The sequence below is a fragment of the Streptococcus sp. 210928-DFI.4.42 genome (genome assembly GCF_020554365.1).
In the GTDB taxonomy this organism is placed as follows: domain Bacteria; phylum Bacillota; class Bacilli; order Lactobacillales; family Streptococcaceae; genus Streptococcus; species Streptococcus parasanguinis_S.
On the sequence record NZ_JAJCHF010000003.1, the window covers coordinates 1 to 57,671 of the forward strand.

General features: G+C 41.5%; 51 protein-coding genes and 4 pseudogenes (1 of these 55 running past the window's edge). 6 read left to right on the forward strand and 49 right to left on the reverse strand.

Annotated features, from left to right (window positions below; genetic code table 11):
- Nucleotides 1-117 precede the first annotated feature (117 nt).
- Nucleotides 118-756 (reverse strand): hypothetical protein, encoded by a 639-nt coding sequence (locus LIZ08_RS01535; RefSeq protein ID WP_195422891.1) that lies wholly within the window; start codon nt 754-756, stop codon nt 118-120.
- Between the two features lie 107 nt (nt 757-863).
- Between LIZ08_RS01535 and LIZ08_RS01540 the strand changes: the two are divergent.
- A pseudogene (locus LIZ08_RS01540) lies at nt 864-956 on the forward strand (VOC family protein); the annotation flags it as partial.
- 191 nt (nt 957-1,147) lie between these two features.
- Here the strand turns inward: LIZ08_RS01540 and LIZ08_RS01545 are convergent.
- The 20 genes from LIZ08_RS01545 to LIZ08_RS01640 form a co-directional block, all read right to left on the reverse strand.
- Complete coding sequence (locus LIZ08_RS01545) at nt 1,148-3,115, reverse strand: peptide ABC transporter substrate-binding protein (protein ID WP_227038126.1); 1,968 nt, start codon at nt 3,113-3,115, stop codon at nt 1,148-1,150.
- 265 nt (nt 3,116-3,380) lie between these two features.
- Entirely contained in the window at nt 3,381-4,004 is a 624-nt protein-coding gene (gene nth / locus LIZ08_RS01550) for an endonuclease III (protein ID WP_227038127.1), read from the reverse strand.
- A gap of 105 nt (nt 4,005-4,109) precedes the next feature.
- Entirely contained in the window at nt 4,110-4,418 is a 309-nt protein-coding gene (locus LIZ08_RS01555) for a hypothetical protein (RefSeq protein WP_049506624.1), read from the reverse strand.
- Between the two features lie 23 nt (nt 4,419-4,441).
- Nucleotides 4,442-5,134, reverse strand: a complete 693-nt coding sequence (locus LIZ08_RS01560) for a 5'-methylthioadenosine/adenosylhomocysteine nucleosidase (protein WP_021152843.1) — start codon at nt 5,132-5,134, stop codon at nt 4,442-4,444.
- 24 nt (nt 5,135-5,158) lie between these two features.
- Nucleotides 5,159-5,494 carry a cell wall synthase accessory phosphoprotein MacP gene (gene macP, locus LIZ08_RS01565; RefSeq protein ID WP_021152842.1) on the reverse strand — a complete coding sequence of 112 codons (336 nt, stop codon included), beginning with the start codon at nt 5,492-5,494 and terminating at the stop codon, nt 5,159-5,161.
- Between the two features lie 11 nt (nt 5,495-5,505).
- Complete coding sequence (locus tag LIZ08_RS01570) at nt 5,506-6,051, reverse strand: NUDIX hydrolase (protein ID WP_021152841.1); 546 nt, start codon at nt 6,049-6,051, stop codon at nt 5,506-5,508.
- A 9-nt stretch (nt 6,052-6,060) separates the two neighbouring features.
- On the reverse strand, nt 6,061-7,440 hold the full coding sequence (glmU, locus tag LIZ08_RS01575; RefSeq protein ID WP_195189679.1) for a bifunctional UDP-N-acetylglucosamine diphosphorylase/glucosamine-1-phosphate N-acetyltransferase GlmU: 1,380 nt from the start codon (nt 7,438-7,440) through the stop codon (nt 6,061-6,063).
- Nucleotides 7,441-7,821: 381 nt separating this feature from the next.
- Complete coding sequence (locus LIZ08_RS01580) at nt 7,822-8,262, reverse strand: ASCH domain-containing protein (RefSeq protein WP_227038128.1); 441 nt, start codon at nt 8,260-8,262, stop codon at nt 7,822-7,824.
- A complete protein-coding gene (locus LIZ08_RS01585) occupies nt 8,204-9,106 on the reverse strand; it encodes a putative PEP-binding protein (protein ID WP_227038129.1) in 903 nt (300 codons plus the stop codon). The genes LIZ08_RS01580 and LIZ08_RS01585 overlap by 59 nt, the downstream gene beginning before the upstream one ends.
- A gap of 41 nt (nt 9,107-9,147) precedes the next feature.
- Entirely contained in the window at nt 9,148-9,876 is a 729-nt protein-coding gene (locus LIZ08_RS01590; protein WP_070589521.1) for a GNAT family N-acetyltransferase, read from the reverse strand.
- A 7-nt stretch (nt 9,877-9,883) separates the two neighbouring features.
- Nucleotides 9,884-10,363, reverse strand: coding sequence for an NUDIX hydrolase (locus tag LIZ08_RS01595; protein ID WP_070589523.1), 480 nt, complete (start codon nt 10,361-10,363; stop codon nt 9,884-9,886).
- A 9-nt stretch (nt 10,364-10,372) separates the two neighbouring features.
- A complete protein-coding gene (locus LIZ08_RS01600; RefSeq protein ID WP_070589525.1) occupies nt 10,373-11,071 on the reverse strand; it encodes a 3-oxoacyl-ACP reductase in 699 nt (232 codons plus the stop codon).
- A complete protein-coding gene (locus LIZ08_RS01605; RefSeq protein WP_070589528.1) occupies nt 11,064-11,300 on the reverse strand; it encodes a DUF2829 domain-containing protein in 237 nt (78 codons plus the stop codon). The genes LIZ08_RS01600 and LIZ08_RS01605 overlap by 8 nt, the downstream gene beginning before the upstream one ends.
- A gap of 522 nt (nt 11,301-11,822) precedes the next feature.
- Entirely contained in the window at nt 11,823-12,020 is a 198-nt protein-coding gene (locus LIZ08_RS01610) for a hypothetical protein (protein ID WP_227038130.1), read from the reverse strand.
- A gap of 81 nt (nt 12,021-12,101) precedes the next feature.
- Nucleotides 12,102-13,316 (reverse strand): ATP-binding protein, encoded by a 1,215-nt coding sequence (locus LIZ08_RS01615; protein WP_227038131.1) that lies wholly within the window; start codon nt 13,314-13,316, stop codon nt 12,102-12,104.
- 356 nt (nt 13,317-13,672) lie between these two features.
- Nucleotides 13,673-14,287 (reverse strand): hypothetical protein, encoded by a 615-nt coding sequence (locus LIZ08_RS01620; protein ID WP_227038132.1) that lies wholly within the window; start codon nt 14,285-14,287, stop codon nt 13,673-13,675.
- 347 nt (nt 14,288-14,634) lie between these two features.
- Nucleotides 14,635-16,026, reverse strand: a complete 1,392-nt coding sequence (locus LIZ08_RS01625; protein ID WP_195422884.1) for an APC family permease — start codon at nt 16,024-16,026, stop codon at nt 14,635-14,637.
- Between the two features lie 285 nt (nt 16,027-16,311).
- Nucleotides 16,312-17,142: a hypothetical protein gene (locus tag LIZ08_RS01630; RefSeq protein WP_227038133.1), complete on the reverse strand. Its 831-nt coding sequence runs from the start codon at nt 17,140-17,142 to the stop codon at nt 16,312-16,314.
- Nucleotides 17,139-17,939, reverse strand: a complete 801-nt coding sequence (locus tag LIZ08_RS01635; protein WP_195487030.1) for a hypothetical protein — start codon at nt 17,937-17,939, stop codon at nt 17,139-17,141. Before LIZ08_RS01635 ends, LIZ08_RS01630 begins: the two co-directional genes overlap by 4 nt.
- Nucleotides 17,933-18,262: a PadR family transcriptional regulator gene (locus tag LIZ08_RS01640; RefSeq protein WP_023917534.1), complete on the reverse strand. Its 330-nt coding sequence runs from the start codon at nt 18,260-18,262 to the stop codon at nt 17,933-17,935. The genes LIZ08_RS01635 and LIZ08_RS01640 overlap by 7 nt, the downstream gene beginning before the upstream one ends.
- Nucleotides 18,263-18,521: 259 nt before the next feature.
- Between LIZ08_RS01640 and LIZ08_RS01645 the strand changes: the two genes are divergently transcribed.
- Nucleotides 18,522-20,486, forward strand: coding sequence for a peptide ABC transporter substrate-binding protein (locus LIZ08_RS01645; RefSeq protein WP_150905657.1), 1,965 nt, complete (start codon nt 18,522-18,524; stop codon nt 20,484-20,486).
- Between the two features lie 99 nt (nt 20,487-20,585).
- Here LIZ08_RS01645 and LIZ08_RS01650 read toward each other — a convergent pair whose 3' ends face one another.
- From LIZ08_RS01650 to LIZ08_RS01675, 6 genes and pseudogenes are all read right to left on the reverse strand, one after another.
- The gene (locus tag LIZ08_RS01650; protein WP_227038134.1) at nt 20,586-22,589 is read right to left on the reverse strand and encodes an FtsX-like permease family protein; all 2,004 of its coding nucleotides are present in this window, start codon (nt 22,587-22,589) and stop codon (nt 20,586-20,588) included.
- Nucleotides 22,582-23,349, reverse strand: a complete 768-nt coding sequence (locus tag LIZ08_RS01655; RefSeq protein WP_031576714.1) for an ABC transporter ATP-binding protein — start codon at nt 23,347-23,349, stop codon at nt 22,582-22,584. Before LIZ08_RS01655 ends, LIZ08_RS01650 begins: the two co-directional genes overlap by 8 nt.
- Nucleotides 23,350-23,525: 176 nt before the next feature.
- The gene (locus LIZ08_RS01660) at nt 23,526-24,089 is read right to left on the reverse strand and encodes a hypothetical protein (protein WP_021152825.1); all 564 of its coding nucleotides are present in this window, start codon (nt 24,087-24,089) and stop codon (nt 23,526-23,528) included.
- Nucleotides 24,090-24,303: 214 nt separating this feature from the next.
- Nucleotides 24,304-25,413, reverse strand: a complete 1,110-nt coding sequence (locus LIZ08_RS01665; RefSeq protein ID WP_070589544.1) for a DUF4767 domain-containing protein — start codon at nt 25,411-25,413, stop codon at nt 24,304-24,306.
- Nucleotides 25,414-25,768: 355 nt separating this feature from the next.
- Nucleotides 25,769-26,626, reverse strand: coding sequence for an alpha/beta hydrolase (locus LIZ08_RS01670; protein WP_227038135.1), 858 nt, complete (start codon nt 26,624-26,626; stop codon nt 25,769-25,771).
- Nucleotides 26,613-27,897: pseudogene (locus LIZ08_RS01675) on the reverse strand (PTS transporter subunit EIIC). Before LIZ08_RS01675 ends, LIZ08_RS01670 begins: the two are co-directional and overlap by 14 nt.
- Before the next feature lie 312 nt (nt 27,898-28,209).
- Here LIZ08_RS01675 and LIZ08_RS01680 point away from each other — a divergent pair.
- Both LIZ08_RS01680 and LIZ08_RS01685 read left to right on the forward strand, forming a co-directional pair.
- On the forward strand, nt 28,210-29,604 hold the full coding sequence (locus LIZ08_RS01680) for an MFS transporter (protein WP_227038136.1): 1,395 nt from the start codon (nt 28,210-28,212) through the stop codon (nt 29,602-29,604).
- Between the two features lie 440 nt (nt 29,605-30,044).
- Nucleotides 30,045-30,740 carry a VIT family protein gene (locus LIZ08_RS01685; protein WP_227038137.1) on the forward strand — a complete coding sequence of 232 codons (696 nt, stop codon included), beginning with the start codon at nt 30,045-30,047 and terminating at the stop codon, nt 30,738-30,740.
- A 28-nt stretch (nt 30,741-30,768) separates the two neighbouring features.
- Here the strand turns inward: LIZ08_RS01685 and LIZ08_RS01690 are convergent, their stop codons facing one another.
- The 15 genes and pseudogenes from LIZ08_RS01690 to LIZ08_RS01760 all read right to left on the reverse strand — a co-directional run bounded on the left by LIZ08_RS01690 (nt 30,769) and on the right by LIZ08_RS01760 (nt 46,908).
- The gene (locus LIZ08_RS01690; protein ID WP_227038138.1) at nt 30,769-31,308 is read right to left on the reverse strand and encodes an NADPH-dependent FMN reductase; all 540 of its coding nucleotides are present in this window, start codon (nt 31,306-31,308) and stop codon (nt 30,769-30,771) included.
- A 168-nt stretch (nt 31,309-31,476) separates the two neighbouring features.
- Nucleotides 31,477-32,400 (reverse strand): L-lactate dehydrogenase, encoded by a 924-nt coding sequence (locus tag LIZ08_RS01695; protein ID WP_227038139.1) that lies wholly within the window; start codon nt 32,398-32,400, stop codon nt 31,477-31,479.
- Nucleotides 32,401-32,553: 153 nt separating this feature from the next.
- Nucleotides 32,554-32,850 (reverse strand): annotated as a pseudogene (locus tag LIZ08_RS01700) (hypothetical protein); the annotation flags it as partial.
- Between the two features lie 2 nt (nt 32,851-32,852).
- A pseudogene (locus LIZ08_RS01705) lies at nt 32,853-33,728 on the reverse strand (Rpn family recombination-promoting nuclease/putative transposase).
- A 112-nt stretch (nt 33,729-33,840) separates the two neighbouring features.
- Nucleotides 33,841-35,442: a type I restriction-modification system subunit M gene (locus LIZ08_RS01710; RefSeq protein ID WP_227038140.1), complete on the reverse strand. Its 1,602-nt coding sequence runs from the start codon at nt 35,440-35,442 to the stop codon at nt 33,841-33,843.
- A gap of 21 nt (nt 35,443-35,463) precedes the next feature.
- Nucleotides 35,464-35,757 (reverse strand): helix-turn-helix domain-containing protein, encoded by a 294-nt coding sequence (locus tag LIZ08_RS01715; protein WP_021144391.1) that lies wholly within the window; start codon nt 35,755-35,757, stop codon nt 35,464-35,466.
- Nucleotides 35,747-36,112, reverse strand: coding sequence for a type II toxin-antitoxin system RelE/ParE family toxin (locus tag LIZ08_RS01720; protein WP_227038141.1), 366 nt, complete (start codon nt 36,110-36,112; stop codon nt 35,747-35,749). The genes LIZ08_RS01715 and LIZ08_RS01720 overlap by 11 nt, the downstream gene beginning before the upstream one ends.
- 230 nt (nt 36,113-36,342) lie before the next feature.
- A complete protein-coding gene (locus LIZ08_RS01725) occupies nt 36,343-38,208 on the reverse strand; it encodes a DUF4435 domain-containing protein (protein ID WP_195326864.1) in 1,866 nt (621 codons plus the stop codon).
- 9 nt (nt 38,209-38,217) lie between these two features.
- Nucleotides 38,218-39,378 carry a restriction endonuclease subunit S gene (locus tag LIZ08_RS01730; protein WP_195326983.1) on the reverse strand — a complete coding sequence of 387 codons (1,161 nt, stop codon included), beginning with the start codon at nt 39,376-39,378 and terminating at the stop codon, nt 38,218-38,220.
- A gap of 94 nt (nt 39,379-39,472) precedes the next feature.
- The gene (locus LIZ08_RS01735) at nt 39,473-40,216 is read right to left on the reverse strand and encodes a hypothetical protein (RefSeq protein ID WP_195326863.1); all 744 of its coding nucleotides are present in this window, start codon (nt 40,214-40,216) and stop codon (nt 39,473-39,475) included.
- Between the two features lie 24 nt (nt 40,217-40,240).
- Nucleotides 40,241-42,442 carry an AAA family ATPase gene (locus LIZ08_RS01740; RefSeq protein ID WP_195326862.1) on the reverse strand — a complete coding sequence of 734 codons (2,202 nt, stop codon included), beginning with the start codon at nt 42,440-42,442 and terminating at the stop codon, nt 40,241-40,243.
- A gap of 86 nt (nt 42,443-42,528) precedes the next feature.
- The gene (locus LIZ08_RS01745) at nt 42,529-45,522 is read right to left on the reverse strand and encodes a type I restriction endonuclease subunit R (protein ID WP_227038143.1); all 2,994 of its coding nucleotides are present in this window, start codon (nt 45,520-45,522) and stop codon (nt 42,529-42,531) included.
- Nucleotides 45,523-45,647: 125 nt separating this feature from the next.
- Nucleotides 45,648-46,013 carry a TIGR02328 family protein gene (locus LIZ08_RS01750; protein ID WP_227038144.1) on the reverse strand — a complete coding sequence of 122 codons (366 nt, stop codon included), beginning with the start codon at nt 46,011-46,013 and terminating at the stop codon, nt 45,648-45,650.
- On the reverse strand, nt 46,014-46,391 hold the full coding sequence (locus LIZ08_RS01755; RefSeq protein ID WP_227038145.1) for a YbgA family protein: 378 nt from the start codon (nt 46,389-46,391) through the stop codon (nt 46,014-46,016).
- Between the two features lie 259 nt (nt 46,392-46,650).
- Nucleotides 46,651-46,908, reverse strand: a complete 258-nt coding sequence (locus tag LIZ08_RS01760) for a SemiSWEET family transporter (RefSeq protein ID WP_003011864.1) — start codon at nt 46,906-46,908, stop codon at nt 46,651-46,653.
- 288 nt (nt 46,909-47,196) lie between these two features.
- On the opposite strand from LIZ08_RS01760, the gene LIZ08_RS01765 reads away from it, so the two are divergent.
- Nucleotides 47,197-47,460, forward strand: a complete 264-nt coding sequence (locus LIZ08_RS01765; RefSeq protein WP_003012241.1) for a SemiSWEET family transporter — start codon at nt 47,197-47,199, stop codon at nt 47,458-47,460.
- 365 nt (nt 47,461-47,825) lie between these two features.
- Here the strand turns inward: LIZ08_RS01765 and LIZ08_RS01770 are convergent, their stop codons facing one another.
- The 5 genes from LIZ08_RS01770 to LIZ08_RS01785 form a co-directional block, all read right to left on the reverse strand.
- Complete coding sequence (locus LIZ08_RS01770; RefSeq protein WP_227038146.1) at nt 47,826-49,811, reverse strand: ABC transporter permease; 1,986 nt, start codon at nt 49,809-49,811, stop codon at nt 47,826-47,828.
- On the reverse strand, nt 49,812-50,570 hold the full coding sequence (locus tag LIZ08_RS01775) for an ABC transporter ATP-binding protein (RefSeq protein ID WP_227038147.1): 759 nt from the start codon (nt 50,568-50,570) through the stop codon (nt 49,812-49,814). It abuts the gene before it with no gap.
- Nucleotides 50,571-50,585: 15 nt separating this feature from the next.
- The gene (locus tag LIZ08_RS10380) at nt 50,586-50,714 is read right to left on the reverse strand and encodes a hypothetical protein (RefSeq protein ID WP_009732443.1); all 129 of its coding nucleotides are present in this window, start codon (nt 50,712-50,714) and stop codon (nt 50,586-50,588) included.
- Between the two features lie 115 nt (nt 50,715-50,829).
- The gene (locus LIZ08_RS01780) at nt 50,830-51,804 is read right to left on the reverse strand and encodes a sensor histidine kinase (RefSeq protein ID WP_227038148.1); all 975 of its coding nucleotides are present in this window, start codon (nt 51,802-51,804) and stop codon (nt 50,830-50,832) included.
- Nucleotides 51,797-52,474, reverse strand: coding sequence for a response regulator transcription factor (locus LIZ08_RS01785; RefSeq protein WP_024056182.1), 678 nt, complete (start codon nt 52,472-52,474; stop codon nt 51,797-51,799). The genes LIZ08_RS01780 and LIZ08_RS01785 overlap by 8 nt, the downstream gene beginning before the upstream one ends.
- Before the next feature lie 168 nt (nt 52,475-52,642).
- On the opposite strand from LIZ08_RS01785, the gene LIZ08_RS01790 reads away from it, so the two are divergent.
- On the forward strand, nt 52,643-53,827 hold the full coding sequence (locus LIZ08_RS01790; RefSeq protein WP_155171453.1) for a DUF2974 domain-containing protein: 1,185 nt from the start codon (nt 52,643-52,645) through the stop codon (nt 53,825-53,827).
- A gap of 88 nt (nt 53,828-53,915) precedes the next feature.
- On the opposite strand, the gene LIZ08_RS01795 is transcribed toward LIZ08_RS01790, so the two are convergent.
- A complete protein-coding gene (locus LIZ08_RS01795) occupies nt 53,916-57,188 on the reverse strand; it encodes a pneumococcal-type histidine triad protein (RefSeq protein ID WP_227038149.1) in 3,273 nt (1,090 codons plus the stop codon).
- 7 nt (nt 57,189-57,195) lie between these two features.
- Nucleotides 57,196-57,671, reverse strand: the 3' portion of a protein-coding gene (locus tag LIZ08_RS01800) for a metal ABC transporter solute-binding protein, Zn/Mn family (RefSeq protein ID WP_129299587.1). 460 nt of this gene lie beyond the right edge of the window; the window shows 476 of its 936 coding nt (coding positions 461-936); its start codon lies off the right edge, out of view; it ends in the stop codon at nt 57,196-57,198.

Sequence of the window (57,671 nt, forward strand, 5' to 3'; positions counted from 1 at the left end):
ACTACGCTGATTTCATCAGCTTTTACAGCCCTACTCAACTGTGCGGAGGTGGGACAACGAAATCGAATTCTAACGAATTACCAATTTCTGTCCCACTCTCTTTTAGTCTTTTGGGGATTATTTCCCAGGAATATTTGGATCTAAGCCCCAAGATTGCTCGAGAACAGGTCTTAAGGCTTTAATCATATCTTCTGAACCTACGATTGTGATATTGTATACTTTATCGCCTTTTTGGAATACCCATTCGTACAAAATGTTCCCATTTTTAAATGTTACTTTTATTAAGAAAGCGTCCTCACTGGCAAAAATAGCTTTTACACCTTCTAAACTAGTTTGATTTTTGGCTTTTCCCCAGAAGCTATATAAACGGTCCGCAAGTAACTGTGCGTCAAAGGTTTCGTTGGGGCCAAGTTCAACAGTATCTTTAGTGTTTGATTCCATTAACAACATATTGTGTTTGTCTGGTGATGAATATTTGAGCGTTTTGCTACTTTGAGTTTTGCTACTTTGAGCTTTGAAATTATATACGACCCAATCTTTAGGGATATTGATATAACCAAAATTTTCATTTCCGATACGTTGAGTATCTGCAAGGGATATTTCTTTTGCCCTAGAAGAAGACCCAGGAGTTGTTGTTTGAGCTTTTGTCGTTGATGCAGCCGTAGTTTCTGTTGCTTTCTTCTCTCCGTTTCCGCATGCTGCTAGTATAAATGCAGATAGAAGCATTACAGAGCTTAATATTATTTTGTTTTTCATCAGGATTGTTCTCCTTAAAGTGGTTGACTCACATGTATTATATCATTTTTTATAGTTTATTTAAATTAAAACAGGAAACGCTTTCACTAAAAAGCATAGGGTATAACAAAAGAAAATTTCGTGTTGGTGAACAGTATATCTATCCTCATGAATTTGCAGTTTTAGATCCAGATGGCTATTTTTTAAGATTTAGTGAATAGAATGATCATCACCCGTCTATGAGCCATACCCAAAAATCTATTTTTGTGAGTACAGTTCAATAGCGGGTGATTTATTTATCTTTCATCTTAAAGAATGAGACAGACTGACTTTCGAGACATAAAAAAACCGGAGCCTTCACATGACGGCTCCGACTTTTTTATCTTCATTGATAGACCAATGATTGATTTTTTTATTTTTTCTTCTCAATGTGATCTTTGAGATCTTCTTGAGCTTTTTTATTGGATTCTGCTTTTTTCTTCAACCATTCTTCTTTAGCCTTGTTAAAGTCTTTTGTGGTGACAACATCTTTCGACATTTCAAGGTATTTGTAGAATGTTCCTGTTCCTTTTGTACCAACCCATGAAGCAGCACGGCTGTATGGTACGGTCCGTTGAAGCATTGGAGAACCACCATTTGAAACAGTTGGAAGCGTAATCGAGCTATCTGTCAACCATGCTTGCGCTGCTGCATATTTTTCATAGCGTTTTCCTTGATCCAACAATTCAGCATCGGCGTCTTTCAACATGTTAGCGTATTGATCCAAACCAACTGTTGCAATGGCTGGATTGTTTGAACCTGCATCAATACCAAGATAGTAGAAGACAGAACCATTTACTGGGCTGATACTTTCAAGATAAGTCGATGGGTCTTGGTAGTCAGGAGCCCAACCACCGCCTGAGATATCGTAATCTCTCGCAGCCGCTGTATCGCTGAAGTAGGTGATATTTTGGAAATCATCATCCGATACCTTTTGAAGGTCCACAACGACATTGTCTGCACCAAGCGCTGACTCTACAGATTGTTTGAAGGAGCTAGCTTGTTGGACCATGCTGTTGTCCACTTGGCTAACAATGTAGTCCAAATGAATTGGGAATTGAACGCCTTGTTTTTGCAATTCAGCTTTGGCTTTCGCAAAGGAAGCTTTGGCTTTTTCTGGGCTGTAAAGGCTCGTTTGACCATCGTCCAGGCTCACACCCTTCCATTGGTCTCCGTAGGTAACCAATTGTTTTTCAACGACTTTACCAAAGTCTTCTCCATTGACTTGGACATAAGTTGGTGGCACCAAGGTACTACGAAGGGTATTTTCAGCCGCATCAGCCCCTGAAACTTGTGCCGCATAAGATTTGCGGTCAAAACCAAAGTTCACCGCTTGACGGAAGTCCTTGTTCAAGATTGCTTTCTTGGTAGAGGCTTTTTGTTCATCCGTTGTTTTGGCTGTGTGGTCATATTTTTGACGGTCCAAGTTGAATCCAAGGTAGTAGGATGTTCCCAATTGCAAACCGTAGACAATGTTGTCGCCAAAGTTTTTCTTGACACTCTTGTAAGTCGAGCTGTTTGGCATAACAGAGGCAAAGGAATATTGACCTTTTTCAAAGTTCTTAATGATAGAATCAGGGTTTGATCCATCGTTAAAGGTTAATTTGACATTGTCGATATGAACATTTTTCGCATCGTAATAGTCTTTGTTCTTGACCAATTCAATCTCAGATTTTGAAGTCAATGATTTCAAGTAATAAGGACCATTGTATAAGATGCTGCTAGGTTTCAACGAACCAAAATCTTTTCCTTGAGATTTCAAGAAATCCGCATTGACTGGGAAAAGAACACCTGAGGTTGTTTTTGAGTTCCAGAAGCTTTCTGGACGGACCAAAGTATATTGAATGGTGTGGTCGTCTAAGGCTTTGACTCCAACTGTGTTAAAGTCTTTGGTTTCCCCTTTTACGTAGGCATCCAAACCTTTGATCGAATTTTGAATCAAGAAGAGACCTTCTGATTTAGACTCAACCGCGTGTTTGATCCCTGTAATAAAGTCTTGAGCCGTTACAGCACCATATTCTTCTCCTTCACTCGTATACCATTTAGCATCCTTACGAAGTTTGTAAGTATAGGTCAATCCATCTTCAGAGACAGTCCAATCTTCTGCTAGACTTGGCACAAAGTTTCCGTATCGGTCGTTTTCAAGAAGACCATCTACAAGGTTACTTGTGACATCTGAAGTAGTCGTACGAGTTGCAGCAATATAGTCCAAGGTATTTGGATCTGCTGAATAGACAAATGAGTAGGTTGCTTGATTGCTGCTGCTACCACCACATGCTGTTAAGAGAAAGGCACCTGCAACAGAAACTCCTGCAAGAGCTAACAGTTTTTTTGCTTTCATCACTATCTCCTTATGTTAGATTTTCTACCATTATACACTATTTCTTAAAAAAAACCAAATTTATTTTAAAAAAGTTCGTTTTTTCTGAATGAATATAATAAGATGTCAAGAAAAAGCATCTTGAAATCGATCTCAAAGAAGCTGAATAGGCGAGTCTAGACACCTAGTACCACAACTTTGCAAAAGTTCACTTTTCAATCCTTTTAATAAATATACGTTCAGCCTAAAAAAGAACCTCTGCTCTTTCGAGCAGAGGAACTGATTCCTAATCAAAATGATAGAGTTGTGGGTACTGATCGCATTCAGGATTTTTGGGGTGGCAGATAGCCCTTCCAAAATAAATCATGGCTTGATGGGCCGCTAGCCATTCGCTCTTTGGCAGAACATCCATGACCCGCTTTTCAACTTCCAATGGCGTAGCTGATTTCTTGACAATATCATGGTGCTTACAGATCCGCTCCACATGGGTATCGACAGCAAAAGCTGGAATACCAAAACCTACACTTATGACAACATTTGCTGTCTTGCGCCCTACTCCTGCTAGGCTTTCTAACTCTTCACGAGTCTGAGGCACTTGCCCATCAAAGTTGTCTAGCAATTGTTGGGCACATTTTTTGAGAAATTTGGCCTTATTTCGATAGAGACCTAATTTAGAAATATGCTTGGCGATATCGGCTTCACTGGCTGCTGCCATGGCTTGTGGGGTTGGAAAAGCCGCAAACAAACCTGGTGTCGCTTTGTTAACAGCCGCGTCTGTCGTCTGAGCTGAGAGCATAACTGCCACTAGTAATTCAAAATGATTACGAAAATCCAGACTTGGCTTGGCATCTGGAAAAAGGGCGATAATTTCTTCGATCACATGACGTGCCCGTTTCTTTGATAAAACCATAACTTCTCCTTTGCATTACTAAAATCTATTATAGCATGAAGGAACGATAGAGGTTAAAAAAATGGCTTCACAAAAAGGACTCGTCCTTGGACAAGCCCTTTTCGATCAGTCTATAAAATGGGTATGCTTGGTAATCCATTGAGTAACCTTGATATTTAACCAGAACACATAGATTCCAAATGTAATGATGGTAAAGAACCACCACTTAATCCAATTTCCAAACAATTGCATGGCTGTGCCGTCAAAGTACTGACGATGACCATCAATCACGGTATGCTTGATCTTCCAGTTATACAGTATGCACATGCCCCAAGGAGCACAAATACCTAAAGTAAATACTGTAATGAAGGTTGCTAATAAAACATGGCCAATATATGAAAATAGGCCTCCATCAAAATACGATTCACGATACATGTTCAATTTCCCTATATTTTTTTCTACACCAATCTCTTCAAGAAAGTAATCAGGGTTTGAGCAGAGCGTTCGCCAGCCTCTACGATAAATTCATCAAAAGAGATATTAGCTGCGTGATCTGCCGTATCACTCATAGCTCGAATGACCATGAAAGGACGTCCAGCTGCATGAGCGGCTTGGGCGATAGCTGCCCCTTCCATCTCTACTGCCAAGACTTCTGGGAAATGCTCTCGAATTGCTGCGACTTTTTCTTCACTCGCGATAAAGCTATCTCCTGTTGTAATCAAGCCCACATGCGTGGTTGCAGCTTCTTCTTCCAGAACTTTTTTCATTTCTGATACAAAATAGCGACTGGATTCAAAGTAAAGCGGTTGGCCTGCCATTTGACCGTACTTGTAGCCAAAGGCTGTTACATCCACATCATGATAGGCCAATTTGTCGGCAAGAACGATATCTCCAACAGCCATCCCTGGGGCAACGGCACCTGCAGAACCCGTGTTGATAATGGCTTCCACCTTAAAATCATTGGCCAAGACTGCTACACTCATAGCAGACATGACTTTTCCGATGCCACTTTCAACCAAAACGACCTCATGGCGTCCAATCGATCCTGTATAGTAGACTTTTCCAAGACGCAGATGCTTTTCCCCATTTTCAAGGGCTTCAACCAAGATCTTCAACTCCTGGGGCATGGCTGCGATAATTCCAATTTTCATGTCATTTCTCTCCTTGTGACGACCTTATAGACGCCAAATAGCAATGATCAAGGCAATGAGGAGCACAATGATCCAGAACAAAATCTTATTGAGTTTGGATTGGACCACACTTTGTTTGCGCTCTTCAATACGACGACTCTTGGTCACTGTGGGCTCCACTTGGATCTGCACAGTATCCTGAGAATAACGCTCTTGCGGACGCTCCATACGACTCTCTCTCATAGGACGTTCATAGCCAAATCCCCTGTGGTCTGTCCGAATAATTTTCGTCTCTTCAGCATCGACCATTTTAGGACTCGAAATGTCCTCACCTCGCCTCGCTCGTTCAATCATTTCATCGGTTAATAAAGGTTTTCCCATCGGATCCTCCTCTATTTATTGATTAAGTCCCAGTATTGGATCGCCATGATGGTCTTGGCATCACAGATTTCACCAGCTTGGATCAAATCTTTGGCTTCCTTCAAGGTTACTTCTAATAACTCTAAGGTCTCATCCGCATCTTGTGGACGTGGATTTTCCACCTTTTTCAAGTTGGTTGCAAGATAGAGTTTGATCCGCTCGTTGCAAAATCCAATGGCAGAATAAAAATCATACAATAACTCTAGATCCGCTGTGTAGCCAATTTCTTCTTCCAATTCGCGTAGAGCAGCCGCTTGAGGATCCGCATTTTCACCCTTTTCCAACTTCCCTGCAGGGATCTCTACTGAAGTCCTCTCGATCGCCTTGCGGTACTGCTTGACCAAAATGGTCTTGCCCTCATCTGTGATCGGTAAAACCGCTACTGCTCCATTATGAAAAATTAAATCACGCTGCGCTTGACCTTTTCCAGCGGGTAGTTCTACTTGATCAGTCACCACTTGGAAAATCGGTCCCTGATAAATTTCCTTGCGCTCAATGGTTTTTTCTTCAAATTGCATGAGATTCTCCTATTTATTTTTAGGATGGTGTGGCAAGCGAAGAGCATACTCTTCTTTATTCACTTGACGGCCACGACCGATCGCAATCGCATCTGCTGGCACATCTTTGGTAATGGTGGATCCAGCCCCGACTAGGGAATTATCTCCGAGCTCGACGGGTGCAATGATGGTTGAATTTGAACCAACAAAGACATTGTTGCCAATTGTTGTTTTAAACTTGTGTTGGCCATCGTAATTCACCGTGATAGTTCCAGCACCAAAGTTGACGTTGCTGCCAACTTGGCAGTTGCCAATGTAAGTCAAATGACCAGCTTTGGTATTTTCGCCAATAGACGAACCTTTGACTTCGACAAAGTTTCCAATATGGACATCTTTTGCCAAGCTAGATCCTGGACGAATATGAGCATATGGTCCTACCGTTACGCCATCGGCTACCGTACTCTCTTCAATCATAGAGTTAGTAATAACGGCACCTGCACCAATTTCACTGTCCACAATATAGGTTCCATTAGTTAAGACGGTCTCAGCCCCAATTTTTGTGTGCCCTTTTAGGGTAACATTGGCTTCGATTTGCACTTCTTGTGCGATCTCAACATCGATATCGATATAGGCTGCATCCGGATTGACAAAGCTCACTCCATTGACCATGTGAGCTTGGTTAATCCGACGACGCATGATGCCTTCTGCTGTCGCAAGGGCCACGCGGTCGTTAACCCCGAGACTTTCATCAAAATCTTTGAGCGTATAGGCTCCAACTTTCTCTCCTGCTTCTCGGAAGATCCCAATCACATCTGTGATATAGTATTCACCTTGGGCATTGTTGGTATTGATATTCTTCAAAGCTTCAAATAGGCGAGCATTGTCAAAGACATAAGTCCCTGTATTGATTTCTTTGATTTGTTTTTCAAAATCTGTCGCATCTTTTTGCTCGACAATGCGAAGTACTTCCGCATTGTCATTACGAACAATCCGGCCATAGCCAAATGGATTAGCTGCTTCGGCTGTCAAAATCGTTGCCACATTTTTGTGGTTGATATGGAAGTCGATCAAGTGTTTGAGGCTTTCACCCGTAATCAAAGGAGTATCTCCTGCAATGACAAGGGTGTGCCCTTCAAGGCCTTCCAAGACTGGCTCTGCCATCATGACCGCATGACCAGTTCCCAATTGCTCGGTTTGTTTGACAAACTCTGTTTGACCTTCTAATACCTTTTCTACCAATTCCGCCTTGTGCCCCACAACCGTTACGGTCTTTTCAGGTGAGATTGCTCCAACACTACGGAAGACATGCTCCAACATAGAGATCCCAGCAACCTTGTGAAGAACCTTAGGCAAATCTGACTTCATACGGGTACCTTTCCCTGCTGCTAAAATAATGGCATAATTTGGCATAACATTTCTCTTTTCTGTACAATATCGCTTACATTATACCATTTTTTAGCCCTTTTGGAAAATAAGACCCAAATCAAAAAATTCTCCTATAAGGGAAGCTCGAATGTAGACAAACTATTTTTTAGTAAGATAAGTAACGTTACTCAACAAATAAGTAATAATAGTTTTAATTTTAAAAATTAATCAAAAATATACTAAAACTTTCCGCTGTGAGAAAAGTGCTTGAAATACGATCATTTCAAGCACTCGGGAGTTTTGAGACCTTAGGCTCAAAACTAAGTCATGGAACTTCGAGGAAGTTCGCTGACGTCCGTACTCACCTAAGGAAAGTTTTCAAATTAATTTTGTCTTCAATATGACTCTCCTAAATGGAGAGCGTATCTATAATGGGTAAACCTTGCGAAATTCTTCTAAAACCACCTTGCTATCAGGTGTAAACGTCAGACCTGCTTCCTCCAGACACTCCGTGAAAAACTCCTCATGAACCTGACGCCAATAGGCTAAAGATTTGTCTCCCTCACCTTCCTTATAGGCATGGTCGGCTGAAACCTGATGGAAAGGCTGAACGGAAACCTTTGTAATTTCGACAATGCAGACAGCTTGGTTTTGACTGTCTAAGATAACATCAAAGGTTCCTTCTTGGGGAAGGGGTTCGTCCTCTACTGCGTAGAGGTCATAAGCTGAGGCGGTTGCTGTTTTTTCGCCTTTAAAGACCAGTTCCGCTAAAAGGTCTGGGTCCACTCCAAAGGCCCAGGCATCTATCTCATCTCCAATAGAGGGATTGATTTGCTTGTAGGCATTCCACATTTCTTGCGGTGTCATGGATTCTCCTTTGTAATTTTTTACTTTCTTCTTTTATATGTTTAAGATGGTCTGGATGGTCAATTTCTAAATCAAAAATTTCTGGAATAGAGCTGTAATGGAGAATACATTCGATACCCATCTGATTCATTTTTTGTATGAAAGAAGTATTCAGATATCCTGCTACGGCGAAATCTATCTTTTTCGTCCTTGCTTTATCCTGCATTTGTCTCAGCATTTCTAACATAATGGGACTTTCCATATCATGCCATTGACTGTTCCTCACAGTCGCAAAAACAAAAGAAGTCAAATCATTCATTCCCACTACAATCTTTGAAATACCAGTTTCCAGTATCCTGTCCAAGTCGAAATAAGCTGATGGTAATTCAATCATCGTGCCGACTTTCCCGGTAAAACCATACTGACGCAATACTGTAATAGCTTGTTTTAATTGTTCGGCATCATTGACAAAAGGAAAAATAACAGACAGATTGGGTTTGGTTTGAAAAACTTCTGTAACAACATTTGTCTCCGCCTGAAATTCATCTGGACACGCCAATAAACGCCTAGTCCCTCTATATCCAAATAAGGGGTGGCGTTCGTCAAAATACTCTTTAGTCCCGTCTAGAATATTTGCTTCTGCATTTGTTAACTCTGAAAAGCGATACCAGACTTCTTCATCTGAGTACAAATGACAAATAGTGTCTAGATAATCTTTCACAAATTGCTGACAACTTTTTAGCAGTATATTTTGACTGATCTCCCTCACCAAATATTCGCCACGAATCATACCAACATGATGAAATAGTTGTGAGTAAATTTTTTCAACAATTCTTTCGCCACTAAGAGCCAGTTGATTTTGCATGTTCATTCACCTCGTCTTAAAAGATACAATATCAGATATCATTATATGACACTTTCCTCTAGTTCAAAAGCTTCATAAGGTTCAACTAACTCATATCCTAAAAATTCTGCTACTTTTTTGGAAGCCTCGTTATGAGCATCCCAAAGTGGAAACATATCTCTATTTAAACTCTCTAGAATCATTGCAGCACCAAGCTTTTTGGCAAATCCATTTCCTTGTTCGTTTGGTCTAGTTGCAACTTCCACTTCAACTGCTTCACGGTAAACTAACCCTGAGGAAATCCCAGCAATCACTTCATTATTTTTAAGAATCACAAAGCCAAATCCACCTTTTAAAGCAAAATCCTGGTAGGACTCAAAATCCCCCTGTAAATCTTGTGACCATTCTTCCTCAGAAAGGCAGTTATAAATACGATTATCAATAGGTACAATATTGTAACCTTTCTCTAACTGACTAACTAGATCATTTAGAAATTCAACTTGAAAATTTGCCTTATCTTTAAAAGAATAGCGAGCAAAAGAAATTAGCTCCAGTTTCTGATGCAGAAAATCTTGCCACTTAGTGTCTTCTGAAATAATAATCTTATAATCTAAACCATATTGCCTAACAAAATCTTCCCAAAATCTAGAATTTAGCTCCCCTGCTAAGTATAGAAAATTCCCAATATCATAAAAACTTGTTGTCCCATCACTGTTTCGGTATACAGTTCCAATTTGAGATTTAAGACCATAGAGAACCATATTTTTCTTCCATGTTTTAAATAGTTCCATTATCCCTCTATTTTACCTTCCAATTCCTATAACTTATCCGTTCTAATTCTGGAAATCCTCGTAACTCTGCCTTCACTTTTAATACTAAAGGCGAGGCATTTTCTTCGGTAATTTCTTCCAAATTCAGCCAAATAACATTTGCTGAATCATTACTTCCATCAAGAACTTCATGAGGAAGGGATTTTTGAGAGCTCTCGAAATCGAGCACTACATCATAAAAGGCCATGGTATGATGTACAGCGAAGTCTTGCCCCTCTTCTTGAACCAGCACGTCATAAATCCTAGGATTTAAGTAACGGCTAAGCGTATAACCCGTCTCTTCCAGAACTTCTCTCTTAAGGGTTTCTGTCAACCCCTCACCGAGTTCCTGACTACCACCCGGTAGATCAAAACGATGTTGATAGGGGCCTCTTGTTTTTTCAATACAGAGAAGTTTCCCATTCTCATAGCAAATGCCGTAGACACCAAAGTGTTTTTTGATTTCCATCAATTCCTCCTACTTCAAACTCCAACCACCATCAATGGTCAAGATTTGTCCCTGCATGGCAGATACCTTCCCACTGGCCAAAAAGAAACTGACTTCTGCCACTTCTTCTGGCTCAATCCAGCGTTTGATAGGTGTTTCACTGGCTACCCAGTCTGCTAAGCCACCGGGTTCAAAGTCCGCAGCAGTCATGCCAGTCTTGACAGCACCTGGAGCGATCCCAAAGACTTGAATGCCAGATTCTGCATAATCCAGGGCCAACTGCTTGGTAAAGCCCGCTAGAGCATGCTTGGAGGAAGTATAAGCGTGACCGCCTCCACCAGCTAGAATAGATGCAATGGAGCACATATTGATGATGATACCTCGCTTCTTCTCCAACATTTGAGTCAGATAATGCCGTGTCAGCTCCACCGGAGTCACATAGTTAATCTCAAAAATCTCCTGAATCTCCTGAGCGCTTTGCTCCAGAAGCGGTTTATAATCGTCCAATACTCCAGCTGTATTGCACAAGACATCTACCTCAGGACACCAGTCAAAAATCGGCGTCAAATCCAAGGTTAAGTCTAGCTGTAAGAAGTGAAACTCACCTGGCAACTGGGGATCAGCTCCCTGATCCACCCCATAGACCTGGTAGCCCTTTTCTAAAAACAAACGAGCTTGCGCCAGACCAATCCCGGAGCTCACGCCTGTAATCAAGACCCGTTTAGTCATGGACTTCCACCCAATCTGTCGCTAGAACATCACAGGGAGTTGGACTCCACATGGAAAAGCCTTCGCCTTCACCAGACACGTTAATGAGGAAATAAGGTGTCACTTCCAGAGCCACTCCATTTTGCTCGATGGTATCAAACAATTGGACATAGTTTTCTCCTCCACCCCATCCTGTTCGTACATATTTTTTCTTGGCCTTTAATCCTGGTAAAATCTCTTCAAATGTCATGGTGTTCTCCTTTGATGTAATTTAATATTGATATGATGAACTTTATGAACTCGTAAAACATATTCATTGTATTTTGTTCACCTTTTTGTGAACCTAAAGAGCATTCATGGCTCTTTTATAATAAGAACTAAATGTTATACAATTGTGATTTCGTTATATTTTAAGGTCTATGGTTTTACAGTTAATTTAAATGTATCTAGCCATAAATCAGCTGGTTCCTAATAATGTTATATCTACACTAACTCAGTAATGTAACTGAATTTATATTTAAATTTTTTTGCTAGGTTTTATCATTTAATTTTGTTCTTTTCTAGTTTGGGCAGTTATACTAGTTTTCACCTTTTTCCAGTTATCTAATCTATTTCTAAATACATACTAGCACAATATACTGTACTGCCATCTTTTTTTACTTCTGAAATTTTTATATTCCTTTCAAAAAACATCATTAGGTAAACTATTATTAAAAAGGTTTTAAATTGTGGTTCAAATCATGTTTGAACTTGTGAAATCCCTTATTAGCGTTTATTTTGAGGAAATTGGAGTAGAGTTATTATTGTAACTAATGCCCCAGTATGGAATATACTGCATATTCTTTTTTCCAGCGTTTTCGTCATAAATTTTTATTTTGTCATTTTCTAACGCAAGAGCAATGAGTTTAGAAGCGATAGATGATTGTTTATTTGTCAATCCGAATCTTTTTCTTAGTGTACTATTTGTCATAAAATTATCTTCTATGTAGAGTAATGCAGAATGATAATAAATAGCATTTATTTTTTCTCTATTCCCCATTTCTTGGATTGTTCATCGTTGATGTAAAGTAACAACAGTATAATTATCCTTAGCAGCTATATCCGGAGCAGGTAAGTGATTTAATTCCAACGTTAAGATAATCTTATCTATACCGCTACCACGAGACTCTACTAAATGCATCTTTCGAAATAGTTCAGCTAAAGCTTCATTTCGAGAGTAAGGAGGCATATCAAGCAATCTTTCAGGACGATTAAGAGGAGATCCAGGATTTGTGAATACTACTCTATTATCAAATATTTCAATTGTTGGTGAGCTACCTTTTACAGAAAAATCCTGATGTACTATTTGGTTTGCAACTATTTCACGTATAACCAGAGGAGGATAATCTGTATCAGAAGTGATTTGTCCATTATCTTTTAACGTTTCAGGATTACGAGGTAAATGACCATTGATAAATTTTAGTAAACCTTCAAAACCAACGGCAGCTCCTTTACTAGCTGTATTATCAGCTACTGCACTTAGTTTATTATTACCGGCATATCTAATTACTCGTAAAGCATGAGCAGATAAATTTTCAAAATTTTTAAGATTTTTTGCGAATGTAAATGCTCCCATATTGGTTAGATTGAAAGTTTTTCCAGAAGATTCTATCACACCATCTTCTATCATATGAAAAATTATCTCTTCATCGTTTGAATCTTCAAAGTATCCCATCATTTTCAAATAGGAATTAACATCAATCAATTCTTTAATTTCTTCAAATGTACATGCGGTTTTTGCATACTCTCTTTCAAATGATCGCGATTCAAAGGATTTCCACAGTTCTCTTTCCTTTTCAGGATAATCCTTTAAGTTTTTTAATGAAGATCCACTTCTAATGTATCGACTACCGCTAAAAGCAACAGGTCTACCAGCATTCATGTGGATGACTAAAACGACAACATGTTTTTGTTCGATATCATATTCTTCAAAACGAATTGTGATACGAGGATCAAGCATCCTTTCTAACCAAGTAATAAACGGCTCACCCTGTGCATGTTTTTCAGTTTTTGGATAGAATTTTGTACCAATAATTTCTTTTGAAACATCATTAACCCCCCAAATTAAGTATGAGAATTGCTGACCTAACATTGCTGCTGAGTTAGCTAAAGCTGATATATATTTGCCTATACGATCATGATCTTTATTATTAACTTTGTATTCAATAATTTCATCTTCATTTTTATTCAATAATTCTAATAACTTTTTTAAATCTTTATCTTCCATAATTTTTATTTTCCAAGTAAATTCTAAATAGGTTAAAAACGTCGTAAAATCAGCGTTTTTTTATTTTCCAAGTAAATTCCACGTACTCCAATGTCAAGAATTAATTAGTTCAAAGTCTATATAAAAATAGTTTCAAAAAAACTATATCACATATTGTGAAAACCTAGATAAAATTTTCGGTTTTCTTCGAAAAATAACACATACTAACAAAAACTAACATTTTAATTTTTCTTCTATCAAAACTAGAAGAACCAAAATATGTATTTATTTTTTAGCAAATTAATAAGATGACTTATTTCATTTTTAATAGACAGATCAGCCAACATTTTTGAGGTAGGTTTGCTTAATTTGATTTTTTACTTCGTAACTTTCATTATTCCCGATAACTTTTCTTTTGCGAGTACCGTTCCATCTTCTGTCTTAATGTGTAGACGAATACTTACATCTTGTGCAGAATAGCCATTTTCAACAAGCCAAACAGGAAAAGTTTCATTCTTGACCTGCAACACTTTATCAGCAAATTCTTGAATATTATCTTTTGAATTATATTTAAAGTCTTGTGGAACAGTCAGATATAGTATAAGACCTCTCCCTGTAGCACTATAAACTTGCCCAGTTTCTTTTACCAACTCATTCAATTTATTCTGAAATTGACTAGCATATTTTTGAAACTCTTCATCATTAAATTGATTTGATATCGAAGCTGATTCGCTTGATGAACTCACTTCTAATATCGAGGAAGATGCCTGAGTTGTTGTAGATAAATTCAAAGACGAACTGCTCGAACTAACAACAGATCTGACCGAACCTTGTTGAGATTTATCTTCTCGAAAGAATAAACCAAATATAACAAAACTAATTAAAGAGATCAAAGCCGAAATGTTTCGACATTTTATATTAGGTTGTTTTTTTATAAAATACCAAACACCAACTAAACCACAAAATGTGATAAAAGAAATAATGAATCTCATAATAACCTCCTATTCATTTTTCAATCTTATCTTTTACTTTCTTATACTTTTATAAATATTTATAACTACTTCGACTTTTCGAAAATATAATTCTATTATAACCCTCTACCAATTATTCTAGAGTGAAACAATAAGAAATGTAGACGAACTCTATAAAATATAATTTTAAGAAACCAGAACTCTATGTGGAATTCATTAAAGAAATTTATGATTACTATTATTTAAAATCTCTTCAAATGTCATGGTGTTCTCCTTTGTTATCTATTTAACTTTCTCCCTTTATTATACCAAAAAAAGAGCTTTCCCTATACAAAAAGCCAGAGTTCTTCTACTCTAGCTTTCATCTTTTATTTATGTTCTTCTGAATGGCGATACCCATAGCCAAAATAAATTCCTATCCCAATCAAGAGAGCAACTCCAAAGGCCAGCCAGGTCGATAGAGAATACTGGGTCATAAAGGACACACAGACCACAATCGATAGAATTGGCAAGACCGGAACCAAAGGCGTTTTAAATTCACCAGGTCCAGGAGCACCGTGTTCCTTGCGCAATTTCAAGAGGGCAAAGGCCAACATAACCAGGTAAGCCAAGGTACAGATATTTAAAAAGGAAGCGATACTAGCTAGCGGAAAAACTCCACCAGCAATGGCAGCCATTACTCCAGCGACCAGGGTCGCATTTTTTGGGATTCTGGTTTTAGGATCGAGCTGTTTCATCGCTTTTGGCAAAAGGCCATCTCGCGCCAAACTGTAAATCATCCGTGAGAGGGCAAAAGTCATAGAAATGCAGACGGTAATCAGGGTCAAAATAGCGACCAACGATACATAATTCCCTGCCCAGCTAGCTCCTACCTGACGGAGGGCAAAGGCAACCGCATCCTCTACATTTAAGTTCTTAAAAGGAACCATGCCGGTCAAAACCAGGGTAACCAAGATATAAAGAACCGTTGTGATCAAAAGACTAAGGACAATGCCGCGAGGAACGTTCTTTTGTGGTTCCTTGATTTCATCGACCGCCATTGAAATGGACTCAAAACCAAGAAAGGCAAAGAACATGAGCGAAGCGCCAGCCATAATCCCTGTTTGACCACCATAAATTTCGCCAAAGCCATAAGGGGCAAAGTTTCCCCAGTTGCCAGGGTTTAGGTGAAAAATCCCGACAAGAATAAACAAGGTAAGAGCTGAGAACTTGAGTAAGACCAGCAAGGAATTGAAGCGTAAGACGGCTTTTGCATTCATAAGGACCAAGGCTGTGACGAGGACCATGACCAAAATAGGTAAGAGATCCACATAAGTTCCCGCAGCTGGATCAAAAGTCCCATTTAAAGCCGTCGGCAGACGCCAGCCAAGATTGGCCAACAATCCCTTGAAATAAGCAGCCCAACCTGAGGCCACACCTGATACGGCTGTCATGAATTCCATCACGGTCAACCAACCTGCAATCCAGGCTGGAAACTCTCCAAAGATGGCATAGAGGTAGCTATAGGCTCCACCAGTTGAAGGAATGCGGGATGCAAATTCTGCAAAGAAGAGGGCAGATAAGCCGACGCAAAAAGCCGCAATCACAATTGAAATGATCAAGGCTGGACCAGCTAAATTCGCCGCTGCAGTCCCCGTAATCGTGAAGATCCCTGTCCCCACCATGGCACCGATTCCTAAAATAATCAAATCCCACAACCGTAAATAGCGGTTTAACCCTGGGTGAACCTGTCCCCAAGCCTTTTTTCGAAATAGATTCATGTATATTCTCCCATCTAATGAGTTTATTCTATCATACTTGGATAAGAAAGAGAGTAAGACAGAAATCGGTAATTTGTTAGAATTCGATTTCGTCGTCCCACCTCCGCACAGTTGAGTAGGGCATCTTTGGAACTTGAAAAGCGAACAACTACTTAGGAAACTTGCTTAGCAAGTCCTATCTACCACCTCAAAGCAGTGCTTTGAGCACTCAACCACTGCGTCTTGCTCGACAATCCAAAAATAATTGAGAGGCTAGGACTTTTGTCCCAGCCCCCCCTTTTCTTACTATTTATCACTTTCCGTCCTATTCTTTTTCAAAGCACGAATCGTAAACCAATAATAAATAACCAACCCAAAGACGATGATCACTGTGGGCAGAAGAACCGTCATACCAAGATTCTGAACTCCTTGTGCCAAGGTCCAGCGATGTAAGAATCCAACCACTAAAAAGGCGACGATAGGAAAGATGAAAGCTCGTCCAAACTCTTCTTTCCATTGCCAAAGAATGAGAGCCCCGCTAGCCCCTGTCATGAGAAGAGTATCCCAAGGACTAGGGACTACAAACCAAGCAAGAGCTGGCAAGAAGCGGACTCCCACTATTTCACCGACAAAATAGAATCCTAGAACTAGAACAAATGCTACATAAATTGCTTTTTTCGTTTTTTCCTCCGCAAAAATGAGACGACGAAGGAGATAGAAGATGATCCCAACAGCTAGGAGTCCCAAAATGATGTCTGTCAAATAGACTAGTGGCTTGAGCACAAGGACCGCTTGAGAAGCAAAATCACTTAAGAGGCGATAAAAAATCACAATTCCCGAGACAATCGCCCCATACTTCAGAACAGACCGCGTAGATTCTTTAGGCATGTTCTCGATGATTTGGTCTGCCATTCCCTTTGGATCCTGTCCAAAATAGTCCTTGGCTGTTAAGCCATCCGCTCCTGCTTGCGAAAAATCTAGCGCTAGATTATAGACCTGCTCTCTTAAGGCTTTCTCCTCATATAAGAAACCTGCAAAATTGAAATAATCCCAGAGATCTTGGAAATAGGCTTGGTCCTCCTGGCTAAAGGTTTGCATCAAGGCCTGCGTTTCTTCAAAATACATTGCTGATTTCATGCTTCTTCCTTCTTTCTTTGGAGACAAAATACAATAAGGGTCAGGACTAGTCCCATGAGAGGAAGTAACCAGCCTATTAAATGAGCAGTTTCCTGATTCACAAGACGAATCCAGCATCCTGTAACTAGGAAAGTCAGGCCCATGACTAGTAGACTCGACATCAGACGATTCCTGCTTCTAAAAGCCATGACCGTAAACCCAAGTAAGACTAGGACAGCGAGAACAATTGCCCAACCATCTGATAAGAAGAGACTCCCAATGTGGCCAAAATAGATCGAAAATTGTCGTACGATGTTCAGAAATACCATCAGGCTGATCACACTGATAAACATAGCCCAAGACCACTTCATTTCACCATAGCTCTGTTTAGACCAAAGCCACGTGATGAACTGGCTGAACACCAAGAAATTGAGGAGAATGACAACATAGGTCAAGGGTTCGATTTTTAGTGGTGTCATCCAGGTGAAATCCATTAAATAACGCATGCCAACTAAGATCACTCCAATTAGGAAGACGAGTCCCACATAAGATCCTAAAGAGCGTTTAGGCAAATCTGAAAGAACTTGATCCACCATCGCCCGTGGATCCTTTCCAAAATAATCCACTGCCCGAATGCCTTCTTTCTCAGCAACTTTTAGGTCGCAAACCATATTGTAGAGTTGTTCACCAAGTGCTTCATCATCATAAAAATAGGACTTAGCCCCAATATAAGCGACCATTTTTTTCACATAGGCTTGATCCTCTTTCTTTAAATGAATCAATTCATCTGACATTTTTTCTGTATAACTTTCTACCATTCTTCTCCCTCCTTCTTGATACGTTCTACTTTTGTGACTAGCTCCTGCCACTGGTCCCAAAATTCCCCTAAACGCTCTTTTCCAGCATCGCTGAGTGAAAAATACTTACGATCGGGACCATCTGGAGACGGCCTCATTTCCCCATGAATAATTCCTTGTTTTTCTAATTTTTGAAGTAGGGGATAAATGGTCCCAGCGACAATCTTATCAAATCCCATCTCTTTGAGACTTTGAATCAATTCGTAACCATAGATGGCCTTTTTGGAAATAATCTCCAGCACACAGCCCTCCAAGACTCCCTTTAGTAATTGGGACTCCTTCATCCTTCTCACCTCTTTCTTCACATATTCACTAGTTTGTTTTACATACTAGTTTATTCACTATCAGTATACTCTTTCTCAACTAGTATGTAAAGCAAAATAGTAACTTTTAAAAAAAAATTTTTATTCCTTAAAAATCCCTTAAAATCAATGCTTTCACTGTATACTGGTGTGTAAATATGCAAAAAAAGTTCAAAAAACACTTTATTTTATAGATTGATTGGAGTATAATAATTAAAATTATTCAAAAGGAGACACGAATATGAAAAAATCGAAGCTTGCTCTTTTAGCAGGTGTCGCCGCGGCTTCAACGCTTTTCCTTGCTGCATGTGGCTCATCTTCTAATGCGTCAAAAGGGACTACTTACAACTACGTGTATGGTACAGACCCTGATTCCTTGAACTATTTGACTTCAAATCGTTCAACTACAAGCGACATTACAACCAACTTGGTCGATGGTTTGTTTGAAAACGATCAATACGGTAACTTAGTGCCTGCTCTTGCTGAGGACTGGTCCGTTTCAAAAGACGGTCTGACTTATACTTACAAGCTTCGAAAAGATGCGAAGTGGTATGATTCAGAAGGAAATGAATACGCTGACGTCACTGCACAAGATTTCGTGACATCTCTAAAATACGTAGCAGATAAAAAATCGGATGCTCTTTACTTGGTTCAAAACTCGGTCAAAGGCTTGGATGACTATGTAAACGGGAAAACCAAAGACTTCTCAACTGTTGGGGTAAAAGCTGTTGATGATCACACTCTTCAATACACTTTGAACCAACCAGAATCTTTCTGGAATTCTAAATTGACGACTGCTACCATGATGCCAGTTAATGAAAAATTCTTGGAATCAGCTGGGAAAGACTTTGGTAGCGTGAAACCAAATGGTATCCTCTACAATGGTCCATACATTTTGAAATCCTTCACTTCAAAATCACAAATCGAGTTGGATAAAAACCCTGATTACTACGACAAGAAAAATGTTCACATCGATACGGTTAAATTGACTTACTTCGATGGATCTGACCAAGACTATCTTGCTCGTAACTTCTCAGATGGGAACCTATCTACTGCTCGTCTCTTCCCAACAAGCTCAACTTACAGCACAATTGAGAAGAAATTCAAGGATAACATCGTTTATACACCTCAAGATTCTACTGTTTACTACGCTTACTTCAACGTTAACCGTCAAAACTACGGTCATACGAAGAAGACGTCTGATGAGCAAAAGAACAGTACTAAGACAGCTCTTCAAAACAAGAATTTCCGTCAAGCCTTGAACTTTGCTTTAGACAGAACTTCCTACAGCGCTCAAGTTAACGGGAAAGACGGAGCATCAAAAACTCTACGTACCCTTCTAGTTCCACCAACATTTGTGCAAGCCAACGGAAAAGACTTCGGTACGCTCGTTGAAGAAAAACTTGCCGCAACAGGAGATGAGTGGAAAGGTGTTAGCTTTGCTGACGCGCAAGATAGCTTGCATAATGCGGATAAAGCCAAAGCGGAACTTGAAAAAGCGAAATCTGAATTGCAATCACAAGGTGTTCAATTCCCAATCCATATCGACTATGTCGTAGACCAATCTTCTAATGCTCTTGTCCAACAAGCAGACTCTATGAAGAGTTCTATTGAAACAGCTCTTGGTAAAGACAATGTCGTGATCGATGTACAAAAATTGTCTACAGACGATGCAGACAACGCTACTTACTTCGCCCAATCACCAGATCAAAAAGACTTTGATATGGATATCACAGGTTGGGGACCTGACTTCCAAGATCCATCTACTTACTTGGATATCTTGAACCCAACAGATGGTTCAACCTTGACTGGTATGGGACTTGATCCTAAGAAAGACCAAGCTCTCATCGAAAAAATTGGTTTGAACCAATACAAAGAATTGTTGGATGCTGCTAATGCTGAAAAATTGGATACCAATGCGCGTTATGAAAAATACGCTGCTGCCCAAGCTTGGTTGACTGAAAACGCAATGGTACTTCCAATCTACTCTAAGGGTGGAGTTCCATCTATCACGAAGGTAACGCCATTCTCAGCAGCAAATTCTGCAATTGGTATTAAAGGTGAATCAAGCTTCTTCAAATACCAAAAAGTTCAAGATAAGACAGTTACAACTGCTGATTACGAAAAAGCTTATAAGAATTGGTTGAAAGAAAAAGAAGAATCAAACAAAAAAGCGCAAGAAGAACTTGCAAAACACGTGAAATAATCGTGATAGAAAACACCGGGGATTTGATCCTCGGTGTTTTTTGTGCTAACAAAATGTTGTATGTTTCATCTTATTTCTAATCTTTTATAGACTCGAACGCTACCTCACGACAATCTTCCGATAACTTCTAGAAGTCAGAAGAAAGACAAGGACATAGGAGATGAAGAAGACAGCGCAGATAGAAAGAGTTGTTTGAAGCACCAAGCCCGCATTGGTTGCTCCTAAGATAGCAACGATTTTTGCGATCATCTTGTAGGCTACTCCTAGGTACAGGAAGGAGAAGAATAATGGAAGAAAAAAGACAGTGAGTATCTGTTTGCGAATAGTGGTGGACGTTTGCTTTTGGTCCAATCCTACTTGTTGCAAGATCACAAAATTATCTCGATCCTCATGACCCTCTGAAATCTGCTTGTAGTAAATCACGAGAACTGTAGCTAATAGAAAGATCGCCGATAGAAAAATCCCGATAAATAGAAGAGTCCCTGCTGTTTCACGCCAATCTTTCTCTATACTGTATCGATCAAATCCACCAAAATAAGTCGCACCATATTGACTGATTTTGTCTGTCGAATACAGCTCTTTGATCAAGCCAGAAATAAAATCTTGGTTATCTTTATTTTTAGCACTAATAGAGAATTCCAAATTTTTATCAACTTTTAGTCCCAGTTGGTTCAAGTCAGGGAGGACCAGGTACAAGCCCATTTGGTGTTGAAACAGGTCGGATTGAGGGAGTTTCCCTTGGATAAAATTGGAGTTTAGTTTTTCTTTAATCGTGAAGGTCTTCCCATTGATTTCTAATTGTGCGTCTAATTTTCCAGGATATTGATACCCATAGGCTAGGATTTCATTTTCCCCAAGCTCAACTTTTTGACCGGTCAGTTGCTCATAAGTCGCCTGATCAAAAAAGTAGACTGTTCCTTCTGACTTCAACTCCTGACCAGTTGATGGAGTGGACTGGTCATTCACCTCTAAGCTCCTTCCATCAATCTTTCGAATTTCAGCCGACCAGTATGTAGTCTGTGCCACCTGATAATCTGATAGATGTGTCGCATCGGCTGTTTTCTTAATTTGAGCTTGAACATCCTCAATAACCGATTCTGTTTCAGCATCTGAAGGCATATGCCCCACACTAATCATGTAATCAGAAGGGTAAACCGTATCTAGGTAATTCTGCCCTCCAATAAAGATATTGAGCGACCCGGTTAAGGTGACCAAGACCATGGTGGATAGAATACTAATGGTCGCAAGGCCCGCTGCATTTTTTCGCATCCGAGCTATTAAGTTGGAGACAGATATAAAATTCTCTGGCTTGTAATAGTAGGATTTTCGACCTTTGAGAAATCTTAAGAAGGTAATAGAGCCTGCGTTGAATAAGAGATAAGTCGCTAGAATGACCAAGATGACGGCAATAAAGAATCCTTGGACAGCCGCAACTGGCCGCTCAACGGTTAGCGCTATATAAAACGCAATTCCTAAGAGCCCAAGTCCTAACAGAGTTTGAACCAGCAAGAAGCGTCCCTTCTTCTCTCCTGCTTTCTTTTGCTGCATAAGGTGGAGGGAACTGTAGCGCAAGAGGCGGAAAGAATTCAACAAGAGAATGAGGCCAAAAGCTAAGGCTAACCCAAGTAAAGTGTTAAGAACAGCCTCTATCTGGAAGGTTGATTGAATGACGACTGGTAAACCCATACATTTTAGAAGCAAGGCGAAAATCAAGCGATCAAACAAGAGTCCCAAACCCAGTCCTACTCCAACTGTGAGAACATAGAAGAAGAGCAATTCCCATAAGGTCATGATGAGGAGATGCTTCTTCTCCATTCCCAGAACACTGTAGAGTCCCAGTTCTTTGGAACGATTTTTCATGACGTAGCCATTGGCATAAGCCACCAAAATGATGACGACCAGCTGGACGATGAAACTGCCAAAACCAAGAACAGTTCTCGCCGATCCCCCTCCGTAAGAATCCTCTAAATGAGGGGTCAATGACAAGGCGATAAAACTATAAAGGATCATGGTCGTTAAAATGACAGCTATAGCGAAAGGATAATACAACTTGCGATTTTGTTTGAGGTTGGAAAGTGCTAATTTACTTGTTAATTTAAACATCAGGATCCTCCTTTCCCGCCATGACCGTCAGAGTATCTGAGATTTCTTGGAACATCTGACGCTCTGTCTTTTCCCCACGAAAGATCTGGTTGTAAAGAATCCCGTCCTTGATAAAGAGCACGCGCTTGGCCCGAGCTGCTGCTGCGGTTGAGTGGGTCACCATGAGAATGGTTTGCCCCATGGTATTGATATCTTCAAAGACATCTAGCAAAGCTGCCGAAGACTTGGAATCCAGCGCCCCTGTTGGCTCATCCGCAAGAAGGATTTCAGGTGAGGTGATGATGGCCCGTGCTACGGCTACCCGTTGTTTTTGTCCACCAGAGATTTCGTAAGGGTATTTTTCTAAGAGCTGGTGAATGCCCAACTCCCGACTCACGCTATCGACCTTACTCATCATTTCCTTGATTGGTCTGCGGGAAAGGACCAAGGGCAGGAGGATATTGTCCTTGACAGATAAGGTGTCGAGCAGGTTGAAATCTTGAAAGACAAAGCCTAGTTTTTCCCGGCGGAAGCTGGAGGCGTCCTTGTTTTTGATGGTTGAGGTATCGGTGCCATTGAGGTAGACCCGCCCTTCCGTCGGCTGATCCAGCATGGCTAGGATATTGAGGAGGGTGGATTTCCCGGATCCTGATTCCCCCATGATAGCCACGTACTCACCCTTTTCCACGGTGAAGTGAATATCCTTTAAGGCTTCAACCTGCGTTCCTTGAAAGCGGGTTTTGTAAATTTTTTTGATATGTTGAACGTCTAGTAGGGTCATGGTCCATTCCTTTCTAGCTCGATAAAAGCTTCAATCGTTTTTTACAAATCTATTGTACTAAAACTGAAACGCTTTCACCATAACATAACCTTACATTTTACCCTTTATTTCTTACATTTTTGTAAGAAAGCAAAAATAGGCTAGGACTTGAGGTCCTACCCTATTTTTTTCATTGATTATTCAGCTGATGAAGAGAGCAATGGCGCAATTGATTTATATGCACTTTCAAGAGCTTGTTTCATAGTGTCACGTCCAGATTTCAATTGTTGTACAAAAACAGTACGCCCTTGTTCAGGAACAACCGTATCATCTGAACCACCAGTTGAAAGTGCTGTATCAAATTGAGTTTTTGATTCGTCCAATGTCTTGAGAGCTGGTTCCACTTGTTGAGTATATTTAGATCTCAGTGATTCGGGAATTTGATCGCCAATATCTTGAGCATATTTTTTATAGTTATCCACTAATTTACTATAAAGAGTTTTCATATCACCAATTGTTTTGGCATTATCGATTTCATCATCAGTCAACAAGACAATTTCTGGAATTTTAACAGAAGAGGTTGCTGATTTAGATGATTTTGATGAACTGCTTGATTTGCTTTCTGAAGTAGATGATTTTTCTACTTTGCTAGAAGAAGCTTTTGCATCTTTGCTTGATGATTCTGAAGCAGTTTTACCAGAACAAGCTGCTAACGTTGCAACTGACAAGAGAGCCACACCGGCTGTAAGAAGTTTTTTCATATTTTTTCTCCTATAAATAAAGAATGAATATATTTTAAATGATTTTCCTTTAATTGTCAAACATTTTCTGTTTTTAAACACTTGTATACCGCTAATTATCACTAGTTTTTAACATATTTTCTATCCTGAAAAATATCGTTTATTTTGTATTTTTATTCATTGTTTGGGATAAACAAAACCAGAAAAACAGTCGTTTTCTGGTTTATTCTTCTTTTTATTGATGAAGCAGTTGCGTAAATTCTTCTTGAAGTTCCTTGTTGTCTGTTGGTTTTAGGTACATCTTTCCACCATTGGTCGTTGGGGAATGAAAGACGATCCCCTCTCCTGTATCTGTAATGGCAAAGAAATAACTATGCACATCTGGATACTTGTCCCAATTGCTATAGCGTTCTACGATTCGGTATTTTGCATTTCCTTGACCAGTATCTGTATAAATAGCATCCATCTTGCTATTGTCCCCTAGAGTATAGAGGTTGTCTGGTCCTACATCACCGCCAGCAATGCCTTTTTGGTAGTTGGGTTGCCCCATCTTTTGACCCCAGGTCTTCATAAATTCTGCTAATTTTGCTGATTTTTCAGCATTCCATGGCGTTTTCCCCTGGCTTTGGGTATCGCCTCCTGATGGTGTGCTTTCAAAGGTTTGCCAGTCAAAACTCTTGAGATCCAGTTTATCCTCATCAGATTTTCCAAAGAGGGCATTCAGATCTGACCCAGGTACCTGAACTTCTTCTTCCTGGACTTTTGTCGCGGCTTGAGGTGTCTTTTCTATTCGTGAAAGCACGGCTACACCACGGCCAGTTCCCGACAACCAGCTGACTTCCAGGACTTCTCCTCCCTTATAGAGGGTTGTCGCATTGCGCGCTCCTCCGTGTCCAGCAACGAAACCTTCTGCAAGCAAGGTCGGCTTTTGGTCCTTGAGGTAGTAGACTCCTGTCGCAAAGTAGCTCCCATCGGTTTGCTGGTTGGCGATGATCATCTCATCTACCCCATCGCTATTTAAGTCCTTAAAGGCATAGCGAACGGCTTCTGGCTGATTGATGACAGTCTCGATCACCCAGCTATTGATCATTCGATCTTCTTTGGCTAATTGAGAATTTAATTTGGAAATAGCATCCAAATCATTTGAAGTGGCAAAAATCTTTTGATAGTCTGAAAAAACAGACTGGTATAATTGTTTGTTGTATGCTTGTTTCTTTGCTGAAGTCTGGCTGGTTGCAACCTCTTTTTTAGGACTGGACTGGCGCTGGTATCTTTGGTAACATCCTGTTAACAAGACCATACTCGAAGCCGCTAATCCCAACTGCATCCAATGTTTTCTTTTCATCTGATCTCCTTTAGTCTCCCGTGTTTTCATACTGATCTTTATTATACTAAAAAAAGTGGGAGTGGGAAAGAACTCCTAAAATTAAAAAGGTTGAAAAGGTTCCCCAAACCTTTTCAACTTTCCCTCCCCCGCATAGCTTCAACAGTCTGGGAGACTGTTGAAGGTTGTAGATAAAGGAAACTTTGTTTCCATCATTAGGTCATCTTTGGAGCTTGAAAAGCGAACGAATACTTAGGAAACTTGCTTCGCAAGTCCTATCTACCACCTTAAAGCAGTGCTTTGAGCAATCAACCACTGCGTCATACAGTTATGCTTATTAAACATAGAAGTCTGGAGAGTTTTTGCTCAGCCACAATTAGTTTTCTTTATTTGGTTTGGCTCTACGATCTGTTTGACTTTCAATATGCTCTTTCACCAAGGCAACCACCTCATCATTGGTTGGAAGGTCCGAGTGCTGGGCATCTTCCCCCGTCACTGTGATCTCCGTATAACTAGCAGCTTGGTTTTGGTAGATATATTTCCCAGCAGAAACACTGGCATCTGGGACCAACTCATCGGAATCATAGGTGATGGTTCCTGCTACTGAATACATATAAAGCGTATTAGGGATGGCTTCTTTTCCCTTGATAAAATCGGCCAACATCTCAGATTTGTTTTGAATATTGGTTTCCGTGAAATTATAGGGAGTTCCGATGGTCATGAGGGTCTTTAGATCCACATCATAATCTTCTAGATAATTTTCGATAAAGGCTGTATAAATCAAGCCCCCGTTAGAATGACCCAAGCCCTTGAAATTATTAAAATTGTATTTTTCTTGAAGGGCTTCAAAGGCTTGATTGAATAGTTTAGCCTGCTTTTTAATATTGCTATAGCCATCTTTGTTGTTTTCAAAACCAACCACAATCACTGGTTCATTGTCCTTGGCATCAATACTACCACTATAGGTGATATGCCCATCATTCCATACCTTGACCTTGAGAAGACTGTGCTTGGTGCCTTGGCGACCTTGATTGAGCTTGGTCACCAAGCCATCAAAGCGGTTCTCTGTTGCTGAGCTTCCTGGAATCATAATGATGGGCGACAGTTTGGAATTATAAAATTTCTCGATTTTTGAAACATTGGTTCGAGTCCAGCTATAAGAAGGAATGACTAAACCGATCAAGAAAAGACAGACCAAAGTGAGGACGATGGCTGTTTTTTTAGAGACTTTCATCGCTTTCTCCTTTCACTTTTAGATCTTTTCGAATACGATTTCCCATGCGGACAAATGGTAGATAAAGGAGCACATCTATCGAAAACAAAGTATACTCACAGCTATGGCTCTCAGACTTCCTCCCGTTCCAATGAAAGCATAGAGAAGGCTAGGAGTCCCATCCGGCACTGGATAGACGGCTGCTGGCATCAGCTTAAAGCACAAAGCCACAGCAGCGATGGCCATATTGACCAAGGGGATCAATAAGAAGGGAATCACATATAGAAGATTGAGCAGGACCGGAATCCCTACCATGAAGGGGGCACCGTTATTAAAGAGGCCTGGAAAAATACTGAGGAGACTGACTTTCTTGTCCTTTCGACTGTGGGAGACCAGTAAGATCGCCACCAAAAGTGCTAGGACAGCGCCAATTCCAGCTACCATGCCAAAACTCCGATACAAATTGGTCAAAGTATAGAGATGAGGAATCCCCGTCGTTGTATGATGGGTCACAGCGTAATTCAGATTTTCTAAAGCAAAACTGTCATCCGCAATTGAGTTTAGGGCAAAAGCCTGACTGTTGCCGACCCAAGCTGATAAGCCACTGAAGAGTCCCATGACAAAGGTGGACAGGAGATGATGACTGCTTATAGTCAGAGAACTAAAGAATTGACCGATCATTTGAAAAATACGGTACTGATTGCCAAGAAGGAGGAGAATATTCAGGCTAACCCCTAGAACCAAGGACAAGAAAATGGGACGCACAGTCTTGGGCTGATAGATAAAGTCTTTGTCCACAATCTGGTCGTCACTAGCCTTGGATAGTCGAAAGATCTGTCCGATTAGATAGCCTAAAACAATGGCTAAGAGGATATTGGTCGTCGCAGGTAAGTTAATTCGCGTCAATTGCCCATCATTGAGTGGTCCCACCAACAATTCCTGAGACCCTACAATCAAGCTGACCAAAAGAGCAGTCACGCCGGCTGTCCCCGTACTTCGACCGTATTGCCCAGCTGTATATTTCCCAGCGAAGTAAGTCGCTAAAGGCCCCGCTAGACCTCCTAGAAAGTTAGAAAAATTAATGAGGACCTGCCTCATGGCCTGATCCCATGGTAACCAACTATCCATCGAAAAAAGTTGATAAATATAGGCTCGATCGGAAAAGAGCGATAAGGCAATCACTCGAACGATTCCTGAAAAAAAGGAAATAAGGAAACGAGGGTTTTCTGGGATATTTGAATCAAACTTTTTTCTCGTAACCAGAAAAACTTCTGGACTAAATACTCGGCCATGGCGCCCCCTATTGGTGTGTTCACGTTGCTTACTTTCTTCTTATTATATTATAGTGGTGAGCAATCCCTTTCATTTGAAGAAGCACCATCTTTTAAGAACATTTTTAAAATTTTCATAATTTTTCAAAAACTCTTTGACAGGGATCTTCATTTCCTCTATACTATTTGTTAGCTAACAAAACGATGAATCAGGTTAACGTCGGTCCTGCTATGCCCATAGCGATTGGATTTGACGAAAAATGAGAGAGCTAGGATGGATTTTCAGACCATTTTTACAACATTATAGAAAGATTTAGGAGGAATCAGACGTCTATGTCACAAGAAAAAATTTCAGCCAAGGTCTTGTTCGCGATCTTTGCGACAGGGATCCTTTCCTTTTGCGGGGTGGCTGGGGAGACTGCCATGAATATCACCTTCCCGATATTGATGAAGGAATTTGAGATCAATACCGCAACCGTCCAGTGGGTTACGACCATCTATCTTCTAGTGGTTGCCTGTGTGGTCCCCTTATCTGCTTATCTCAAGCGTTCCTTTAAAATGAAGTCCATCTTTTTGGTTGGAAATCTCCTATCTGTTTTAGGTGTTCTTATCGACTTCTTAGCTCCAAGTTTTGGCTTTGTGGTTCTTGGGCGATTGGTCCAAGGAATGGGGGTTGGTTTTGCCCTCCCTCTGATGTTTAATATCATTTTAGAACAAGTCCCAAAACGCAAGATCGGTCTCATGATGGGAGTGGGGACTCTGATTACAGCCATCGCTCCCGCCATTGGTCCTACTGTCGGTGGTCTCTTGACAGCTAACTTTGGCTGGCGGTCCATCTTTTTGGTTCAATTCCCGATCCTTCTGGCTTCGCTGGTTGCAGGACTTCGCTCCATTGAGCAAATCAGTAAAGTCAAGCGAGAAACGCTTGATATCATGAGTCTTCTCGCCATTATTGCTTCATTTTTAGGGTTGATTCTAGGTATTCATGGCCTAGCGGATCATGCGTTCTTCAGTTTTTCTGTGCTTGGTTGGCTGGTGATCGGAAGCTTGGGACTGGTCCTTTTGGTCTGGCGGTCTAATCGCATAGAGACTCCCATTATCAACCTTGCTATCTTAAAGAACCATCTCCTCACTGGCCATGTTCTTGCCTTTTTCACTTTCCAATTAGGTTCTCTGGCCATGAGTTTTCTTCTTCCTAATTATGTCCAATTGGTCAACCACTCAAGCACGACGCTTGCAGCCTTGATGCTGCTTCCAGGGGCTATCATTGGAGCTGGCTTTGCTCCTTTCTCTGGTCTCATTTTAGATAAGTTGGGTGCCCGCAAACCGATTCTCCTTGGTGCTGCTTTCATCCTTCTGGCCCATTTCCACTTCACCCTCTTTGGCTTAAAGCTGACAAATGGCTTGATTCTCATCTTTTACATGATCTTCATGACCGGTATGGGTCTTGCCTTTGGCAATATCATGACCAACGGACAAAAACAACTCTCTCTGGATGAGCAACCTGATGCCAATGCGATCTTTAATACCTTGCAACAATTTGCAGGTGCTGTTGGAACAACTCTGGCTTCCTTGATCGTTGCCATGAGCCAAGCTAATCAAAAGATGGACTTCACCCAAGCCACTGCTAAAGGAAGTCGCAACGGTTTTATGGTCCTATTTGCCTTAGGTATTTTCCAACTCCTTCTCTTATTTTGGGTGGTAGGAAAAGATAATGAAAACAACTAACTTTTCTCATCAAAAGAGAGTGGGACAGAAATCGGTCATTCGTTAGAATTCGATTTCGTCGTCCCACCTCCGCACAGTTGAGTAGGGCTGTAAAAGCTGATGAAATCAGCGTAGTAGAGCCCACTCAACCACTGCGTCTTGCTCGACAATCCAAAAATAATTAAGAGGCTAGGACTTTTGTCCCAGCCTCTTTTTGTTATCCTTTTCTAACCCGTGTAATAATGCCATCAGTATCCTCAAAAATTATGCCACTTCTACTAAATAAACCTTGATAGGATAGAGGTGTATGCCAAATTCTCTCTCCATTTTGCTTATAATGTCAAATTTTACAACTAAAAGATTCCATTAAATTGTCGAACTTTTATCATTTGAATTTAAGTACTTGCTTTCTTTCTGTTTTTTATTTATAATCATTCTAAATAAGATAAAGGAGACATTGTATGACTGAAATGAAACATGGAGTAGATGAATCATTTAACGATCGCTTGAATATCTTGAGAGCCGCTGTTCTCGGGGCCAATGATGGGATTATTTCTATTGCTGGGGTGGTGATTGGGGTAGCTAGTGCCACGTCAAACGTCTGGATCATTTTCCTTTCTGGTTTATCGGCGATTCTGGCCGGTGCCTTTTCGATGGCGGGAGGTGAGTATGTCTCTGTTTCCACACAAAAAGACACGGAAGAAGCCGCTGTTAACCGCGAACAAGCCTTGTTGGATCGCGATCCAAAGTTAGCGAGAGAATCTCTCTACCACTCTTATCTTCAAAATGGAGAATGCGAAACTTCCGCAAAGATTTTGACAGAACGGGCCTTTCTGAAACACCCCCTCAAAGCCTTGGTCGAAGAGAAATACGGCATTGAATACGAAGAATTTACCAATCCTTGGCATGCAGCTGCATCTAGCTTCCTTGCTTTTTCTATTGGTTCCCTTCCTCCAATGCTCTCTATTATTCTCCTTCCAACTACCTATCGCATTCCGGTGACGGTCTTCGTTGTTGGACTATCCTTGATCTTCACTGGCTATAGCAGTGCAAAACTGGGAAAAGCACCAACCAAGCAAGCCATGCTTCGCAATCTCATCATTGGCCTTCTCACCATGGGTGTGACTTACTTTTTCGGACAACTCTTTAGTATCTAAAAAGCTGAGACTTCTGTCTCAGCTTTTCTTATGCTTCTAATAGAGCTTGTGCTTGTTTTTTCAATCCTTCCACTGCTTCATCTGTCAAGACCAATTCACCTGTTCCCCAGGCTTCTGGGTTCACGGTTGTTCCTGTGAAGTCACCCACTACTTGAGTCCGAACGAATGGTAAGAGCGCTTGGTAAGCCGCAAACATTGGCTCGTGTCCTGCATTAGCGACTGAAGAGACGGTTACGATCTTGTCTTGAAGGGCAGATGGACCACGCGTTTCTGACAGGTCAAGGGCACGGCTAAGCCAGTCGATCAGATTTTTCACTACACCTGGAATGGCAAAGTTGTAGACTGGTGAGAAGATCCAGATGGCATCCGCAGCAAGGACCGCATCACGTGCTGCTTGCACTGCTGGCAAAGTTGGTGTTTCCAAATCTTGGTTAAAAAAAGGGATGTCCTTGTAGTCCAAGTAAGTCACCGTTGCTTTTCCTTCAAGAAGGCTTTCTGCTTTCTGGGCCATTTGGTGGTTGAAAGATCCTTGACGAAGGGATCCGACGATAAATAAAATGTTTTTCATAGTTGCTTTCTCTTTCTGTTGTAAGAATATTTGTTACAAGTAATATTATACACACTATAGATGTAATGTCAAGAATTACAACTTGGAATTTACTATGCTTTATTAAATTCACTAAGCAAGGGCTAAAACAATTGAGAGGCTAGGACTTTTGTCCCAGCCTCCTCTCTTTTATGCATGCTCCAGCCCTTTTCGTGTATTTTCCTTAATGGTTTCGGCTGAATGGAGTAATTTTTCTTTTTCTTCTTCTGTCAAATGCAAGTCCAATCGTTCAATAATTCCTTTTCGACCTACAATCGCTGGATAACCAAGATAGGTTCCATATTCTGGACGATAGTTAGACACCGGCATTTCCTCGTGGCTATCATTGATCACAGCTTCTGCTAAGCGTTGGGCTGCTGCTGCAATCCCAAAATTGGTATAGAATTTGCCAAAAAATACAGTATGACCACCACGCAAGGACTCGTAGTTGATGGCATCAAGCTCTTCTTGAGAGAAGAGATCGGTAATAGCGTGTCCTTTGACACGGACCTGACTCCAAGCAACAAATTGAGAATTCCCGTGCTCACCAAGGTTATAGCCTGATACACTAGCAGGAGAAACCTGCAAACGATCGGCGACTGCGCGCTTCATCCGAGCTGTATCCAGCAAGGTCCCTGTCCCAATCACCTGCTCTTTTGGAAGGCCGGTATATTGTTGATAGAGTTGAGTGACTGCATCGACCGGATTGGTCACTACCAATAAGACCCCACTAAAACCAGAAGCCTTCAAATCACGCGCTACTTGCACCACTTGCTTGCTGGTAAAGGGAAGCTCCGCAAAACGGTCATCAGTGTTATTAGCCTGCAACTCGATATTTCCAAGAGTCGACACCACAACATCCGCATCTTTTAAAGCCGCGTAGTCATTGACCATGATATGAACCGGATACCCCGTATTGGCAACTGTATCACAGAAATCCAAGGCATCTGCCTTGACCTTTTTCTCATTGGTATCAATCAAGACCAAGTGATCACAGGTGTGTTTCAAAATCATGCTGTGGGCCAAGGTGGCACCCACATGCCCCAAACCAATAATACCAATTTTTCTTGTCATCAGAATCCTCTTTTCTAGTATCGATCACACTGTTGGTGAGGATAGCTCTTTGTTGACTCTATTCTACCACAATTCTAGAAAGGCGGATTGAAAATATGGGGAAATTTTCAAGTTTTTTCAAAAAAGAAAAGAGGCGGTGCCTCCGTTAACGACTCAGGAAAGAAGAGTCTCAATTTCTTCAATGGACAAACCCGTCATCTCTGAGATAAGTTCAGGCGACATTCCTCGTGAGATCATTTTGCGGATTAACTGCAGACGTTCTTCATTACGACCTTGTTCCAGGCCTTGTTCCAAGCCTTTTTCTAAGCCTTGTTCCAGACCACGTTCCAATCCTTGCTCCAAACCTTCTTCTCGCGCTTCATCAATCGCCGTCTCCAGGGTCATATCATAATTTTCTTGAATACGAATCCGCTCGTCTATCATGGTCTTCTCCTCCTTGGTCCAGCTAGATCTTACGCTAACATAGATTTGATCTCTTCAATGGACAAACCCGTCATCTCCGATATAAGATCAGGCGACATTCCTCGTGAGACCATCTCGTTTACCAACTGTTTACGACCTTGTTCCAGACCTTCTTCTCGCGCTTCATCAATCGCCGTCTCCATGGTCATATCATAATTTTCTTGAATCCGAATTCGCTCGTCTATCATGGTCTTCTCCTCCTTGGTCCAGCTAGATGAATCTAATAATGAATCTGCGTGAGCAACGGCCTAACTGGGAGCTTTTGTAAAGGGAAGATTCCCAAAAAACTCCAACCACTGTCTGCCTGCATCTGTCAGGTTCTCATCTTTATTATACTTGTCTAGCTCTAAAAAGGCAACCTGCAGAAGATTTTGGTGCTTGCCATTTTTATAGTAGGCCTTGAGTTGCTTGCCAGACCGGCTATTGGTCAGCCAGTATTTGTTGATGGCGGCCTCTTCGTCCAGTAAGAGCGACTTCTCCAAAATCGCAATCCCATAGACGGGCTCCATCTGCTCGTACATCTTATGTGTCTGTCCTTGCTGGCGCAGTTTTTGTACATTCTCCACCAGCTGATTAGCCAAATAGTAATGGAACCGATTCAAGAAATACTGCTGCTTGCGAATCTGGATCTCGATGATCACCTCGGTTCCATCATGGAGCTTGGCTCTCACATCCACCGCAGTGGAGAACAAGTCATCCTCCTCATAGGCCATGCTGTGGGGCTGGCTTCCCTCTACAATCTGAGCGTCCACCACATCCAGCTCTAAAATATCTCGAATAAAAGCCGTCGTCACTTCCGGCAAACTAAAAATCTTCTTGGCCATAATGTCCAAGGTCGGCGATACATGCGCGTGTCTCTTTTGCATCCCTGCTCCTTTTCGATAAAAAATAGAGGGAAGATCCCTCTACTTCTATAATTCGAAAAAAATTAGGAATATCGAAAGGAATATCCTTTACCTACTACCATCTCCTCATACCTTACCCCTTAAACTCCTCGACAAATTTCTTGAGTTCAGCATCGGCTTCTGGCGTTGTTCCATGAAGCTGGCTGAGCATATCTAGAAGAGAAGCTGTCTGGGTTTCGATGGTGGCGTTGGTTTGGTTGATCTTAGCCACAATCTCTGTCAGTGGCTCCACTTCTTCTTCCTCAAAGGTGTCCACATAGCGTGGAATATTAAGGTTGTAGTCATTCTCGACGATCTCCTCAAAGCTAGCCAGATGGGCAAACTTATCTATGTCCTCTCTGCTCTTATAAGCCTTAAGGATCTTCTCGATATGGGCATCCGTCATGATGTTCTGGTTCTTGCCCTTGTCAAATTCCTTAGAAGCATCGATAAAGTAAACGTCCCGATTGGTCCGGTTCTTCTTGAGAATGATGACTGTCGTTGGGATGCTGGTATTGAAGAAGATATTGGCAGGAAGACCGATCACGGTATCAATGGCTCCTTCTTCCAGCAAGGCCTTGCGAATGGTTCCTTCCGCATTGCCACGGAAAAGGACCCCGTGAGGAAGGACGATGGCCATCACACCATTGTCTTGTTTCAAGTGATAGTAACCATGCAAGAGAAAGGCGAAGTCAGCCTTGGACTGAGGCGCTAGCTTACCAAATGGGGAGAAGCGAGGATCTTGGAGGAAGCCGGAGCTTGCGGACCACTTAGCTGAGTAAGGTGGGTTCATAAGGACCCCATCAAAGTTGGTCGGCTCCTGGGTCGGCCAGTCTTCGTCCAGCGTATCGGCATTGTGCAAGAACTGGTTTTCCACTGGAACCCCGTGTAGGATCATGTTCATCCGAGCCAGGTTATAGGTAGAGGTATTGAGCTCCTGGCCAAAGTATTGGACGGTTTGAGGCTGGTGAGAATACTTCTTGGCATTGAGCAAGAGGGAGCCTGATCCCATGGTGGCATCGTAGATGGTAAAGCCCTGCACGTCTTCACGTCCTAAAAAGGCAATCTGGGTCATGAGCTTGGCTACAGGCTGGGGCGTATAGAACTCTCCTGCTTTCTTACCAGAGTCGGTCGCAAACTGACCGATCAAGTACTCATAAGCATCCCCAAGCATATCACCTGCATGACCAGCCACATCCAGCACAGCCAATTCTTTCATAACGGCAGCCACCAGCTGGTTCTGCTTTTGAGGCGTCGCCCCTAGCTTTTTGGAGTAGAGATCAATGTCCTCAAAGAGATTCTCATAGAGGTCATCACTTTGCTCGATGTCTCGGAAGCCCTGAGCTAAATCTTCTAGCTGGAAGGTCCCTTCATTGACCCGGTCTACCAAGGCTGTAAAGGTCAGGTCTGGCTTGATGACATAGTTGAGCTCATCGGTGATGACGGATATCAAGTCCCCTTGAGAGTCTGGATCCTCATAGTAGGTTCGATAAAGCGCCAAGGCTTCATCCAGACTCTCTGTCTCCTCCTCCATGGTCTCCGCCACGAAGAAGAGCAACTTATCTGAGAGGTACTTGTAAAAGATCATCCCCAATAGATAGGACTTATAGTCATTGGCATCCATCTTAGAACGGAGCACATCCGCTGAGTTCCACAGGGCTTGGTAGAGCGACTGGGAGGTTTGTGTTGTTTCCATAGTAATTCTTTCTGATTTCTTTTAGACCTTTTCTTGTTCCAGTGGGACGACAGCGAGGGTCTTGCCTAGACTGGCTAAGACTTTCAAGACTGTGTCCAATTGAGGGCTGGTCTTGCCTGTCTCCATCCGAGCGATGACCGGTTGACTAACCCCACTGAGTTCTTCTAGTTTCTTTTGGCTAATGCCCTTTTCATGCCGAGCCTCAATCAGCTCTGTCATAATCGCGACCCGCAGATCACTTTCAAGGATTTCTTCCTTGGTGAAGAGCTCTGCTCTCACATCTTTCCAATTGCTGCCGATGGCACTATTCTTCATCACTTAGCCCTCTTTCCTTCAAATCTTGCAACTCCCGCTTGGCTTTTTCGATCTCTCGTCTAGGTGTCTTTTGCGTCTTTTTGACAAAAGGATGCAGTAAGACAAAGCTCCCATCCAGCCAAGCCACAAATAAAATCCGATCCCGCAAGGGTCTCAACTCCCAAATCTCTGCATCCAGATGCTTGATGTAGGGTTGGCCAGCACGTGTTCCCTGCTGGCTCAACAGTTCGATATAGTCATTGAGCTTGTTGAGTTTGATCCGGCTGTCCTTGCTATCGTGACGAGCTAGCTCTCTCATGTAGTCCAAGACCGGTTGATTCCCCTGTTTGTCCTTATAAAAATAAATAGCGTGCACAAAGCAACCTCTTTTCGAATTTATTATAACTCTAAAGTTATTAAAAGTAAATACTTTTAAGTTATTAAATACTAAGGAGCACCCCTTGAAAGAATCAAAGGAACTCACTTATACTATTCGAAAAAGTCTGTGCTTATGGATGCTGATAAGGGGCATTTTGAAGGTTAGATAAACATATCTTGTAAGAGTTTATTAGTGTTTAAAATGAGGATTATAATAAACTAGCATCCTTAATTATTATTAAGCAAAGTTATAAGTTCACCAAAATATTTGTTTCTCAATGAGTTTTGTAACTCGGAATCTATTGTAATCCTATTTATTGACTTATTTTTAAAGTCGCGAACGATTTGAGCATCCCCTAGTTGATTGATTATCTCATTTTTTAAGTTACAAATCTTTAAAATTGATGAAAAATCTGATGAAACTAAACTTTCTTCAACAATAGAAGTTATATTTTCAACTGTTGAAGTTACATTAAATCTAGTTACTAAACCTTCTAAAAACTCTTGAGCATCATGTTTAGTTGGTTTATTCTTCTCTATAAAATGACCTTCCATAAATTCATCAAGTTTCTTTTTTAAGGCGATACTTATTACCTTCTCTTTATTTTCCATACACAAACTTTTAATAGATTCTTGGAATTTATTTAATTTTTGCTCTTTATCTTGATCGTCAGATGCCAAAACTGACTTTACTATTGCCTCATCCACTAGAAGCATCTCTATCTCATTAAAAGGGAGTACAAAAATATTTTTCTTTTTATATTTTGCAATTTTCGTCTCCTCCATCCAATCATAATCAATAATGCCATATGCTTTATTTCCATGCATTTTGTTTAAATTATTATAAGCTCTAGTATGCTGGATGACTTGTTTATGCCCTTGTACTGGTTTTACAAAACAAAATTTACTGAATAGTTTAGAATAGATTTTATAATCTATACTAGTTTTAGTTCCCTCACAAAATAGTATTGGTTTCCTTGTACCAGAAACTTCTGTTAATAAGGATAAAGGAAATTCTTGAGATTCTTCCAATTTTTCATAATCTAAGTCATAAGGTGCTTCAAATTTCTTGCACCACATATAGGTAGCGTTGGTTCTTGATTGAACAAAGTCCATATTATGTGAAGCAAAAACAAATTGACAATCAGATCGCTCTGATATGAGTAAATCCCACAATTCATTATAGATTGCTGCATTTAAGAAAGTTTCAGGTTCATCGACAATAATATAACTATTTTCTGGAGCTAGCAATACATTTCCTATATAAAACAATATACAACGTTCACCATCACTTAGACCATTTATACTATATTTAGATCCATTTCTTACAACTTCTAAAACTCTATGATTAGATTCAGGATTAAATGTTATTTCTGGGAAAATTTGATTCCATATTTGTTCCACTCTATCCAATAAAGTTATAGGTAAATTTTTTTCTTTTCTTGATCTACGAGTAACTATATCTGTGTAGTCTTTTACCAACAATGTTATTAATTTAGTAAACGTATTTGAAAAATCATTTTCAATCTTTGTTGGATACAAATCAATTGTTTCATATTTAAGATCAACTTCTTTTAAATCTTGAATGTATCTTTCTCTAGTAATTTCATTACGATCATGAATCTTTAACACAAAATACAGTAGCTTCTGGGCAGGCAAAACATACATCTCATCTATACTATTTTTCCGTAATTCATTAATAAGACTACTTTTCCCTGCTCCATTAGCTCCTATAATAACTGTTGTAGAATCTACTTTCGAAATAAAAGAAAATAGTTTAATTACTTTAAAATTCTCTAAAATTTGAGGTAAGGTTGTTTCATACATATAAATATCACTATCATAACAATTCGATAGACTTTCTAACCAATTATCACGAAGGTTTTTATACTTTTTTGCTACATCATCAGATAAAAATTCATCATCTAGTTCGTTATTAATCAAATCAATAAGGGTTGAAAAATAATTATCTACTTGCTGGTATTGACTCTCATATACTTCTCTGTCATAATCAGCCAGTTGACTAAAGTTATCTTGAAGTCTTTTCTTTTCGGATTCTAATTTTGTAATTAATTCTTTAATAGAGCTATACATAACTTCCCCTTAAATAAACATATCCTGCAAGAGTTTCTTTTTGAGAGTTTCTAACTGAGAAATTTTTTCTTGGTGAGCAGCAATGAGGTTATCGAGGTTAGAAAAGTAGGCACCGATGGCTTGTTGTTCATCTAAAGATGGTATTTTTATTTTTAAAGAAGAAACTTGTTCTAAGGATAGATTTGGTTGTGCACCTACCGTGGGATTTTTTCGGATATAATCTTTCACAACTTCCCCAGATAATACTACTAATAAAAAATATGCATCTAATTTATACCCTCTAATAATTGCAAGAGCTTGATTTGTATTAGCTGGAAGAATATTATTTTTAACAATTGCAGTTCTACCAAGAGTACCCGCAATAGAAAATAATATATCTCCTTCATACAGTATAGATCTCTTCAAGCTTCCGAAATGTTCTTCCTCTGAAATTTTAACAATAGGATAGATTTCATTATCTTTTAAGTTTTCAACCTTAACAAAGTTAACCATTCCTTGTTCTGATTGCGATTTTCCTGTAGTTCCTTTTGTAATCAAATCACAAAAATCACCTAACTTAATTAGATCCCACTCCCCTTCAAATCCATCCAAACGTATCTCAGGAACTGTCTGTCCAGCTTTGGGAAACATCTTAGAAAGCATGGTCGCCTTGAGAGATTGGTAGTTGGCAAGATTGTCCTTGTAGCTAGCCAGAAGGTCGTCGAGGGTGCGAAAAAGAGAGCCAATGGCGGATTGTTCGTCAATTTCGGGATGATACACTTTATAGTTCCCAAGTTGAGGAGCTGTTAATTGTGGAACACCCGTAGACTCATTTAAAATTCTCATAGAATTAATCTGATTTTCAAGATAATCAACATCAATATTTTCCGATTGAAGAGTCAGAAGTCTAACAACCGGAGTAAAATTTTCATGTCGAGCTACTGCATATCCAACATCTCCGCGACCTGTAACAGTTACTGCAGGAGCTTTCACTTTATAATCGTCATAAAATCCAACTATTCCTTTATTGGTCAAAGCATTTGCAACAACGGGATATTTCCCACTTTCTTTCAACTTTACTTTATCAACATCACCACCAGCAGATATTTTGACTATATCTGCAATTCTTTTTTCTACCCAAAAAGCTTTAAAATTGTTAAACCTAATTTTGGGAATATTACTTTTAATCATCTTTTTATCTATATTCATACTATATCCATGTATCACTGATTTTGTAACTTTAGCCAGAAATGTATTACCCATACATATTCAAATTATTTTACTTCTAGTGTTTTATAACTAGTACCCGAATATCATCATCCAACAATTCTATATCACGACGAAACTCTATTTCATCTCTAATTTCTCCTAGATCATAAATAATATACATTTGCTTAGAATATTTCTTACTATAGGCGGAAACATCTGCATTTATTTCCTCGATAATTTTAGATTTTCTGCCTTTTCTAATCAATTTTACTTCTATAGATAATTTCAAATTCGGTATTATAAAGTCAGGAATATATTCGCGACCAGAAAAATTAAATTTCCCAGCTTCTCTATCATAATCTTTACCTTTTGACCATCCTCTTCCAATAAAAAGAGACTCCAAGGCATTTTGAATATCTAGTTCTTTTTCGGGAATAGTGAAAAGTGCTGATCGTAATTTTATTCTTATAAAATTCTCAAGATTGTTAAATTCATCCTCAACAAATTCTAGGGAGCTGCTTAAATTAGAAATTAAAAATTCTAAATTAGTTAATACACTTTCCATTAATGTTTTCTGTTGTGGCCAAGTCATATTATATGGACTTAGATCTTTTAATTTATAAAATACTAAATCTTCAGCATAATCCAATATGTCATATGATCGCTTTAATAAGATATTATAACTTTTTGCATATTCTACACAAGAATTGTATTTTCCTACTACATCAGAAGTATCACTCAAAGTTGTTTTAATTATCCTAGATAATGCATTACTCTGATTGAGTAGTAGTTTTATTTTTTTTGTTTTTTCAAATTCCATTCACTTTTATACCCTTCATTAAAATCAATGCTCGGTGTCAAATTTCCAAAAGTGTTCAAAATGCTCTTCATATTGATTATCTTTAAAAATCTGATAAAAAAGAGCTCTCATCTCATCAATAGTTTCTGTATATTGAACTGCAGATGTATCATCTATTCCATGAGAATTTACATTAAATAATTTCAAATACTGCTCATTGTCTTTATAAAAAATTTCTTGATTCAATGCATTAAACTTCAAAAATGTTTCTATTATTCTTCTCATCGTATTTAACATTGAGAGTTTATGACCACACTCATACAAATCCTTCAGTTCTACCCACATGGCTTCATAATTAGTTTTAAAATCGTCTTTTTCACTTAAAATTTTAATAAACTCGTGATGATCAATGCGATAAAAATTATTTTTATCATATTTGGTTCTATCCTTCTTGTCTTTGAAATTACCATGAGGCTGAACATTTAAATAAAAATGGATATTATGAGTCAAAATTACCATGATGTCTCTATCTTTATTAAATTTATCTCTATCTTTACCTTGGTAAAGTCTTTGTAGTTCCCAAATAATTAGATATTGCATTTTATCATCATTCGAACTCATTGGATCATCAAAAACTATTATTTTTTTCTTCCTACTCCCTTCTTTAACTTCTTCCAAACGCTCAATAAAATATAAAAATGCAATGACATTTTTCTCACCCGTTGACAATTGTTTTACACTTCTATATCGTTCCCCTTCTTTTATTCTGTAATATCCCAGGTTATCATCATCTACATGATCTAACTCCCAAGAAACTTTTAAACGAAGTTTTTTATTTATTCTCTCAATAGCTTGTTTTTCTGCCTTTGGTTTTAATTTATCAACCTGGCTCCGATATTCAGCTAAATTTTGTTCCAATTCTTTCTTTTTATCTTCTTTTTGACTATATACTAATTCTTTTTTCTCTTTTTCACTCTTAAGAACCGTTAGTCTTTCTATTTGAACATCATATTGGAAGTTCTCAAGTAACAATTTTATTTCATGATATCGAATTGCATCTCTAGCCTCTTTTTGTTTATTTTTAATATCTAAAACATTTTGATTGTGCATTTCAATAAGTTTGTTTATCTCACCATAATCTACATTATTTGGTACAGCTAACTCTAACTCTTCACTCTCCACAAAGAGATTACTTTCTTTCTGTTCTAATGTTTTAAGTAATATTTCTAAATAGGATTTCTGCTCTGTAAGAGACTCATTCACTTTCTCGCTCTCTTTTTCAACCTCATCTCTAAGATCCGGAAAAAAATCATCTGTCTTAATCTTGACATTTCCCTTAATCTCATAAAGCAAGTTAGCAATTTTTTCTTTACCAACTTCAATCCGATTTTGAAGTTCCTTCACCTCATCTGCCGAAAAATATCTCTCCAACTCCATCAATACTTCATTAGAAAGTTCATTCCCACAAAACGAGCATATATTCTCTTCTTTATGGATTTCTAATCCTTCTTTAGCGAAATTAATTTTTCTTTGGTTGTCTAATCTACCAATGTATACTCGTTCAACAACTTTACTCGAAATAATTTCATTGACAGCTTTCAAATATTTTTCAAAATTAATTTTATTCTCGCTAATGGGAGTAATTTCTTTAGGAACACTCTGTAATATCTTCTTATAAAGATTTAGATCTGTTTCCCCTAAACGACAAGCATTTGTAATTTCTGATTCGAAAATATTTTTATTATAAGACTTTGGATTATCTACAATAATAGGCTCCGTTTTTAATGAAATCGTTCTGGCCGAATTCTTATAAAAATTTTGCATTTTTCTATCATGTTCATCAAACAATCTTCTTTTCTCTGAACGCTCATCATACAAAGTCGGTTCTTCATCTTCGCCACTTTTTTTATCTAGTAGTTTTTCAACTGAAGACAACTCCTGCTCTGTTCTTGTAATTTTATCTTCTAACTCTTTTATTTCAGCCTCTTTTTCACTTGCATTTACTGCTAATGAAAAAGCATCTAGATAATCATTCTCTCCTATCAAAGAGTCAAAACCATTAAAAACATGTACGTCGAACTCTGTTTGTTTTTGATTATAAATTGCTTTACTTAATGTTGATTTACCCGATCCGTTTCTTGCAAAAATAAAATTTTTTGAAGACAATTCTAATTCTTTACCTTCAAAAAGTGGAGCCTCAGAATCTTCGAATTTAATTTGTTCCAAGTCTATAATAGTAGTAACCATAAATTTATCCTCGTTTTAGTTTTAAACCATTTTTATCATAGTAAACTTAAAAAATTTTAAACAAGCATATTTAGTATAAACAACTCCTACCTCCCCACTCTTAGTGGTTCAATCACCTCTTCGATCAGTTGGGTATAGGCTTCTTTGATTTGTTTTTTGTAGCTGAGTGGGTTGAGGGCATCTGCTACCTCTGCCTTGTAGTCTTTGTAGCGTTGGCTCTTGGTCAGCTGGCTTTCACCGGCTTGTTTTTTGGCACCTTTGCGGTAGTGTTGGATATAGTAGCGCAGTTCGTCGGCTCCGATATACCAGTTTCTGGCGAAGCTTACGATATGGCTATCGATGATGGATTCGATCATCTGGTCCAAGACTCCGGTGATGGATTGTCCTCTGTAGCGTTCGGGCTCTTCTTGGACTTGGGTCCAGAGGTTTTGGATGATCTCAGCTAGGCTTGGATTGGTACGGTTCAGGCTCTCAATATAGCTATCCACGGTTGCGATATCCTTGTCACTGAGGGTCTGCTCGTCATTTTCCTCCTGCTGGATCATACTCTGGATCAGCATCAGGATATAGGCATAGTTGATCTCATCGACTTGGACAGACTCTAGCTCATAGTGGATGTCCAGCTCATCTTGGCTGTCCACTTCTGGATCCCTGCTCTTGATCTCTGCCAGGATATTTTGATATAGGCCCAGATAGGCTTCGAGCTGGCTGTCGCTGAGGCCCGTTTCTCGATAGATATCTTCTTTATCATACTCCGAGTAGACGCGGATCGAAGCTTGGTACTTGTCAAAGACCTGATAGGCTTTGGCGACCTTACGGAGCTGGGCCATTGGAGCTTGCTCGAGGGCGACTCCTTCTTCTTCCAAGTCTGTGACTTGGCCTTTAAACTCGGCCCAGGCTTTTAAGAAGTTGCGCTTCTCTTCTTCCCAGCTTGGTGCTAGGACCTCATTTTCTCCTCCATTGGAGTAGAGCTTGAGGGCATTGTCGACGGCTTCCTTAAAGGCTTGAGGAAGCTGGAATGTGATGATATGACCGAAGCGCTTCTTGTCATCAAAGATCCGATTGGTCCGGCTGAAGGCCTGGATCAAGTCCTGTGGGCGCATGGGCTTACGATCGATAAAGAGGGTAGAAAGACAAGGTGCATCAAAGCCCGTCAAGAGACGGTCGACCACGATGACCAGATCCAACTGCTCATTGCGGTAAAGGTACTTGTCCTGCTTTCTAGCCAGGCGATTGTTGACATCGCTATTAAAGCCCCGCAGATCTGCTAGGCTAAAATGCGTACCAAACTCTTGGTTGTAGTCCTCCATGACCTGTTTCATGTGGTCTTGGTAGCCAATGGACTCTTCCTCATTTTCAGACACCGAGTAGGTGATGGTAAACTTTGGAAAATCTGGTAGGTATTGTTTGACCCGCTCGGAAACTTTGACCCGTTCTTTGCCAGCGAGTATGCTCTTGAGCAGATTGTAATAGGCCTGTGCTCGTGGGATGGACTTGACCGTCAAGATAGCCTCATAGCTCTTTCCGACCCCTTTTGGGATATTGAGCTGTTGCTGGCTCTTATTGAGGATGGCATCGAGGACCTCTAGCATGTGCTCCTTGTCCTCATAGGCCTGGTCTGGGATTTCTTCTTCTAGCAGATCCGAGATGATGGTGTTGCGGTAGTCTACCTTAAAGCCTAGAACCGCTCCATCATGGATGGCTTCCTTGACGGTGTATTCATGTAGGCGATCGCCATACTGTTGGTGGGTGGTCTGAGCCAGGTCTCCCAATTGCTTGCGTTTGTTTTCCTTAAAGATCGGAGTCCCTGTAAAACCGTACCAGAGAGAGTTTTTGAAGTAGGCCTTGATCTCCTTTTGTGTCTGTGGGGTGACCGCCCGATGGCACTCATCCACGACAAAGGCCACGCGCAAGTCCTTGATCTTCCCCGCATCCCGCTGGTATTTCCCTTCTTCGAACTTACGCATCATGGTCGTGATTTTCTGGATGGTCGTGACCACCACGCGCTTGTCATTGCCCCCAAGGCGCTTGACCAGTTCATGGGTATTGTCCGTCTCGTCGATGTCGATGACATCATTGGCCGCATAAGAGAGGAAGGACGAAGTCGTCTGCTGGTCCAGGTCTCTGCGGTCGACGACAAAAATGGTCTTTTGAATGGCTGGGATCTGCAAGAGATTGCGCGCTACCTTGTAAGAGGTCAGGGTCTTGCCTGATCCGGTCGTGTGCCAGATATAGCCCGACTCTTGACGACGAGAGGCTTCCTGCACAGCCTCGATGGCATGGATCTGGTAGGGACGCAGGAGGATGAGGGCCTTCTTACTGTCGTCGATGACCGAGTACTGCATGACCATCTGGTGGGCCCGGGGGATGGAGAGGACCTCATGAGCAAAGCTATTGAGATCGATCATGGGTTGGTTGTCCTTGTCCACCCACTTGGTCAGGAATTGCTTGTTTAGCTTGCTTTCACGGGCTGCAGCGATGTAGCGAGTGTCGACTTTATTAGTCACGACAAACATCTGTAAGCTGGAGTAAATGCCCCGGAACTTTCCTTCACGGTCGTACTTTTTGATCTGATGAAAGGCGTCTAGAAAGGCCACTCGTGGACTCTTGAGTTCGATATGGATGAGGGGCAGACCATTGATCAGAAGGGTCGTATCGAGCCGTCTATCTTGGTCTAGCGGATAGGCCTTGTCGCGTTCGACTTGATTGACCACTTCATAGCTCGACTTACCAGCAGCGATATTGTCCCGCCAGATGACCGCTAAACGGATAGTCCCTAGGCTTGCATCTTCACGCTGGACTTCTACCTTGGAGATCCCATTTTCACCAGCTAGCCACTTGGCCGCTTCATAGTAGCTGACAAAGTTGAGCTGGTTCTTGATCTGGCGCTTTTCTTGCTCGGTCAAGGGATGGTCCGCCAACAAGGCGACATTATTTTGCGCGAGCTTGTCAAAGAAATTGTCCCATAACTGGTCTTCGTTCTTGAGATCCTCGCGATAAGTCCACTGACTCTCTCCTGATGTCAACTGCTGGATCAACTGTCTTTCAATCTCAAGTTCTGGAGTTGCTACTGCCTTCATCCGTCTATCCTTTTCCTGTGCATAATCTCCTATTATTATAGCATGTTTGAGAAAGAAATTAACGCTTTCAAAGCATTTTGTTGGTTTTTCGCGCAAAAAAACGAACCTGGTCTGGTTCGTTTTTCTTAGTCAAGTTGGATTCCTTTTTCTGCTAGGTTCTCCAGGCATTCTTTCAGGTAACCCGCATGATGCTCGGGATAGATGGGGGTGCTCAAGGCTTCCTCTTCCAGTTCTGAATAAACTGGGCAGGTCTTGCCTCGGTAGGTCGATTCCCACCACTCTGGGCTAATCTTGTAGCCACGAGCGGTCATCTCCTCCATGATCAGACGGTGATAGGCATAGAGGCGATAGGGCGAGTAGTCAAAGACATAGTTGACCGTCGCGTGCTTCTTGCCCCAGCCATTGCCTCGAAGGGCGCAGCATTCCCGGTGTTGGCCCAGGAGCTGAGGACGAGGGAGTTTGGGAATCAAGTATTGGTGCCAGAGTCTCATCTATTGACCTCCTAGCAGCGTCGAGTCTTGTAAGTAGCGATTAGGATAGCGCTCCAATAGCGTCTGGATCCCCTTGATCAGATCCTCTTGGCTAGCTTGGCCATGCTGGTACTTCTCAAGTAGCAACATAAAGTCCGCCTTTTCCTCTGCAGTCGCCTTCTTTTTGAAATAGCCCCAGATATGCTGGAAGGCATTGGAGACCTGGCCACGATTTTCCGGCAAGGCCAGTGCTTGCTGGATCAGGTCCTCGACGTGGCTGACCTCTACCTGGTCTTGCTTGAGGTATTCCCGGATTTCCTTGTAGATATTACTGGAATGACTCAGCACCAGGTATTTATTTTTGGCCCATAGGACTTGGCAGTGATGTTTTTGATCCACTCGTGTCTCCTTTTGATCTTCTCTATCAATAGTCCTCCCATTATACCATGGAAATGAGTGAAGTTATAAAAAAGAGGCTGGGACAAAAGTCCTGGCCTCTTAATTGTTTTTGAATTGTCGAGCAAGACGCAGTGGTTGAGCGGGCTCTACTACGCTGATTTCATCAGCTTTTATAGCCCTACTCAACTGTGCGGAGGTGGGACGACGAAATCGAATTCTAACGAATTACCAATTTCTGTCCCACTCTCTCTTTCATTGATTACAAGGCTGTGATAGCTGTGATCAAACCAAAGATGATCCCTGGTGCATTGGCTGCAGCAAGTGGAATATCGCGTTCTTTTTTGAAGAGTCCGTAGTAAACCCAAAGGCTACAGTTGATGGCTGCGACAAGGGGTTGAATAAAGTTCCCTTTGTGACCAGCGAGGTTATCCATGATTTGTGGGAAGTAAGACACATACATCATAACAGACATAAAGGTCGCAACCCAACCAAGAATTTTCATTTGTTTCTCATTCATTTTGAAACTACCATTTCCTTTTCTTTTTTTAAGTATGCACTATTCTACCTTTTGTCCTTTACAAATTCAAGTCTTTTTTTCAAATGTTACCGAACTGTAAAGTGTCACAATCTTGTGATTTTGCAGGAAGATGGATTTCTTTTCGAGAGAGTCTTCTCTCTAGTTGCCATTTTTTTGACACTTTGTCTAATTCTTTTGCAAATGTGATCGTTTTCATTTTGCGTAGCATGCAAATTAATTGCATTTTCTTCCTATTTATGCTATTTTGATACACAGAGGTAAAATTTTATGAATAAACAAAAAATCAACCAAATCGTTGGCTCGATCGGTGCCTTTATTGGGATTATCGTTTTCATTGCCTACATCCCACAAATTATTGCTAATTTACAGGGAAACAAGGCCCAACCTTTCCAACCCTTGTCAGCTGCTATTTCTTGCTTGATCTGGGTCATTTATGGTTGGACAAAGGAACCTAAAAAAGACTGGATTTTGATCATTCCGAATTCGGCAGGTGTCATCCTAGGAGGATTGACTTTCCTTACATCACTTTAATAGAAAGCGAACAAAGACTGAACTCGACTGGTTCAGTCTTTTTTATATCCCTTTGAAAAGCAAAAACAATCGCAGTCGGTTTTCGTACAAAAAAGCCCGCTATGAGCAAGCTAAAAAAATTGACAATTCTTTTCTTTGAATAACCTATGCTGGATTATTGTGCAAAAATATCCAAATAATATCTGATTATTATTAGAGTATATTGAAACTTTCCGCTGTGAGAAAAGTGCCTGAAATAATTATGTTTCAGGCACTCGGAATTATTGAGACCTTAGGCTCAATAATTAGTCATGGAACTTCTTCGAAGTTCGCTGACGTCCGTACTCACCTAAGGAAAGTTTCTAATTTAATTTGAGTTTCTTTTCCTAAATCTGCACAATCTTGCGATAACTCCGAGAGGTGATCCAAAAGACGATCAGGTAGGTGACGAGAAAGACTCCACAGACACTGAGGGTGACGACGAGGACTTGGCCACTATTGATGACACCAAGGGCTTTGAGAATGAGACGAATCATATGGTAGGCAAAGGCCAGGTGGACAAAGGCAAAGATGAGGGGAAGGAAGAAGACAGTCCGCACTTGACGGTTGATGGTCCGTTTGACCTCATCTTCATCAAGCCCCACCTGTTGGAGGATGACAAAGCGGTCACGGTCTTCATAGCCTTCTGAAATTTGCTTGTAGTAGATAACGATGACGGTTCCGACCATAAAGATTAATGACAAGAAAATACCGATAAAGAAGATGCCACCAAAGAGGCTATTCATTTCTCTCACATTATATGCTCGATTGCCTCCATAGACAAATGTTCCTTGGGCCTGTTGGCTGCTCAATTCATCGATCATCTTGTCATAGATGGCTGCCAGCTTGAGTTGCTGGTCTTCGTCAACATTGACATTGAAACCACCATAGATTTGGGTAACGACAGCAAGGTTCGGAAACTTGGCAACAAAGGCTGAAAGGTCAGGTACGATCAGGTAATTGAAATCCTCCGTCAGCATGTTAAACATGTTTGGGACATGATCAGTGATAAAATCCTTGGTCACTTCTTCCTTGACTTGGAAGTCTTGCCCATTGATGGTGAACTGTTTCTGCCCTGTCAGAGCCTGGTTATGGGCAAAGAGAACGACTTGGTTGCCGGCCAGATCAACGTGTTCTCCTGTCATTTGTTCATAGCTAGCTGCATCAAAGACCAGAAAGACTGTTCTCGGTCTGACATCGCGTTCATCATCAGGATAGACCGTGAAGTCTGTGCCCTTTTGTGATTCGACCCCAAAGGTGGCATAGTTCACCAGGTCGCGATTTTTGATCTCAAGATGATGCTCAGAAGCAAATTCATCAAACTTCTGGTTGATTTGCTCCAGGTCCACCCCTTTTCCTTGAATGGAGAAATCATGTGGATTCATGATTTTCTTGATCATTTCGCCACCGACATAGATGTTGGTGGCAGCAGAGATCGTCACCAGCACCATGGTCGAGAGGATGGCAATGGTCGCAAGACCCACCGCATTTTTCTTCATGCGATAGATAAGGTTAGAGACCGAGATCATGTTGTTGGGTTGGTAATAATAGTTCTTCTTTTTCTTAAGAAGATGCAAGAAGACGGTGATCCCAGCATTAAAGAGTAAGTAGGTCCCGATCATAACCAAGACAACGGCTAGAAAGAAGATCAAAATCGCAGACATGGGGTCTTTGACGGACAAAGCTAGGTAGTAGCCAAAACCAAGAGAGGCTAAGCCAATGATGGTTTGGGGCCACAAGAAGCGGGCTTTCTTTTCACCACTAGCCTTCTCACGCGTCAACTGCAGGGCATTCAAACGGAGAATGCGCCAAGCATTGAGAAAAATTAAGAGGCCAAAGATGAGACCAAAGGTGACAAAGACCAAGACCACAATCCCAGGTTGGAAGGTGGATACTAGCTGAACCTTCATCTTCATCAGTTTCAAAAGAAAGGCAAAGATCAGCTTGTCAAAGAGAGCCCCGATCAAGACACCGGCTGAGATAGTCACAAAGCCAAAGATCAAGAGTTCCTTGAAGATCATGCTGATGAGATGGCGCTTCTCAAGGCCTAGCATGCTGTAGATTCCCAACTCCTTGGAGCGGTTTTTCATGACAAAGCTATTGGCATAGAGCACGATGATAGCCCCCGCAACATTTACCACGAACAGTCCCAATCCAAGGGTGAAGAGTATGGGAGATCCCCCTCGAAGCTCGTGAATATGGGGATTAAAGGTCAGGGAGTCAAAGAGGTAGGCGATGGTCACCGCGAGAATGACTGCAATCGCAAAGGGATAATAGAGCTTGCGGTTCTTGATCAAATTGGAGCAAGCTAATTTAGTGGTTAATCGAAACATCTACCCCACCTCGCTTGCCATGACTGTCAGAGTATCTGATATTTCTTGGAACATCTGACGCTCTGTTTTTTCCCCGCGGAAGATCTGGTTGTAGAGAATTCCGTCCTTGATAAAGAGCACGCGCTTAGCCCGAGCTGCCGCTGCGGTTGAGTGGGTCACCATGAGAATGGTTTGGCCCATGGTATTGATGTCTTCAAAGACATCGAGCAAAGCAGCCGAAGATTTGGAATCCAATGCCCCTGTTGGCTCATCAGCGAGGAGGATTTCTGGCGAGGTGATGATGGCCCGCGCTACGGCCACCCGTTGTTTTTGCCCACCAGAGATTTCGTAGGGGTATTTCTCTAGAAGTTGGTGAATGCCCAACTCCCGACTGACGCTCTCGACCTTGTTCATCATTTCCTTGACTGGTCTGCGTGAGAGAACTAGAGGGAGAAGGATATTGTCCTTGACAGATAAGGTATCGAGAAGGTTGAAATCTTGAAAGACAAAACCTAGTTTTTCCCGACGGAAGCTCGAGGCATCCTTGTTCTTGATGGTTGAAGTATCGGTGCCATTGAGGTAGACCCGTCCTTCGGTCGGCTGATCCAGCATGGCTAGGATATTGAGAAGGGTCGATTTCCCGGACCCAGATTCCCCCATGATGGCGACGTATTCCCCTTTTTCCACGGTAAAATGAATGTCCTTTAGGGCTTCAACCTGCGTCCCTTGAAAGCGGGTTTTGTAGATTTTTTTGATGTGTTGAACGTCTAGCAATGACATACTTTTCTCCTTTTACTAGTAGATCAAGAAAAATTCTTGGGTTTGTTGCAGGACTTGGAGACCAAATTCCGTCTTTTCCAGATCGGTTTGCTCATTTGGTTTCTTAATCTTTTTGGGTTCTTTCATCCATTTCAAGAGTTTCATTTTCTTGACCTCCTTCATTTGATGAGACTATTGTATAAAAAATAAAAGGCGGCTACCATAACCTAACCTTTCATTTTACCGTTTATTTCTTACATTTTTGTAAGATGGAAAAAAACTAATCCATGACCAGCTTCTTCTCTTCAAAGCGAATAGCGACGGTTGTGCCTTGGCCAACCTCTGAGTGGAGGCTAATCTTGTGGCCCAATTGCTCTGCAATTTTCTTAGTCAGATAAAGCCCCAGACCTGAGGATTGCTGGGTCATGTGGCCATTGTAGCCGGAGAAGCCCCGCTCAAATACGCGAAGGACATCGCTATTTTTGATTCCAATCCCGCTGTCTTTTATATAGAGGGTCTGGTCTTTGAAATAGATCTCAATTCCACCTGTACTGGTGTACTTGAGGCTATTGGACAAGAGTTGCTCGATGATGACCAAAAGCCACTTGCGATCGGTAATGACGGCGACGTCCAAATCATGCAGGTTCACTGTCAAGTTCTTTTGGATAAAAAAGAGGGCATATTTGCGGACCACTTCTTTGACCAAGTCCTCTAGCGACACGCGCTTTAAGACCAGATCGTCATGAAAACTCTCCAGTCGCAGGTACTGCAGAACCAGATTGGCATAGGAGTCAATCTTGAAAAGTTCCTGCTCCATCTGCTGCTTGACAATGGGTGTCTCGACATCTTGGACCAAGAGCTGGCTAGCTGCAATGGGCGTCTTAATCTGGTGAACCCAGAGGGTATAGTAATCCATCAGGTCATTGAACTTGGCCTGGGCGGTCTTCCCTTCCTGCAAGCGTGCCTGCTGTTCTTCCGTGTATTTTTCATAAAGGAGGTGTTCTAGTGGTGAGGCAACCTCAACTTCCTCATATAGTGCGGCTTTGCGGTAGTCTTGAAAGGTCATAGCGAAATCCCAGATCAAGACACAAAGGGCAAAAAAGCCTAGCACTAGGGTCGCATAGAGGAAAACCGTCCCCGTCTCTGGAAAGAGAAAGGCAAAGACCAAATCGACCATCAAAAAGATGACCACTAGATAGAGCAGGCGCCTGCGGGATACCACATACTGCCAAAAGATATTTCCATATTTATTCATGAACCAACCCGTAACCGATGCCTTTCTTGGTTTCGATGAAGTTTGACAAGCCAGCCTCTTCTAGTTTCTTGCGAAGGCGGGCCACATTGACAGACAAGGTATTGTCATCAATGAAGAAGTCGCTATTCCAGAGCTCTTTCATCATATCATCGCGCGCCACGATACTGCCTGCATGCTCAAACAGGACCCGCAAAATCTGAAATTCATTCTTGGTCAGCTTGATGACTTCCCCTTCATACACCAAGTCCGTGGACTTGAGATTGAGGATGGCGCCACGGTGCTCCAGCAGATTTTGATCCGTGCCAAATTCGTAAGAGCGACGCAAGAGCCCTTGGACCTTGGCAAGGAGCACATTTTGATCAAAAGGCTTGGTGACAAAGTCGTCTCCACCCATATTGATGGCCATAACAATATCCATGGCTTGATCCCGTGAGGAAAGAAACATAATCGGAACCTTTGAAACCTTGCGAATCTCCTGGCACCAGTGGTAACCATTGTAGAGTGGAAGGCCAATATCCATGAGGATCAAGTGGGGGTCGGTTTCGACAAAGATCCCAAGGACATCCATAAAATCCTCTACTGCGACCACTTCATAGCCCCATTGTTCCAATAATTGTTTGACCTGTTGGCGGATAATGTTATCATCTTCGACTAAGAGAATTTTATGCATGGCTTTCTTTCCTTCTTTTTTCTTCTTCCTATTATAACAGATTAAGAAGCAGAGAAAAAGACTGTTTCAGAGGGAAAGAAGATCTCATTCCTACTGTCTTGATGGAGGGCGCTTTTTCTCCATCCATTTTTGTGCTATACTGAAAGAAATAAGACACGGGAGGCACAGATGTCAACTATTTTTGATTACCTAAAAGAAGTGACCTACGATTCCATATACGACCGTCCTTTCAATGAACTGGATGTCCTGGCACTGACAGAGCTGACCTATCTTCCTTTTGATCGGATCGTGCCCCAAGGGGATACGACCAATATTGAAGTCCGCTTATCTGATGCTGCAAAGCTAGTCGATCGAACCACCGATTTCACCGTGACAGACCAACACCTGCAATTAGTCGATGACTTAGCTAGTTCAAAGCGTTTTAAGAACATCAAACTCCTCAACTATGTCAACGAATATGACCCCGATGTTCAGAAGCAGTTTGCGGCTATGACCTATCGTCTTACCATGGATGTTTATTTAGTTGTCTTCAGAGGGACGGATGACACCTTGATCGGCTGGAAGGAAGACTTCCACATGACCTATATGGATCATGTCCCAGCTCAGAGGCGCGCAGCCAGCTACCTGCAAAACGTCATGAAGGAATTTCCTAAAGGGCGCTTCTTAGTAGCCGGTCACTCCAAAGGGGGCAATCTCGCAACCTATGCCTGCACTTACCTGCCGGATTCCTTATTTGAACGAGTCGATGCCATCTACAGCTACGATGCTCCTGGCCTCAACAGGGCCATTATCGAGACCGAAGGCTACCAGCGGACATCCCCAAACATTCGTCGCTTTGTCCCCCAAGGATCCATCGTCGGCATGATGCTAGAAGTCCCTGAGCCTGCTACGATTGTCAAAAGCCGAGCTTTTGGTGGCTTTGTCCAGCATGACGCTTTTACTTGGATGATTGAGAAAGATAAATTTGTGACCCTAGATCAAACCAGTCCCGATAGCCAGCAGACCGTCGAGACCTTGAAGCAGTGGGTTCGCGAAACATCGGCGGATGAGCGCAAGAAGTTCTTTGATACCTTCTTCGGCCTCTTCTTAGATGCAGGCATTACTTCAATCAATGATTTGAGGAACTTGAAAAATTTCTCCAAGATCAAAGAGATCTTTCAAAATGCTCAAGACCTAGATCCTACAGAAAGGGAAATGCTGGAACGTCTAGCCAAGCAACTCCTCGATACCCGTGTCCAAGCTTGGAAAAAATGGCAGACGGTTCCCCGCATTCTGGTTCAAATGGCAGCATTTTTTAAGCGAAAAAAAGCAGTCGAGTCCTCCTCACCTCTGCTCCTTGAGCACAAAGATTGAGACTCAACAACTGAAAAAAGAGACCACCTCTTCTATTCACTAGAACGCAAAAATCATCTGAAATGTCTTTCAGATGATTTTCTATTTTCTATTGGTCCTGAGAAGATGGAGCATCTGGCGTGCTTGCTTCTATTACAGCTGCGCTTGCAGGCTCTGTTTCTTTCTCAGTTGTGGCAGGTTTGTTCCCTGCTGAAGCTGCTGCTTCTTTTTCTACCGGAGTTTCTGCAGTGACAGGCGTTTCAGTTGTGGTAGCTGGTTTGGTCACTTCGGTTGCAGATGGCATTGCTGCTAACTCTGCCTGAAAGGCTTGGATAGCCTGTAGTAAGGCTGACTTGTCACTCTTTGGATTAGCCAATTGGTCAAAGAGAGCTTCTAAGCGGTCAAATACAGCATCACTAGCCCCCTTGTCCTGCAATTGTTGGTGCAGGGCCATCAATTGGTTATAGAGCTGTTGATAAAGGGCGACATCCCCAATCTGAGGCTCTTCTGTTTGCTTTTGTTTTTGCTTTTCAATGGTGTCACTGATTTCGCGTAACAGAGCTTGTCCACTTGCAATAGCCTTGTCTGGATCCGTCTCATTTCCAAGTTGAGCCAAACTTGCTTCAAAGGCAGTTCGTTTGGCCTGGTCTTCGACTTGTGGCAAGAGCGACTGGATTTGCTCTGATAGTGCTGTCAGGATGTTGGTTCGTTGACGGGATTCTGTCGCCTTGTCCAACTCTCCATATAATCCCTTGAGGAAATCATAGACCGCTAAGTTATAAGTTGGGGACTGACTTCCTTTTTGATCCAAAACTGTTTTTTCAATAGGATAGGTTTGTCCTTTCTCTTGAGAGAAGAGCTGGTCAATTGCCTGCTTGGTTTGGTAGAGTTCCATGAAGTGAGCCTTGGAATCCCAGGCTTCTTCAAAGGCTTGGGACCGGTAAAGCTTCAAGGCTAGATCTGCCGCCTTGGTGCGGAGTTCTGGTGTCAAGCGCGCATCGCTCAAGCTTTGGTAGAAATACTTGAGGTAATCGACCGATGTCACACCCGTCCGATCTTGCATCTCCTGAACAGCTTCTAATAGCTTCCCTTCCTGCTCTAGACGCTTGCTGTCCTTGGCAGTATAGGCTTCCTGCAATTGAGAGACCAACTCTTCCTTCTTCAATTGGAAGGCTTCTGTGTCTAGCAAGCGCACTTGTTCCAGCAATTCTTGGTAACGACGATCCAAGGCTGTCTCTTCTTTTGGTTTGACCGCTTGGGTCGCATGAATATACTGCGCATCAATCTGTTTGAGACTGGCTAGATAGCCCTCTGTTGAGTTACTTGGGAAGCTCTTGACATTTTCCAAGAAGTGGCCCAAGATGAGCTCAATCCGTCGTTGTTGCAATGGATCAGAAGCATAGAGGCTGCGGCTTTCTGCTAAGAGCTGGTTGACCTTGTCCTCTACGACTTTCTTGTCCAAGTCTCCTTTTTTGTAAGGAGATTGGATGGTTGGAAGACGGTGGGCTAAGTAGTCTGCTAGTCCTGCTGAGCGGACCTTGATGTAGTGGTTGTGATCGCCATGCGGGATGACAAACTGACCATTTTCAATCTGGAGGCTATAAGGAGAAATCCCCGAACGAAGCGCTGTTGCATAGAGTTCATTGATAAAGTCTAGTTCAGGATTGCCAGTTTCAAGTGGGATCCGGACATGTTCCTTCCGAACGGCATAAGGATGGATGTGGGTCGGATCATATTCTTGGTCTGGATTGTTAAAGACAAAGAAACCATTGGAAATCTTAATGGCCTCGCGAGGGACACCGTAGGTCTTACTGATGTACTGGATCTTTTCCTCATCTGAGGCATCACGAGAATAGGTCGCAACGTCATCTGTCAGGGGCTGACCCTTGTCTTCTTCTTTCTTACCAGTTAGAGTTGCCTCCGCTGCTGCAATCTCTTGAGGAGAGAGGTCCTTTTTATAGAAATAATGGGCATGGTTGCCATGAGCGACCATATAGCCTTCCTCGTCCTTGCTGATGACCTTGTCAGCGTGGAAGCCGTGATCGTGCTCCTCTTCGTGCTCGTGATCATGACTGTCCCCATGTTCATGTTCATGATCGTGACTGTCGCCATGCTCATGATCATGCTCATGTTCAACTGGTTTTGTGCTTGGATTTGAAGGCAAGCTTGGACTTACTTCTGTTGGACTACTAGTTCCTTGAGCACGAAGCAATTGGAATTGCCGTGCCAACTCACGCTCTAAAGGCGATAGGGAGCTGTAAGGGATAAAGTGGAAATGATCCCCATGAGGGTAGACAATCCCTTGATCGGTCCACTTGGTAATCTTACTTGGATCAAAGACAGAACCATCAGACTCCACATGACGAGAAGACAACGGGGCTTTCTGCAATTCTTCGATCAAGTTGGTCAGGGTTGGACTCGGTTTGGAGGCAGTCGGTTTAGACGTCGTTGGGGTTGTCTGTGTATTGGTTGGACCGGCTGACGGCTGGTTGCTCTCTTGTTTCCCTATGCTTGGAGAGGCTTGATCTGGAGTTCCTTGCCCTTGTTCTGTACTTGCTCCAGCTAGGCGTGAGTTTCCAGCCTGGTGGCCACTATGACCGCCTAGGGCAGAGAGGGCTGCTGCTAACTCGCCAGCAGATAAGGCACTCTTTGGAATATAATGGTAATGTCCACCATGGGGCACAATAAAGCCGTCCCCTGTATCTGAAATGACATCTCCAGGACTAAAGACATAACCATCGTCCGTACGGTAGCCACCACCTGTATGGTTCTTAGCCGTCAGCATCTCAAGAGTCTTACCTTCTTTCAGCGCTTGACTAGGTTGACGGAAGTCACGGGTCTTGCCTGCCTTGTGCGAGGAGCTCGCCTGTACCGATCCTGTTTCCCCTTCTTCTTTAGCGCCACCTTTTTGTTGCTGAGCGATCTCTTCGATCGAGCGCACATTGACCGTATGTTGGGCATCCTTTAAGTAGAGATAGTATTTCCCAGCGCGTTTGATAATATAGCCATCCTTGACCTTGCTCACGATATCTGCTTCTTGCAACTGATAAGTTGGATCCCGCAAAATCAACTCTTCACTAAAGATGGCATCAAATGGGACCTTCCCGCTGTAGTAATGAAAATGATCCCCATGAGAAGTGACAAAGCCTTCATCTGTAATCTTGATGACAATCTGCTCTGCCTGGGTCTTTTCCTTGGCATTGACCGCTTCGATGCTGTCTTCCTTTTTACTGGAGGCAGACGATGACGATTTCTTGTCCGCTTGCAAATACTGAATCTGATTCTTTTTCTCTTCCTTGACTTGTGGTTGCTGACTGAGCGCATAGGCACAGAGTCCTAGCCCCAAAGTCGCTACAATTCCAATCGTTCCCTTTTTCTTCATTCTTGATTTACTCCTCTAATTCCTTGGCTAAAGTCGCCATATTTTCTTCTAAATTTTCTAATAGATCCTTATCATTTTGTGGATCAGCTTCCAGTGGATCCAGAACCTTAACACGCGCCCCTGTTGCCTTGGCGATACTATCTGCCACCTTTGACGACGTGTGCTTTTCCACAAAGATCGTTTTCACCTTGTAGTCTTTGACAAACTGCTGGATCTCCGCCAATTGCCGAGCGGTCGGTTCTTGCTCTGGGGATATCCCTGCAATCCCTAACTGCTTGAGACCAAAGCGTTTGGCCAGATAAGAAAAGGCCGTATGCTGGGTCACAAAAGTCTTTTGCTTGGCCTTGTCAAAGAGAGGCTGGTAGTGGGCTACTAGGTCCTCACAGCGCTTTTCAAGCTTTTGAGCATTGGCCTGGTAGAGCTCCTTGTTCTTTGGATCGATCTCTCCCAAACGCTGGGCGATAACCTTTCCTTCCTCTGCAA

Excerpts from the sequence above, each read along its gene's own strand:
- LIZ08_RS01750 (WP_227038144.1), bottom strand. The coding sequence starts at position 46,013 with ATGAGACTCTGGCACCAATACTTGATTCCCAAACTCCCTCGTCCTCAG.
- LIZ08_RS01650 (WP_227038134.1), bottom strand. The coding sequence starts at position 22,589 with ATGTTTAAATTAACAAGTAAATTAGCACTTTCCAACCTCAAACAAAAT.
- LIZ08_RS01735 (WP_195326863.1), bottom strand. The coding sequence starts at position 40,216 with ATGGAATTTGAAAAAACAAAAAAAATAAAACTACTACTCAATCAGAGT.
- LIZ08_RS01560 (WP_021152843.1), bottom strand. The coding sequence starts at position 5,134 with ATGAAAATTGGAATTATCGCAGCCATGCCCCAGGAGTTGAAGATCTTG.
- LIZ08_RS01730 (WP_195326983.1), bottom strand. The coding sequence starts at position 39,378 with ATGATTAAAAGTAATATTCCCAAAATTAGGTTTAACAATTTTAAAGCT.
- LIZ08_RS01605 (WP_070589528.1), bottom strand. The coding sequence starts at position 11,300 with ATGACATTTGAAGAGATTTTACCAGGATTAAAGGCCAAGAAAAAATAT.
- LIZ08_RS01770 (WP_227038146.1), bottom strand. The coding sequence starts at position 49,811 with ATGTTTCGATTAACCACTAAATTAGCTTGCTCCAATTTGATCAAGAAC.
- LIZ08_RS01555 (WP_049506624.1), bottom strand. The coding sequence starts at position 4,418 with ATGTATCGTGAATCGTATTTTGATGGAGGCCTATTTTCATATATTGGC.
- LIZ08_RS01630 (WP_227038133.1), bottom strand. The coding sequence starts at position 17,142 with ATGAAATCAGCAATGTATTTTGAAGAAACGCAGGCCTTGATGCAAACC.
- LIZ08_RS01765 (WP_003012241.1), top strand. The coding sequence starts at position 47,197 with ATGAATAAACAAAAAATCAACCAAATCGTTGGCTCGATCGGTGCCTTT.
- LIZ08_RS01775 (WP_227038147.1), bottom strand. The coding sequence starts at position 50,570 with ATGTCATTGCTAGACGTTCAACACATCAAAAAAATCTACAAAACCCGC.
- LIZ08_RS01780 (WP_227038148.1), bottom strand. The coding sequence starts at position 51,804 with ATGAATAAATATGGAAATATCTTTTGGCAGTATGTGGTATCCCGCAGG.
- LIZ08_RS01640 (WP_023917534.1), bottom strand. The coding sequence starts at position 18,262 with ATGAAGGAGTCCCAATTACTAAAGGGAGTCTTGGAGGGCTGTGTGCTG.
- LIZ08_RS01680 (WP_227038136.1), top strand. The coding sequence starts at position 28,210 with ATGTCACAAGAAAAAATTTCAGCCAAGGTCTTGTTCGCGATCTTTGCG.
- LIZ08_RS01655 (WP_031576714.1), bottom strand. The coding sequence starts at position 23,349 with ATGACCCTACTAGACGTTCAACATATCAAAAAAATTTACAAAACCCGC.
- LIZ08_RS01670 (WP_227038135.1), bottom strand. The coding sequence starts at position 26,626 with ATGAAAGTCTCTAAAAAAACAGCCATCGTCCTCACTTTGGTCTGTCTT.
- LIZ08_RS01785 (WP_024056182.1), bottom strand. The coding sequence starts at position 52,474 with ATGCATAAAATTCTCTTAGTCGAAGATGATAACATTATCCGCCAACAG.
- LIZ08_RS01740 (WP_195326862.1), bottom strand. The coding sequence starts at position 42,442 with ATGGTTACTACTATTATAGACTTGGAACAAATTAAATTCGAAGATTCT.
- LIZ08_RS01795 (WP_227038149.1), bottom strand. The coding sequence starts at position 57,188 with ATGAAGAAAAAGGGAACGATTGGAATTGTAGCGACTTTGGGGCTAGGA.
- LIZ08_RS01635 (WP_195487030.1), bottom strand. The coding sequence starts at position 17,939 with ATGGTAGAAAGTTATACAGAAAAAATGTCAGATGAATTGATTCATTTA.
- LIZ08_RS01615 (WP_227038131.1), bottom strand. The coding sequence starts at position 13,316 with ATGGAAGATAAAGATTTAAAAAAGTTATTAGAATTATTGAATAAAAAT.
- glmU (WP_195189679.1), bottom strand. The coding sequence starts at position 7,440 with ATGCCAAATTATGCCATTATTTTAGCAGCAGGGAAAGGTACCCGTATG.
- LIZ08_RS01745 (WP_227038143.1), bottom strand. The coding sequence starts at position 45,522 with ATGAAGGCAGTAGCAACTCCAGAACTTGAGATTGAAAGACAGTTGATC.
- LIZ08_RS01790 (WP_155171453.1), top strand. The coding sequence starts at position 52,643 with ATGTCAACTATTTTTGATTACCTAAAAGAAGTGACCTACGATTCCATA.
- LIZ08_RS01570 (WP_021152841.1), bottom strand. The coding sequence starts at position 6,051 with ATGCAATTTGAAGAAAAAACCATTGAGCGCAAGGAAATTTATCAGGGA.
- macP (WP_021152842.1), bottom strand. The coding sequence starts at position 5,494 with ATGGGAAAACCTTTATTAACCGATGAAATGATTGAACGAGCGAGGCGA.
- LIZ08_RS01660 (WP_021152825.1), bottom strand. The coding sequence starts at position 24,089 with ATGAAAAAACTTCTTACAGCCGGTGTGGCTCTCTTGTCAGTTGCAACG.
- LIZ08_RS01545 (WP_227038126.1), bottom strand. The coding sequence starts at position 3,115 with ATGAAAGCAAAAAAACTGTTAGCTCTTGCAGGAGTTTCTGTTGCAGGT.
- LIZ08_RS01725 (WP_195326864.1), bottom strand. The coding sequence starts at position 38,208 with ATGTATAGCTCTATTAAAGAATTAATTACAAAATTAGAATCCGAAAAG.
- LIZ08_RS01685 (WP_227038137.1), top strand. The coding sequence starts at position 30,045 with ATGACTGAAATGAAACATGGAGTAGATGAATCATTTAACGATCGCTTG.
- LIZ08_RS01585 (WP_227038129.1), bottom strand. The coding sequence starts at position 9,106 with ATGCAAAATCAACTGGCTCTTAGTGGCGAAAGAATTGTTGAAAAAATT.
- LIZ08_RS01760 (WP_003011864.1), bottom strand. The coding sequence starts at position 46,908 with ATGAATGAGAAACAAATGAAAATTCTTGGTTGGGTTGCGACCTTTATG.
- LIZ08_RS01690 (WP_227038138.1), bottom strand. The coding sequence starts at position 31,308 with ATGAAAAACATTTTATTTATCGTCGGATCCCTTCGTCAAGGATCTTTC.
- LIZ08_RS01710 (WP_227038140.1), bottom strand. The coding sequence starts at position 35,442 with ATGGAAACAACACAAACCTCCCAGTCGCTCTACCAAGCCCTGTGGAAC.
- LIZ08_RS01610 (WP_227038130.1), bottom strand. The coding sequence starts at position 12,020 with ATGACAAATAGTACACTAAGAAAAAGATTCGGATTGACAAATAAACAA.
- LIZ08_RS10380 (WP_009732443.1), bottom strand. The coding sequence starts at position 50,714 with ATGAAACTCTTGAAATGGATGAAAGAACCCAAAAAGATTAAGAAACCA.
- LIZ08_RS01715 (WP_021144391.1), bottom strand. The coding sequence starts at position 35,757 with ATGAAGAATAGTGCCATCGGCAGCAATTGGAAAGATGTGAGAGCAGAG.
- LIZ08_RS01600 (WP_070589525.1), bottom strand. The coding sequence starts at position 11,071 with ATGACTAAACGGGTCTTGATTACAGGCGTGAGCTCCGGGATTGGTCTG.
- LIZ08_RS01580 (WP_227038128.1), bottom strand. The coding sequence starts at position 8,262 with ATGACACCGCAAGAAATGTGGAATGCCTACAAGCAAATCAATCCCTCT.
- LIZ08_RS01590 (WP_070589521.1), bottom strand. The coding sequence starts at position 9,876 with ATGGAACTATTTAAAACATGGAAGAAAAATATGGTTCTCTATGGTCTT.
- nth (WP_227038127.1), bottom strand. The coding sequence starts at position 4,004 with ATGGTTTTATCAAAGAAACGGGCACGTCATGTGATCGAAGAAATTATC.
- LIZ08_RS01695 (WP_227038139.1), bottom strand. The coding sequence starts at position 32,400 with ATGACAAGAAAAATTGGTATTATTGGTTTGGGGCATGTGGGTGCCACC.
- LIZ08_RS01595 (WP_070589523.1), bottom strand. The coding sequence starts at position 10,363 with ATGGAAATCAAAAAACACTTTGGTGTCTACGGCATTTGCTATGAGAAT.
- LIZ08_RS01645 (WP_150905657.1), top strand. The coding sequence starts at position 18,522 with ATGAAAAAATCGAAGCTTGCTCTTTTAGCAGGTGTCGCCGCGGCTTCA.
- LIZ08_RS01625 (WP_195422884.1), bottom strand. The coding sequence starts at position 16,026 with ATGAATCTATTTCGAAAAAAGGCTTGGGGACAGGTTCACCCAGGGTTA.
- LIZ08_RS01665 (WP_070589544.1), bottom strand. The coding sequence starts at position 25,413 with ATGAAAAGAAAACATTGGATGCAGTTGGGATTAGCGGCTTCGAGTATG.
- LIZ08_RS01620 (WP_227038132.1), bottom strand. The coding sequence starts at position 14,287 with ATGAGATTCATTATTTCTTTTATCACATTTTGTGGTTTAGTTGGTGTT.
- LIZ08_RS01535 (WP_195422891.1), bottom strand. The coding sequence starts at position 756 with ATGAAAAACAAAATAATATTAAGCTCTGTAATGCTTCTATCTGCATTT.